Origin of the sequence: Priestia sp. AB, from assembly GCF_028369225.1 — a bacterium.
Taxonomy (GTDB): Bacteria; Bacillota; Bacilli; order Bacillales; family Bacillaceae_H; genus Priestia; species Priestia megaterium.
The window spans coordinates 1-57671 of sequence record NZ_JAQMYN010000010.1 but is presented as its reverse complement, the minus strand read 5'-3'; the positions used below and the strand labels follow the sequence as shown (position 1 = coordinate 57671).

Here is a 57671-nt window from a genome sequence, read left to right as displayed (position 1 = left end):
GTATGATTTTCTCACAAATTATGCATGATAATTACTTATTTGAATAACACATTTCTACATTAGTTATATAGGAAGAAAGGAGAACGGAGCATGATACTGAAAGCATTGAGAAAGAAAGGTGTCATTACGATTAACTATTATCAAAACGGTTTATTACAAACATGTAAGGGACGTGTAAATGATCTTAATCTTCATGATCAAACTCTTTCTCTAGAGGATGAACAACACAATATATTCTCTATTCGTCTATCGGGCATTACTGAAATTCATTAAGTCTATCATCGCGTAGTTACATTATTTAATATGTTTATTACAGGGAATATTAATGATAAAGCTATAAAAAAGAGGAAGAGAACTCTCTTCCTCTTTTTTATGATTTATTTACCTTATTAGTACTATTTCTTGTTCCATTTGATTAACTGCTTATGCGAAACAAAGGAACACCTACTAACCAGGAAGTTCCCTTTTTATTTCGCTAGATAAAAATACATCAAAACAAAGATTAAAGAAATAGGCTACACTGAGGGGCAAAGTTTTTTTAAACGGACCATTGTCACATGATCTATAAGAGTTGCATAGAATAAATAGGGCTAGCTATCAGCACCTACGACTAAAATGTTGTATTCCCAGCTCCCCCATACTACTCCAGAATTAATCATAGCTCCTTGATAATCTAACCTCTATAAACACTAGCACATGTATCAGGTTTTGGTTCGTAATAACAATGATTTTTAAATTGACCAGATGCAGGTTGACCGTACCATGTTGGAGGGCATGGAGCATGTGGATTAAAATACCAAAGAGCAAATTTCGCTGGGTGTTGTCTCCAATAATCCAAATTTTGCTTTGCTAATCTTTTTTCAACACCTCTCGCTCTTTGATAAAATACATTGCCTTTTTGAACAGCTTCAAACGAAAAGTTCCCCCCCTGTACTTGATAAATGACTTGTGAAACGGTTCTTAAATTTTTAAAGTCTATACAATTTGCTGCAAGACGATTAACAATTACATTTCCGACATATAACATCCCTAGTCTTCCTTCACCTTCAGCTTCTGCTCGCATCATCCTTGCCATTAAGTTAATGTCTGCACTTCGGTAACTTACTCTTGCCATTTACTCACCTCCAAAATATAGTATGAAAAAAAACCTATATTGATGTCATTGTTTATAAGATAGCAATTTATACGCTGGGGTTAGTCTAGTCACTTATATTTTTCATAAAATGGACGAGACATTAGAAGGTGTCCAAAAGAACAAAAATAGATTGCAAGCAAAGCTATATGATCTTAGTACATAAGAAGAAAACTTTGTTGTGGAAAAAAATAACAGGGTTAATAGGTTTTAACCTGGGGTAAAGTCAACTAACTATTTCAAAAGGAGAGAATGATGTATGAGTATTCTATGGATGCTAATTGTAGGTGGAATTATCGGTTGGCTTGCCGGTTTAATTACAGGGCGTGACGTTCCTGGAGGCATTATTGGTAATATTATCGCTGGTTTTATTGGTTCTTGGTTAGGTGGTCTGATCTTGGGAAGTTGGGGACCAGTCGTTGGTGGTTTTGCCATCATTCCAGCCATTATTGGAGCAATCATTCTGGTGTTAATTGTAAGCTTTGTTCTAAGAAAGATGGGACAAAAAAACAATCACGGGCATCATGCAAAATAAATCGAAAAAAATTAAGTTGGAGTGATTAAAAATGGGAGAAGAAAGTAAGCCTGTGTTAGATGATTTTGTTGAAGACGATCAATTTGAATTAGAATCTTACCTTACTTATTTGTTCGATCAAATTAATCATGATAACGAAATTCTGTTAGAAACTTAATGACAAACCAAATATTTTATTATAAAGAAAAAGAGAAAAGAATAATAAATCAGAATATAACATAAGCGACCTTAGTAACTTTGTTTACGATACATAGGGTCGTTTATTATTATGGAGAATGTTTGAAAATAAAGTGAAGCTATTCTTCCTAATAGGCCTGTTGAAGATTATTGATCACTTTACCTACTGCTTTATTAAAAAACGGTTGGTCCTAGCCTCCGACTAATAAAGGCCTTTCATGGTGCCAAACGGATGATTGTACATATGATTAAAAAGGCACAAACTCTGTTGAGAAAAGTCTGTCCATTATTAAATAGATTTTATCTATTTTAGTAAGCCAACGATTTATTAAATCATTTCATGGTAAAGGAGATGGAAGTGTGTTTGGATTCAGTGATATGCCTAAGTTCTTGTTTTCTTTCTTACTTGTACTACCACTTGTGTCTCTTGTTCATCAATTAGGTCATTCTATCATGGCGATCTTTTTCGGAGGGAGAGTGGATTTTACCATTGGAAAAGGAAAAACGATTTTTAAATGGAAGAAAATTAAAATAAAATCTGTTTACTTTTTGGATTCTTTTTGTGTATATGAAAAACTAAAATACGACAACCGATTTACCCATGCTTGTGTCTATGCTGGAGGTGCCATTGCTAATTTAGCTTCTATTTTCCTTATAAATGGTTTAGTTATGGATGATATCCTTTCAGCAAGTCTCTTTTCTTACCAGTTTGTCTATTTTTCTGTTTATTATATTGTCTTCTCGCTACTGCCGATCAAATATACAGAAACAAATTCAAGCGATGGACGTGCTATTTACGATGCATTGAGGTATGGAAAAATAACATGTAACCCTGATTAATAAGGCTGAAATAATGATGGAGATTGAAAAATCAACAAAGCTATATAAAAAAGAAGGTACTTGAAGGGCGTCATTACGCATATAAAGCTTGTATTAACGCGGTAACGTCACTGAATTAGCTACTGATTAGGTAACGAAGCCGCAATTCTTTAGATACTATGTAGCTACCGCAGTAAGCTTGCCTATACACTCAAAAAACAACGAAGATTTTATTTAACTGCAACTAAATATTTAAAGAAGGATTTATTTTACTGTTATTGAATCTATACAGGGCGGTTTATTTCAAATCTCAATTGCAGAGAGGGGAAATGAGAATGGCCATTGGAAGAGAACGGGCGGCAAGGAGTATTTTGGGTCAATCAGGATTGAGGAATAGGAATCCAGACAACGCTACGTTTGATGAAAAAGAAACAAAGCCTCGCACCTCAAATTTTGAAAGAGTTGCGACTCCTCGTGAGGGTTCTACTCGAATAGCAAGGATGGCAGAAGAATATAGAGCTGAATATAAAAGAGTAAAAAGAAGAGAACAATTTTTGCAAGACACAATAGATTTATTAAGTGATTGTAATAACAAGCAGTCCGTTAGAGAGTTAAAGGAATTAATTAATTTAGCAAAAGAGCGATTAATAATGTATCAAGGTAAATAGAAATTATTCCTTTTTTTATTACTGATATAATATAACACTAATACGTTCACATACACATTTGTGTGAGTGCATTTTTGCTAGAGAGAGCATCCAGTATATGATGGTTGCTCTTTTTGTTTTTAAGGAGATATGATTACATGAAAGATTGGTTTAGAGTATTCACTTGGAGAGATGGTTCAAAGAGAGAAATTAGAATTGATTACGACAAATATGGGCTATGTCGATTATCTATAACGATTATTATTATTCATCCTATTATTTCTTGCGGCTTCTGCATATCGTGCCATTGATGCATGAGTGGATTCAAATGGGTTATTACTGTGTTCTTCTCCTGCTAATCTTGTCACAACAGTTGAATTACCAGAAGGTCTATCTGACCCATCTTCATCATGATCTGCTCTGTAAAAAGTAGGACCCCTAACTGGTGGGGTTACATGTGTATCAAGATCATCAACATCATCAAATGGATCTCCACCACCAGTATCATTATCACCTGTTTTTGGTGATTCATGACCTTCATTTGGTTGATCTGGCATAAATATCACCTCCTACATATATTATTTGAATCGATAAAAAAATCATAAGAGGTTATTTATGTAAGTGGTTTAAAATACGATTTATTTGATAAGAATGTTGTTATACCTTCCGAGGGTAGTTCACGTGAATAACCTTCTATATGATGGCATGATATAGATAGAAGGTCTTCCAACAAATATACAAAGATGGTACCCTAAGCATCACCACACACAAATTTTGTGTTTTTTTGTTGGAGAGAGAGTAGCTTTAGGGTTGCTCTCTTTCTTATTAAATGGTATAATTTACAAAATAAAAAAATTTCTACATGGTTTTAGTTTTGTAAGATAAAACTTATCGGAGAACCACCTTACTTCTGTAGGGTGGTTTTTTCGTGCTATTTTTCTGGATGGTAGCCGAGGTTTGCATTTACTTTTCCACTTAGACCATCATTATTAGCAGGAATCTTTTTACTATTTGATTTTGGTACATCTACTGGTTGGATATTTCCACCATTAGTATCATAACTATTGCTATGGTTATTATTTTGTGTTGAACCGTATTCTGGCATAAAAATACCTCCTAGACGTATTATTTGAAAGTTTGAAGATAAAATAAGAGGTAGTATGAGGAAATTACTAATACAACTATTCATGAAAAGACTTTTAATTTTTTAGTGGAGTAAAACAGTTCGTATAAGTATATGCGATTAAGTGAACGTTCGTAATTTGATTTAAAATGTAAACGAACGTTAAAATTGATAGTTTCATTTTTAAAACATCATGTCCGTAAAAGTATACTTTTACGGACTTTTATTTTATTTCAAAATGTCCAAATTTGTGAAAATTAGTAATTCAAACCTTGATATTACTGTAAATTCAAACCTTTCGATATATAATAATTAACAAGGAGGTTTGGAACATGAAATCAATTCAAGTCACGCAATTTGGTGGGCCTGAGAAATTAGTATTTACGGACGTTAAGGATGTAGTGGCAGAAAAGGGAGAAGTATGTGTTCGTTTGTATGCGGCAGGTGTCAATCCGAGTGATACTTACACATTATCAGGTACATATGCGTTTAGTATACCTCAGTTGCCTTATACTCCAGGATTAGACGGTGCAGGGGTTGTGGAGGCGATTGGAGAAGAAGTTACAAATGTTCATGTCGGTGATCGTGTATTTATTGCGTCTTTAATGGGAAGTAAAAGTACAGGCACCTTTGCACAAAAAGTAGTATGTGATGCAACGTTGGTTCATCCATTACCATCCCATGTATCTTTTGAACAAGGTGCGGCATTAGGGGTACCTGCACTAACCGCCTATCGTGCGCTATTTCAACGTGCCTGCCTGAAGCCCGGCCAAACCGTGCTTATTCATGGAGCCAGTGGTGGAGTTGGATTACAGGTTGTACAAATGGCAAAATCTCACGGTGCTAAAGTGATTGGAACAGCAAGCAAGCCAGAGGGTAAAAAAATGGTTCAGCAAGCTGGTGCAGATTTTGTCACTGATCATGTGACTGAAACAACGATTGAAGATGTGTTAGCCTTAATGGATGGCAATGGACCTGATGTAATTATTGAGTTTTTAGCAAATAAGAATTTAGAAACAGATTTAAAGCTGATTGCACCATTCGGTAAAATTATAATTGTTGGAAACCGTGGTTCAATAGACATAAACCCACGTCTTGCAATGCAAAAAGAATGTGATATTTTAGCAACAGCTCTGTGGAATGCACCAAAGGATGAATATGAACAAAGTATTCATGGTGTAATTGGCATGCTAACAAGTGGTGCACTTCGTCCCATTATTGGTACAACTTTGCCACTCCAGCAAGTATCGCAGGGCTTTAAACAACTAGAAAAAGGTATAGGAAATGGTAAACTTGTTTTGATAATTGACTAATTAATCTACATAATTAAGGTATTCACTTAAATTAAATACTGCATTAGTCAACTAAGCAAATACTAGAAGGACCTTACAGGGTCCTTTTTTCTATTAAAAAGTGAAAATATAGGGGGAAAGGTTAACGAAGTAAGCTAAATGGGTATGTACTATTAAGATGAAAGGAGTTTTTACAGTGTTAGCTTTAATTCTTAAACTTACTATCTCATTTTTTGCTGTTATGAATCCACTCGGAAACATACCTATTTTCATTACTCTTACGAATGATTATTCTATTCAAGAAAGACGTCATAGTGCAAGGAAGGCTGTCATTATCTCTTTTATTATTCTTACCCTATTTTTACTTTTAGGAAGTTTTATCTTTTCCGCCTTTGGGATCACCATACATGCTTTTCGTGTAGCAGGAGGAATCTTAATCTTTGGAATTGCCTATAGCTTGCTTCATGCTAAACCTTCTAATGCACAAAGTCCTCATTCGCATGAACAAAAAGCTGCAGCTTCCCAAAATGATATTTCCATTACCCCCCTTGCTCTGCCGATTATGGCTGGACCCGGAACAATTGCGACAGTCATGTCTCACAGTTCTTATTCGATAGCAAATCTAGGGAGTGTACTCATTAGTTACACCCTTATATTAGGAGTTACTTTTATCCTTTTCTATTATTCTACATCTATTATCAAAAAGCTCGGACAGAATGGTTTAAATGTTATCTCAAGGTTAATGGGATTAATACTAGCAGTGATGGCTATACAAATGATTGCAGAAGGTGTTCACGGGTTATTTCCTCATCTGTAATCATTCAAAAAGACTATTCCTATAGGAACGAGCATATGTATAAAAGGTACGCTTTTTATACATTCTCGTTTCTTTCAACTCTCCACAGAACGTAGTCATATCAAGGATGTATAAAAAGTTGCATAAAATAGAAACACACTCTCGTTAGAATCCTTACTTCCACAAGGGTTCTTTCGTTTGCTGGGTTCCTTTAAGAGTGATTATGTTAACTAACTTTGTATATCGTATACAGCTTAAAAACAAAAAAACTCCCCCAATGCGTTAAGGAAGTTTTCTGTGTAAAATTCGAATAAGAAAGTCCGTAGATGCCTCGCGGCGTCTTGTGTAGTTTGTTCAAAATACTATTTATTATTCAGCAAGAGTATAAATTACTTTCTATTATTTATCCGAACTAAACAATCGGTAAAAAAGATAATAGCAAAGGGAGTAGCATAAATACCGAAAATTGCAAGAAAAGCTTTATGTTTATGAATTTTACCCTTCATTTATATGAATCCACCTTTATATATTAGAGTCAATATTTTAGCCCTTCTTAAGTAAAATGTTCAAATAAAGGGAAATGATGTATAACAAATAGCAACTTGAATCAAGTTGCTATTTGTTTATGGTTTCCGATAAAATCCCTTATGTAAAGTAAGGAAATAGTATATAATTTTGGAAAACAAGTAAGGAGAAACATCATGAGTATCCCATATGCAGGTTTAGCATTACAAATTGTCTTTGTCCTATTCATTACAGTTTTTGATTCTTGGAGAGCATCTATAATAAATCATTATTCTGTATATCCACCAGCTTTATTTGAGTTGTCTTTAGGTATACTAAGCACTCTACTGGGGTTATATGGATTTATTAAAAGGGATAAAATTACCCTCTCCCTATTGGTAACGGCATTTGGAATACTTATATGTCTATTTTTCATATTTATTTATCTATTACCAGAGGCAGGAATTCCGCCAGCTATTCCGTGGTTATACTCTAAAAATTAAGATCATCAAGGAAAAAAGGTATGCTATATATGGCAGCCTTTTTTATATTCCGAGAAAAGTACATTATGGTAACTAACTTTATATGAAATATACATATATTATTGTGAAGCGTTTGATATATACTTGAATTAAAAATGTATATAGAACTCCTGGAGGTCTTATGTTAAAGAATTTATTTAAGAAAAAAATCACTGAAAAAGAATTCTGGTCTTGGTTTGAAAAAAATAGCGAAGATTATTTTCAATTAGACGAAAAGAACTATGATCTTTTATTTAACAAATTGGGCTTACAATTATCCAAGTACCATAAAGATTTAACTTTTGAATTCAGTCTAGAAATGAACCAAGGAAAAAGAGAATTTATTATCAGTGCAGAAGGCATCGTTTCAGCGTTTCCTGCTGTCATAAAGCTGGTAGAGGAAGCTCCCGACCTCGAGAAATTTAACGTTGTAGCATTTAGACAAAGACAAAATAGTGAACAAGAAATTTATTTTGAAGATATTGTTTTAAATACAGAAGATATCTTCTTTACGTATAGAGAAGATAAACAAATGGATTGTTTAGATATTGTTATTTACATTAAAGGATATAGCGAAGAAAATGATCAGTTTATTGCTGCAGCGTTTATTATGCTTGATAGTTTAATTGGTGAATATGATGTAGGTGTAAAACTTGGTGAAATAAATTTTGAGCCATATCAACAAGAGAAAGAGGCACAGCCTATTCTAAACTTAGTTTCTCTAGTTGATAAATTGTGAGTAAGAAGAGCGTAAGTTTTTTGATAAACTTAACGCTCTTTTATTTCCGATAATCTGGATTATGTTAACCATAGATGTATAAAGTATATGGTTTAAAACTAACTAATTTTAGAATTTTTATTGAGCTTTTTTGATAAATAAAAGCAGACTAATCCAGTACCTAGTACTTTACAGAAAGTAATGAATGCATAAGATGGTGCTATTAAAACAATAACGAACAAATATGCACTTATAGCAAATATAAGCCAACTTGTTATAAGTAGAAAGCTAGATAAAAACTCCTTCATAGACTTCATCCTTTAGAAAAGATTAATTACTTTATTGTTTTATCATAGCAGATATACTTTTTCACAAGTCCATTTATTTCCGATAACGTTGATTATGTTAACTAAAGGTGTATATCTTATACAGCTTAAAAAGCAGAAAAAACTCCATAGGCGGTCGGGAGTTTTTTCTGCTATACGTATCACTACTTATCAGGTGATGCTCGGAAACATCTTGAGTAGTTTGCTCCAAATATTCCTTTAAACTTATACCCATAAACGATTGTTAAATCTACAAAGCTCTTATAAGAATACGTAATCGCAACAGGTGTATCCACTTGAACTTTACCATAAAGCTTTTCAATATAGCCATTATGAAAATAAGCAAACTTGTTGAAGGACTTGTTAATGATGATTAAATCTTGATTCGCCGGTTTGCTTGCTGCTTCTGTTTTCGATATCTTGCTTTTACATCCTCAAAACCTTATATTCAACTCTTCTTAGCGTTATACTGTGTGAAGAAGTAATGAAATAAGTAATTTAATCGTGAAATACTTTTGTTGAGTTTCGATATCTTGCTCTTTCATCTTGAGGGACTTACATCCATTCCTTCCTAGGTATATACTATGAAACGAGGTGATGACATGAGAGAAAATATTCATTCTAATCAAGAAGAGATGTCTACAGAACTTATAGAGAATATGGAAAAACCCACAGAGAACGATTGTATAACAAATGAACAGTGGCAAGCCATTATATTAAATGACATGTCTTATGATAAGAAATTTTATTATGGAGTTAAAACGACTAAGATCTTTTGCAGACCTTCCTGTAAATCACGTCCACCTAAAATGGAAAATGTGAAAATTTTTCTAGATCCTCAGCAAGCTCTAGAAGAAGATTTTCGCCCATGTAAAAGATGCAAACCTATCAATAAACAATTACCTGCTGAAGAGTGGGTAGAGCAGGTCACAGGTTATATAGATACACATTTCAAGGAACATTTAACTTTACAAAAATTAGCTAATTTATGTCACGGGAGCCAATACCATCTCCATCGTACATTTAAGCGAGTAACTGGGCAAACTCCGACTGAATATATACAGAATACAAGAATTAAGAAATCAACAAAATATTTGATGGATTATGATAAACAAGTAGGAGAGATTGCTGAAGAAGTTGGAATTCCAAATATGACTTACTTTGTTACACTATTTAAACAAAAAACAGGTTATACTCCCACGGAATATCGTCAAGCCTATAAAACCGATACTTTAATGGAGGGAATAGAACATGGAGAAAACAAATAATCAATCAGTTTATTGGGCTCATTTAATTCATGAAGGTTGGAAGATGTATATTGCAGCTACGGAAAAAGGACTTTGTTATGTTGGTTCTCAAAATCAATCATTTGATGAACTATCTCAATGGGCCAAAAAATATCTTTCTTATCATAATTTAGTCCAAAATAATGAAGAATTGCAACCCTATGCCACTGAATTAATCGAGTATTTACAAGGAGAACGTCAAGCCTTTACTTTACCTATCGATTTACATGGAACATCATTCCAGTTATCTGTATGGGATGCACTATCTAAAATCCCCTATGGAAAAACGTACTCTTATTCAGATATTGCGAAATATATTGAGAAACCTGATGCAATACGAGCAGTTGGAACAGCCATCGGCGCAAATCCAGCTTTAATTACAGTTCCATGCCATCGTGTTATCGGTAAAAATGGAGCATTGACGGGTTATCGCGGTGGTCTGGATATGAAAATAGCTTTGTTAACTTTAGAGAAAGTAAAATTTAATAAAGAAGATAGAATGACAGATGTCTAAGTCAATTGAAGAACGCATTGCATCCCTAAATTGGGCTTCTCTACATCAATCACTAGACGAGGTTGGGTATGTTAAACTCTCTACTTTATTAGATAGAAATGAATGTGAAAAAATCATTAACATGTATGACCAATCCCCATATTTTCGAAGTACCACTAACATGGAGAGATATTGTTTCGGAAAAGGTGAATATAAATACTTCCAAGCGCCTCTTCCCCATGTCTTACACGAGTTGCGGACACATTTCTATCCTCAACTTGCGACAGCAGCTAACCGTTGGTTAAATCATTTCGGTAAGGATACCATTTACCCGGCTGATCACAAAGAATTTCTTAATCAATGTCATCAAAAAGAACAAGTGCGTTCAACCCCACTCATTTTGAAATATGAGGAGGGTGGATATAACTGTTTGCATCAAGACTTATACGGGGAAATCTACTTTCCATTTCAAGTATTATTTGCTTTAAATCAAAGAGAAAAAGATTATACAGGTGGGCAATCTGTATTGGTTGAACAAAGGCCTCGTGCACAAAGTAGGGGACATGTCATTACACTCGAACAGGGAGAAGCATTAATTTTTCCAACAAATCATCGTCCAGTTTTAGGCACACGTGGCTATTATAAAACCACACTTCGTCATGGTGTAAGTACAATTACATCTGGCACAAGATATGGTCTAGGTATTATTTTTCATGATGCAAAATAATATCAAGGAATGAAGATAGATAATGAAGTTCAGTCTCCTTCTAAGTGGAACGATCTATATAATAAATATCAGACTTATTATATTTTCTAAGGTATAGAGAAATAAGAATACTCCGAGATTCTGTATATGAACATGGTGTTTTCTATCAAAGTATGATAAACAGGAGGACAGCTAAAAGGACGCCAATACATGCTTTCTGTTACGTAGGCAGCAAGTAAAGAAGTTCATTAAAGAACAAATACCTTATATCATGGAGAAAGACATCGAGATAATAGAAATCAAAAAAACATAAGTAAATGTTCTACAAAGCAAGATTTTGGAATGAAATAATCAACAAAATATTCCATAATAAATGAAGTAAGGAGTTGTATTATGTTTCGATTGTATGGAGCCTTAATTGGGCTTAGTTTAATTTGGGGTTTATCTTTTGTATTTATGAAGTGGCTCCTTCCCTCAGCTGGTACATGGGGAATTGTATTTTTTCGTTGTCTAGCAGGTGCTATCATCTTGCTCCCATTTCTATGGTGGAGGCGTAGAGAAGCTAAAGAGAAACTACCCTGGAAGGCGTTGATTGTTGTTGGTATATTTAACTGTGGTTTAGCGTGGGGTTTAATCTCCTTAAGCGAAACTGAGATAAACAGTACGACTGCCTCCATTCTAAATGCGACCACTCCAATCTGGACAGGCCTTATTGGATTTATTCTTTTTTCTTATCGACTTACCGGACGTCAGTGGATCGGTATTCTTATCGGTTTTTTCGGGATACTCGTCCTCATGGATTTTCAATTTGATCAGATTTTCGGAAAAGGGTTTGTTGGAATTGGAACAATGCTTATTGCTTGTATTTGCTATGGACTTGCGGGGCAGTTAACAAAACGTTTTCTGTCTGAGGTGGGGGTACTAATTATAACAACCTTCACCTTACTAACAGGTGCTATCATCGGTTTAGTTGGGATGTTGATTACTGAACCATTCAAACCAGATTTGTTAAGTCATCCACTCCCGATTTTGGCAATTGTCGGTCTCGGCTGTTTTGGCTCAGGGTTGGGTCAGTTGATTTATTTTTATATCAATAAAAATGGTGGCCCTGAATTAGCAGCAACGGTTACTTACCTAATCCCTGCCTCGGCCATGGTATGGGGTTATTTACTACTGGGAGAGACAATTACTCCAAACGTAATCGTTGGACTGCTTATTATCTTTGCTGGCGTTTATCTTTCATCTAGGAAATCAAAAGGTAAGACTCCAAATGGTACTCTTGTTAGCAATAAACAAAATTAGTTAAGTAGACTTTACAATGTGAGTCTTTAAAGTTATCTCTGAGAGAGGAATTAAGAGCTGAGGGACTACAGAGTATGATATATTTCGAATGGAATTCGTCATAAAGGTAGTGAAATCTTTCCGATATTTTCTTCTCTTTTCTTCACCTGTATCGATAGGATTAGATAAAAAAGAGAAATTCTTATTTGTTCAGGAACTTTCATCTTTTTTTCACTATTAAATGATAGATTAATTGTTAATCATGCTGTAAAGCAATTTTCATAGATATTCCCCTTTCCATTTTCAGGCTTACCTATAAGAGGTGAGCTTTTTTTCTTATAATTTGGGTTCTTATAAGGTACATTATGTTAACTAAATTTGAAGATCATATACATCAAAAAATAGAAAAGAACTCACTATTTTCAATGAAGTAGTTCTTTTCATGAACCAAAAAATTAATTGGAGCTTTTTATTTTATAAAGAATTATCTTTTTTATAACGATGCCAATTAGTAAACCAATTGGTAGACAAAGGATAGGGAACCATATCGGTCCCAATAATACATTATTAATTTTAAAGGTAGAAGAATAAATTACTCCAACTGTAACGAAATAGGCAGAAAATACAAATGGTAGAAACATAAGAGGGGGAATTTTTGCCGTCTGCATCTTTATAGGCGTCCCACATTGCAAAAAAGTAAAGACACGGATAAAACATTAACCATTGATAATTGGTTTGCTCAATTGCTTTTTCAGTTTCTCCTTGAAAGCTTAACATGATGACTGTATTAAAATTGGATTGAACATTAATTAATAATTCTAATCCTATAAATAGAATTCCTTTTGTCAGTTTTTTATTGAATATTTGAGGGAAACCTGGCAATGCTATGCTCCAAAAAATACTTTCTAGTTTTTCTTTAGTCATTTTGAATTCACTTCTATGTCTTATTTTTTAGAGAGTAGTTAATCTATACTTTACTTTACTTTTGCTCTGCTTATTCTTTTATTAAATTTGGTCGATCCTCCATTTGAGGTGGTTCCTCTAGCCAGCCATTTTTAATCATAATTTTCACTCCTTCATCAGCATAGAAGTAGATATCCTTTGCAATTAATGCTGTTTTCATGGATACATCCTTTCTTAAACTGAAAATTGTCCCGAAACTACTTCCTACAATTCCAAAACCATTCAGGAGGTAAATGCAAAACATCATGAGTTTTTGTGAAAATGGAGCTACTTTAGAAGTTGTCACAGTACTCCCAGAAGTCGCGGAAAACTGAACATCACTTTCAAGAAGTATATCTCCAAATACTTTTATTTGTTTCTTAGCAAGTTCTTTTCCTTTTACAAAATACTGCTTTACTTCTTTGTCTTCTGCACATTGGGCAAAACCAGTAATTAACTGCATGCCAATATTATTTGTCTCTATTCCGTGATGAAGATAACCTAGCTCAAGATCATTCAAAGCCCTTTTGTCATTAAAGGGATTGAATCCATTTAAATAGCTTTTACTTTCAATAAACTCTGAGGATTTAGGCATTGTTACTTTTGGCGGAAGAGTAAGAATTCCTTTTTCCAGTAAATAAAGAGTAGATGATTTATAAATTTTTTGAGTGGTAGAAGTGAGCGCTTCATAAATTTCCATCACATTATCTTGATAGGCCATATTCATATTAAGTGTGTACATACCCATACTAATTTCTTTTAAAATACGTACAAACATAATATCAAATCCATTATCATATAACTTAGGTGCTTCTAAATTTACATCTTCCTGGTTAAATCCAACGGGAATAGCTATACCTTGTTCTTGAAAAATCTTCTTTATTTTTGTTATATAATAACTTAGTTCCTGCCATAAGCCTCCCATTATATTTTTAGCTTGTTGATCATCTGATTTTTCTATGAAATATTCTATTATTCTTAAGATCATGGTTTTTTCTTGATATGTAAGCCAAAGAGTACCTACTTCTGATGCACTTATAGGGTTTTTATCTTTCATCACATAATACCTCCATTTTTAATTTAATTATGTTTCAAATGTTTAGTAATTATTCCATGAATTTTTCTGTTACTGGTATTGCATGAGATGGTTTCGATAACTTTTGGTTTTCTATAACAGGTCCTATTGTAAGTAAAAAATCTATTTCATTTTTAATAAAAAAACCTTTGGAATCAATTGCAAAGGCTTGCCTCTGATAAATAGTGATTATGTTAACTCGTTGTGCATATCGTATACAAAATTTCTTTCGTAGGAATTCAATTATTTTATAACGAATTATTAGAAGGGTTTTATACAAAAAAAGGAGGAATTAACGTGACAATAAATATTGAAGAGTACGAACTTTCTTATATAGATTCAGGTCCTTATGGAATTACTACGGGTAAAGATGGTGCGCTATGGTTTACACAACATAAAGCCAATCAAATAGGGCGAATGACTGTACAGGGTAAGGTGAAGCATTTCAATATCCCTACTATTAATGCTGGGGCACTATCCATTATTTCTACGACTCAGGGTGAAATTTGGTTTGTGGAAAATAAGGCTAATAAAATTGGAAAACTAACGATAACAGGAGAGATTATGGAATATGTCCTGCCTAACCTAGATTCAGCACCTTTTGGAATAACTGAAGGACACAATGGAGACATTTGGTTCACAGAAATGAATGGAAATAGAATAGGACGAATTTTACCTTCAGGTGAAATAATCGAGCATGATCTACCCCAGCCTGGTTCCTACCCTTCTTTTATTGTGGCAGGTTCTGATAATGCTCTATGGTTTACTCTAAATCAAAGTAATCAAATAGGGCGTATTACGCTAGAAGGAGAAGTAACTACATATCAGTTACCTACAGAACAAGCTGGGCCTGTAGGGATTACAAATGGGCCGGATGGTGCACTTTGGTTTGTAGAAATTAACAGCAATAATGTTGGGAGAATTACCACTTCTGGAGTTATAAATGAGTATTCTATTCCTACTCCGAATGCTCGTCCACATGCAATCGTAACAGGTCCCGATAATGCTTTATGGTTTACTGAATGGGGAAGCAATCAAATAGGGCGTATTACTGTGAACGGAGAAATTACGGAATATCCTATTCCTACAGCAAATGCGGAGCCACATGGTATTGTAGTCGGATCTGATAAAGCCTTATGGTTCGCAGAGGAATGTAATAAGTTAGGTCGATTGAGTTTTGTCCAAAAACCATGAGAGGCAGTGAATACTTATGGAATCGAATAAAGGGCACGGCCCAGATCCTACAGATAAGTATCCGATTAAAGGAAATAATGTTGTACAATTCATTAAAAATACAATTACTAGGCCAAATATTATCGTAGGCGACTATTCCTATTACGATGCAAGAAGAGGAGAATCCTTTGAAGATCAGGTATTGTATCACTATGAATTCTTTGGTGATCGACTTGTTATAGGGAAGTTTTGTGCCATTGCCCCCGGCGTAACATTTATTATGAATGGAGCAAATCATAGGCTGGATGGCTTCTCAGCTTATCCGTTCAATATCTTTGGGCAAGGTTGGGAAAAACACACCCCAACATTAGATCAATTGCCGTTTAAGGGAGACACGATAATTGGAAACGATGTTTGGATTGGAATGGACACAGTCATTATGCCTGGAGTTAATATAGGTGACGGTGCCATTGTAGCAGCAAAATCAGTGATTACAAAGGATGTAGATCCTTACACAGTTGTTGGAGGAAATCCTGCACAGAAAATTAAGGAACGTTTCTCAGAACAAATTATTAATAGATTATTAGAAATTAAATGGTGGGATTTAAATATCGAGATTATTTCTGCACATATTGATGTAATAGTTAATGGAGACATAGAAAAGCTAGAGAAATTAAAAAAATCACAATTAAGAAAAGATAACTATCTATAATTTCCATTAGGTTAACTAAAAATGTGCAGGGTACACGGATGAGAAAACACGAAGGTCTTTTGATAAATAAAGAGAACTATATTATGGGGAGGAGATTGAATTGAAACTGCTACAAATCAGACTATTAGTTAATGATTTTAAAAGGAGCACTGAATTCTATAAAGATTTATTAGGAATCCCAATAAGTTGGTATGAGGAAGAAATGGAGTATGCACTTTTCAATAATGGGGAAACAAAAATCGAGCTTTTATCTCAAAAGGCCATGACAGAAATAATTGGAAAGGAAAATAAGTCTTTAGATGGAGAATCCCCATCAAACTTTTTACTTCAATTTGAAGTAGAAGACGTTGATAAGACCTATGAGTATTTAAGAGAAAATGGGATTGAATTTGTTACTGAGCCACACGATCGTAAAGAATGGAGATCACGTATTGCACATTTTCGAGATCCAGATAAAAATCTTATTGAAATATATAAAATGCTGTAATTAACCAGGAAATCTTCATACTGGTTGTAACTCTGTTTCGATTTATTTGAACAGAGTTATTTGTGCTATTACCGATAATATGTTTTATGTTAACTACGATATATATAATATGCATTTTTAAATAGCCTTTTAAAGGAAAATCTCTATACTGAATGTTTTTATGTTAAAATTTGTATGTGGAATGTAAAAACACAATTCGGTTGGTAGTCCGGATGCATTAATTTATTAATGTCAGTGACCTTCCCCTCCTCGGGATGTCCAGCATTTCATAGTATAGTTAGAGGAGGGAATCGTTATGTCATTAACGATTTACCATGATGGTCAGTTTTGGGTAGGAATTATTGAAGTTGTGGAAGACGGTAAATTAAGAGCATTTCGTTATGTATTTGGAACAGAACCTAAAGATACAGAGATATTGGACTTTATTTATTACAAACTACTAAATATTATTAATCAATCGGTTCATTCAGGGATTGATGTAGAAGGAAAATCTGATAAAAAGATCAATCCTAAACGTTTACAGCGCCAAGTAGCAAAACAAATAAATAAAGTTGGTGTTTCCACTAAGGCTCAAGAAGCTATGAAGCAAGAATATGAAGAAAAGAAAAAAAGCAAAAAAAAGAGAGCTAAACAATATCGTGAAGAGCTGAGGGACCAAAAATACCTAATGAAAAAACAAAAAGCAAAGGCCAAGCACAAAGGTAAATAAAGGACGAATAAAGAGCCTTATTATTCAGGGCTCTTTATTTGTTGTTTCCTAGAAGTTCTATTATGTCAATTAGAAAGACTATTTAACATTAAATTTATAAATAAAAGCTTACTTCTAATTTGGTTTTTATTACAGATGGAAGGCATAAACGATGTGGAATACATTGCGACATTGTATTTCATAAAAAAAATTGTTAATATAAAGGTACAATTATGAGAGGACTGATGAATGGACAATGATTAACTAATCTATATTTTTATTTGAAATGAATAACTTCAAACTACAAAATATAGGATTAGTCTATCCATTTTTATAAATCAGTTTATACTTCATCTGTCATTATTCCTATGGCAAATAAGCACTTATTTAACATAAGTGAAAGACTAATCCTTCCAATTACAAACTGGGAGGATTTTTTATGCTCTCATAGGTAGCCTTAATATTTTTTAATGCTGCAACGTAATCTAATGAATAAAGGAGAGAGAGAAATGAGCAGTTCAGACACTATTGTTACGCATGTAACACTCTGTATAAGTCGTTAATATCCATCAAACTTATACAGAGTAATTTAGAATAGATGGATGTGCCGACTTTGTATAAAAAGTAAAAAGTGTTGCTATACAAAGGAGGAATTATTATGTCAATGATACAAGTTCAAAATTTAACTTTTTCTTATCCAAGTAGTTTTGACAATATTTTTGAAGATGTAAGCTTTCAAATAGATACTGATTGGAAACTTGGATTTATCGGTAGAAATGGACGAGGTAAAACAACATTCTTCAATTTATTATTAGAGAATTATGAGTATAGTGGGGAAATTATTTCCTCTGTAGAATTTAATTATTTCCCTTATCCAGTTTCGGATAAAAACAAGTATACTCATGAAATCTTAGAAGAAATCTGCCCCCAAGTAGAAGATTGGGAATTTCTTCGTGAAATATCCTATTTGAATGTTGATGCGGAGGTCATGTACCGACCATTTAAAACATTATCTAACGGGGAACAAACAAAGGTGTTGCTTGCTGGACTTTTTTTGAATGAGGGTCAATTTCCATTGATTGATGAACCAACCAATCACCTAGACACTGATGCACGAAAGATAGTCTCTGATTATCTAAGGAAGAAAAAAGGGTTTATTTTAATTTCTCATGACAGAATGTTTTTAGATGGATGCGTGGACCATATCTTATCTATCAATAGAGCAAACATTGAGGTTCAAAGTGGTAACTATTCTTCGTGGAAATTAAACTTTGATAGACAGCAGGAGCACGAAGAAGCAAAGAATCAACGTCTACAAAAAGACATTGGAAGATTAAAACAATCTTCAAAGCGTGCAACAGGTTGGTCTAATCAAGTGGAATCTTCCAAAAATGGGACAACAAATTCTGGTTCTAAGTTGGATAAAGGTTTTGTAGGACATAAAGCAGAAAAGATGATGAAGAGAGCAAAGAACCTTGAAACAAGGCAACAAAAAGCTATTGAAGAAAAGTCCAAGTTGTTGAAAAATGTGGAAAAAACCGAGTCATTAAAATTAAAACCATTAGAATTTCAATCAAATGAATTGATTAATTTGACTGATGTATCCGTTAAGTATAATGCCCAAATAGTAAACAAGCCAATTAACTTTAAAGTTGAACAAGGTGACCGTATTGTACTTGATGGAAAGAATGGAAGTGGCAAAAGTAGTATCCTAAAACTAATTCTAGGAAAACCAATACAGTATACAGGCTCAATGAATGCAGGATCTGGCCTCGTTATTTCTTATGTCCAACAAGATACCTCTCATTTGAAAGGACGATTATCGGACTTCATTGAAGAATATAAGATTGATGAAACGTTATTTAAATCTATCCTACGTAAGATGGATTTTGACCGAATTCAATTTGAGAAAGATATATCTCACTATTCTGGTGGACAAAAGAAAAAGCTGCTTATAGCCAAAAGTTTATGTGAAAAGGCTCATTTATATATTTGGGATGAACCACTAAATTTTATTGATATTTATTCGCGTGTGCAGATTGAAGAGCTCATTCAAAGCTTTAGCCCCACAATGATTATCGTTGAGCATGACCAAGCATTTCAACAAACAGTTGCAACAAAAATTATCTGTATGTAATTAAGTATGAAGAATTAAAGATTTAATTGTAGATTAGATTATTAAACAAAATATAGGGTAGGGAGCGTTAGTCTAAGAAAAGATTGGCGCTTCTTCTTGTTGCCTGGAACGAACATTATGCTGTAAGTAGGTTTTATACTATCTATAAAAACAAAAAAGCACAGACCATTATATATGGTTTGTACTTTGGGCTAAGGAATAACACTAAAAGAAAGATTGTCTAATAACACAGTAACAATTTAATGCTTTAAAGTAAAGAGTTAAATTGTCCCATGTTATACCTCCTTGTTTAAGTAAACAATAAATTATTTTATAAAAAATATAAGTTTTGCTATTTACTCTTTCTGACGACAAATAAGCAATTTTTCTACAAAAAAGGATCTTTTTTGTTATTATTAAGAACAACTTTAAAAAATAGACGACCAAAAGGCCGTCTATTCTTCAGAAATGATATGTTTGTTAAAACTACAAGGCCACCCCTAATTGTATTCTTTTATATAAACCTGAAGTTGACAGGAAAACGCATTTACATCAAAAATATCAGTAAATAGATATAATTCTAAACAGTGAATTACATGTAATTTATTTTCAAGTATAAAGTTCTTTAATTGAACCATTTTCTCATTTCGATTTTTACTTGTGTAGGACAAAGTTAAGTAATTTCCTGTTGGAAGTATAGAGAACAAATCTTTATTTTTAAGATAATCCTCTTTATTTATTAATTCAAAAACAAATGTTGGTGTTGGATGACCTGTTTCATCAATATAATATAGAGTTCCACTTTCATAAATACTTTTTATTTTATAATTCTCCATTAAACAATCTAAAGTCGAATAATCTAGTAAATCCGATGACTCTGTTCCTTCAGTAGAAGGTGTAGTCATCAAGTAACGTTCTTGAAAATATGTTACTTTAAAATCTTCATCATTCATTATATTGAATGAATCATCGATTCTTTTCCTGAGAATATCGATTTTATTTTTAACAGAGTTTAATTGATTTATTTGTGAATCAATATCTTTCTTCTTTTGCTCTAAGAAATATAGCAATTCTTCAGTATTTGCAGAAGAAAAAATCTTTCGCATTTCTTCAATACTTACATTCAATTGACGTCCAGCCTTAATAATATCAATATGGATAAATTGTTCAGCAGAATAATATCTATAGCCAGTACTCTCATTAATATATGCAGGCATAAGGATTTTTTCTTTATGATAATATCTTAACGCTTTAATGGATAAATTCTTAAGCTTGGAAGTTTCACCTATAGAATATAGTTTAGACCTTTTTTTCATATTGCCCCTCGTATAAAATCTTAATTTGTCATAGTAATTATGATATTGACAGGTTTTAAATAGGAAATTCTCCAATTAAAAGATACAGGTAGGTGTTCAGTGAATTTTATATTGTGATAATCTGACACAACCCAGTTGATAAATACCTTCAACTGGGTCGATCCTAATATATCTCCTTAAAAGAGCTTAACAGGTAACTGTTTTAAACCACGAATTATAAGACTTTGCCGCCATTCTAGTTCAGACAGTTCAGCTGCAAGAGTAATATCTGGGTATTCCTCGAGCAAAACCCGAATGGCAATTTCCCCTTCAAGTCGGGCTAGTGGGGCACCTAGACAGTAGTGAAGACCTTTACCAAATGCAAGATGCGGACTTTTCTCTCTTGTAATATCAAGATTACTAGGTTTTACAAACACCGACGGATCATGATCAGCAGAGGCAAGTGAAACAATAACGTGATCCCCCTTCTCAACCTGCTGACCCATAAACGTAAAGGATTCTTTCGCCCAACGGTCTGTACTGAACTCTACTGGCCCATTAAAACGTAGCAATTCCTCAATAGCCTGAGCCACAAGGGAAGGATCTGCTTTTAGCAACGCAAGTTGCTCTGGGTGTGTAAGTAGAGCCAGTAAACCGTTAGCAATGAGATTAACGGTCGTTTCATGTCCTGCCACGATAAGAAGCATGATAACTCCATACAATTCACTTACGGTCAGCCGTTCTCCCCCTTCCTCAGCTTGAATTAGATAAGACATTAAATCTTCTTCAGGAGAAACACGCTTTTGTTCTGTCAATTTCTCCAAATAAGCCATAAATTCCAGATTGACTTTGTCATACTCAGAATCATCATTTATATCCACTAATGCGTTGGACCAGCGCTGGAAATCAAGCTGATCTTCAGAAGGAATACCAAGTAATTCACAAATGACTCTAATTGGAATCGGAAACGCATAAGCGTTGATAAAATCAACTGTTCTCTTGTTACTCATAATCTTAGCTTGTTCTCTTGCAATTTCTTCAATACGTCCCCTTAACTTCTCAATCCTTTTGGGTGTAAAACCACTTTGCACTAGGCTGCGTAAACGATGATGATCTGGCGGGTCAACAAAGAGCATACTTTGAGCGATTGGAGGTAAATTCTCATCTGTCATTTCATCAGGAAAAACGGTCCGCATATCTTTTATAAACCTATTATCTTTTAATACGGCTTCTGCTGCCTTATACGTAAAAGCCATCCATGTACTGTGTCCTTCGTTAAGCATCTTCACTTTTGCAAAAGGTTGGTGTGGACGAATTTTCTTATAATAATCATAAGGGTTTTGGTGGAACTGTTGTGAAAATAAATCAAGTGATTTTATATCCATAAGTATTGCCCTCCCTTTCTAAACTCCCTCGTACTAATAAGCTGCTTTATTTCCGGGTAAACACTTTTCCAACCTCACGAAATAATATAATCTATATCCAAACACCCCTTCTCTTAATTTCTAACTTAATTTTAATGTCTACCCTAAGAGGAGAGTCAATCTTGTTTTTTATGGAAGGTTCCGTTAGGTTAAATTTTGAGCTTTCTGTACAAAATTGGAAAGGATTCATTTTTTAGTGAAAGTTTCTTATTATTTAAATTCATAGTCCGTAAACGTATGTTTTTACGGTAGGTGTATTAAGGAAAATGAATTTACGTTAATTTTATAGATCAGAAAAACCAGACTTAATAATAAAGATACAATTCAATTTTCCCCATTAAATTCCTCGATATAATACAAATATTATACAATATAAAAAGACTGATAATTTAGGGGGGAGATTATATGGGAAGACAAAATGGAACAATTAAGTGGTACAACTTTAATAGGGGATATGGTTTTATTACAACAGAAGATGAAACTGAGATTTTTGTTTCTTATCGCTCTATTGAAGGGAATGGTTATGCAGATCTGAAAGAAGGTCAAAAGGTTTCTTTTGACATAGAAACAGGTCAAAGGGGTCTAGAAGCAGTGCGTGTACGGGTCCTACACTAATTTCCTAAGATCATCTATTATTTAAAAGGCAACAGGTTATTCTGTTTCCTTATTTGGCTTTATAAAGTTATTTTGACCATTAGTCTAAAATAGGTCGCATACTATTATAGTTTGTAGAAAAAATAAAAAAGAACCTCGACAATTGGCAAGCGAGGTTCCTTTTTACAGCCAATATTTGTCATGAGGTAGAAATATTAGTAAATAAATAATAACATATTTTTTTATAAAGACTACATTTTTCTAATTAAGTATACTTCCCCAAGGGTTCTTCTGCTTGTTTGGTTCCTTTAGAGGTATTATGTTAACTAATTTTGTATATGATATACACCCTTAAATTCTATTTTGATTGTATGTTAAAATAGAATTATAAGGAAAAATAGGTGTATATAGGTATGTTAACTGCAGTAATTTTAACTATTTCAATTTTATCTTTGGCTTGGATTGTAGGACAAAGATAGCAGCAACGTGAAAAATAGTTGATTAGAAGAAAAAGCAATTGAGGTGATTTATATGCAAAAACAACAAGGTATTACTGTACTTTTACTAATGTTAGGAATGGCATCTATTTCTTTAGGGATGGCCCTAAAGAATGGATTTGAGTACTCTCCTGCTTAGGATGGCTTTTAGGAACTCTAATATTGATAGTTAATTCTATTTATACAGGAAAAAATATAAAAAAGAAAAGCAATACATAATTAAATTTAGAAGTGCTTGGATAGCAATTATCCAAGCACTTTTTATGCCGATAACTGCGATTATGTTAACTGGTTTGGTATATCGTATACATCTGAAATAAATAAAAGATTCCTTAAAAAGTAAAACAATTCTTTTCACTAAACGTCTTATTTATAGCAGTAAGGCTGGGAGGGATTGTTTTGTCACATAAGGATAAACAGAAGGTTTGGGTAAAGTTTATTATTTTTACATTAGTCGTAGGGGGAATTGTCGCAGTTTTCTCTGTTATGTCTGATCATTTGCCACTTGTAACGAGTATGACCACTCCTGAATTAATGGTTTCCTATGTAGCTATCATGCTTAATTCTTTACCAGGTTGGTTTATAATGGCGATGGTTGTTGGATATATATTTGGAACCCGAACAAGGCAAGCAGCATATTTTGGAAGCTTTTATATTGTCAGTTCCATTACCATGTATTTTGTAATTGGTCATTTTTATAATGATCAACCAGACAGTGTAGTATGGGGTTTAAAAGACATACTATATACCTTCATTACATGGTACGGTGCATCCGTTGTAGGCGGTATTATAGGAGGAATCGTTGGGTTTTTGTTCACCAAAAAACCTTTTGTATTAGTAACGCTACCAGCAGGTTTGCTGCTTCAGCTATTCTTAAATGGTACTAGAGGTTGGAGTGATGTTTTGGGCATGGCTCAAAGTGTTACTTACTGTTTAATAATTATTAGTGTTTTTATCTATTTATTTAGATTAAAGACACTCAAAAACAAAAAGGTTAAGCATTTTGCTTAACCTTTTTGTTTTCAACTGAATTTGAATTAATTAAAGTCTTAATTGTTTCAAGACTGCTCTTTTGAGATTCTCTTTTTCTTCTGTTTTAAGTTCAATTATAGGGTAATTCCTTAGGTCTATTTTAACTTTGTTTAGTTCTTTATAAATCCCATTAGACTTATGCACCATACCTACCTCTTTTATATATTTTATAGTTTACTGTCACTAATTAATACGTAAGTGCGAAAGTAAATCTATCAAGGCTGTGATAAATAAATCCACGTTCCTATAAACTACATTATGGTAACTACGTTTATATACTATTTACATTTCAGAGAAAGCTAGATTTTGCAGGATCAAGCTATATAATATGAGATTTTAATTTGATATAATATTATTTTGAATTTTTTACCACAAAACTCAATAGGGGGATACAATGAAATGAGTAAAAAAACAGCTTTGTTGCTTATTGATGTTCAAAACATCATGTTTTCTTATGAAGGTGGATCTTTATGGAATGAACAACAAGTACTTAAAAATATTACTTCTCTAAGGGAAAAAGCGCACAAATCTAATGTGCCAATTATCTATATACAGCATACAGACCCCAGTTCGGATAGTATGCTTAGTGAAGGAAAAGTCACATGGGAAATCCATCAGGATGTTGGCCCCCTACCAACAGACACAGTTATTCAAAAATCATCTTGGGACGCATTTTATCAAACAACTTTATATAAAAAACTTCAGGAACTTGAAATCGAAAAATTAGTCATTGCAGGTATGCAAACCGAATTTTGTTTAGATACTACTTGTAGAAGAGCTTATAGCTTAGGTTATAAAGAAAATATCTTAGTAAAAGATGCCCATAGCACATTTGATACGGCTGTGCTTTCAGCTTCTAAAATAGTAGAACATCATAATAATATGCTAGGTGGCAGATTCGTTACATTAAAACAAGTAAACGAAATTATATTTTAAGCTAATAAATAACTTATTACATGAAAAAAACAGCCATTTATAGGCTGTTTTTTGTTTCTGGAACTGTGATTATATTAACTTTCTAGTATGTAGACTTTAGTGATTACTGATAAACATTTAATTCTAGAAGTTCTTCTAAGTAATTAGATAATGATTTTAAATGGTTTCCAACGTAAGCATCTGTTTTTGATTCAATAATTTCTGCTGCAGGTACCATTGACAATTGCGCTGCCGAAACAATTTTATCAGGATGATTATTTATAAGATGATTCAATCCACTTGATACAGATTCTATATATTCTTCTTTCTTACCTTCCATAACAAGATTAAATGTGTTTTCTAAGAGATAGGATTCAACTTGAATGTTTTTCTTCTGCTTAGTTGCAAAGTTAATTAGTTGATTCATAGTACCTTCTACGGTGTTTGGATTAGTGAAGACTAAGATTTGGGGCTCACCTTTCTCACAGATTGAATGAAATAAAGGATCATCAATTTTAATAATAGGAATTGAGTAGGCAAGTTTATCTTGTTCGATATTAGCTGTAAAAAAGGTACATGTAATCAAAATAGCGTCTACGTGACAACTTGATATCCATTCTAACGTATCTTGAATTTTCTTTTCTGCTACCTCTTTTGTGAAGTTAGAATCCATTTTAATACGGTCTAATCCAGGATCTACGAAATGAATTAATTCAATGTTGTAGGGTTTTAGAGCTTTTTCGATATGTTCAATATTAGAGTGATGAGCATGGAAACAACCTAATCTTTTTTTCATTAAATAACCACCTTAAGTATTTTAAAGAACCTAAATTAAATTTAACACAAAATGGTATTTTTATAATGTTTAATTAAAAGAATCTTAGCAATAAATGCTGCAATTAATTTTGGTTCTTATAATACCTGTTATGTAAAGCAGGTTTCTATATGATATACAAATTAATCCTCTAAAAACAAATCAATAGCTTCTGTTAAGAATTGAACCTTATTAGGAGTTTCTCTCAATTGTTGTTTTATTCTTTTTATACATTTTGTTTTTATATCGTTTGAGATATGAAGCATCTGAGCTTCTAACAGTATAAAAGCTTGTCTACTTACTTCAAAGTTGTCTTCAAATAACAATTCAGTTATTAGTTCAGCATAGTTAGAACAATTAAATGATTCTAATGCGTATAATAGGGTTCCTCTAGATTTAACTGTCTTAGGATTCTTCAATAATCTAATAAGTGGTTCAATAGCTTGATAATCTCCAATATCGGCTAGCGCTATTGCTAAAGCATCTCTTACAACATTACTGTCGGTACTGACTAAGTATTTTATTAAAGTTGGTACTGTTGAAGGATCTTGCATTGATCCTATTTTTTTAATAGTTTCTAAGTCCTGCTCTAACTCATAAGATAAATCAATTCGTTTCTTAGCATTCTCCATTAGTTCTCTAGTAATTGCTAACCTCTTTTTTTGTTTTTGATCCATATTAACAGCTCCTTTCCCACGTTTTTGTTAGGTTCGACATAGCAAATGAAAAGTCCCGTAAAAACATATTTATCCATAAATACCATATAAGTATAATGAAAAAATTCACCAATCATTAGATTTTAATGTCCAATAATTGGACTACGGTTCATAATTTACCACTATGACATATTTAAATAAATCATGTAAAATAAATTGATTATTCCTATATGGTTACCCTATTTTATTGTAAAGGATGAACTTCGTTGAAAGAAAAAGAACTTGAAGCTTTAACTCAACGGCTTAATGATCTCTTTAATAAATTAATTAAAGGAATTATTACGGAAGATGAGTTTAAAGATCTATCTGATGAACTTTATAAAAGACAAACAAGATTAAGATATACAATTGAATTACAAAAGGGTTTACGTCAGAGAGAAAGCTTTAAATAATATAAGAAAGCAACCTAACTCTACTGCTAGTTACTAGAGTCAAGGTTGCTTTTTTTTATGAAACAAATACCTCATAGAAATTGGAATATATTAGTCGTTGATACACGAAATAAATACATTTAATGTTATATTAATGGAAAAATTAACAGGAATAGTAATGGGTGATGATGATTGAATGCATACAAAGGAGTTACCAAGCAGATTTTAATTACAGAAATAGAGATTATGAGAGAAAGAATGATTGTTACAGGGCTAAAAGAAGGATTTAATAGCAATAATACAATTAAAATGAGTAAGTTGATGGATTATTTGTTAAATGAATTGTATAAGGTAGATAAATAAACCTTGTTATCCTATATAAATTAAAAGGCAACCTCGGCATTGGCAAGCGAGGTTGCTTCTCTGGGATTAAAACTATGCTATATTAACGACAAGTCGATAGTAACATATCTTTATAACAGCACTATTTCATGTGGGTTACATATGTAGAAAAAATATTTACATCAAAAAAGAAAGCAACCTCATTCACGGGCATTGAAGTGAATGAGGTTGCTTTCTGATCGTTTAACAAATTAATCCGTAAATAGATCATCCTCTCAATTTTGAGTATTATCAGAATATCTTGTTAAAGTGTACTAAAAAAAAGGGGTAATTTTACCTTAAAATGCTATATTTTTAAAAATTAACATATATCTTATGTTTGAGTACGAATGCCTCACGCCACCTTGATTGGTTTTACTTATAATTAAAACTTTATTCCTTTTATTCGAACGTTTTAAGATCTTTTGCCAGATAAAGTGTTATCTTTTACATACATTTCATAATGCCCATTTATGTAACTAGATACCTTTAAATTAAGTAAAAGAGCTTTGAGGTTAATTGTTTTTTCAGTATCTAATCCGCACTCTTTTGCTATATCTTCGATTTCTCTTTTACTAATTTGTATGTTATTCTCCAAATTGCTCACTGTTTCTTTACTGTACTGAAAAGGAACTCCATCTATAACTTCTGTAATTAATTGATCCTGTCCTCCATATTCTGATCTGCCCTTGGCTGCAGAGTGTTTTCCAATTAATACAGCCTGCTCTTTTATATCAGATAGAAGAATCATTAATCTAATTCGTTGATTCATTAGAATACGTTGTTTATCAAAAATAGAGATAATGTTGGTTTGATAATCATCCATGGTCATGTGAAGTTGATATTTTGCTTCTCTTATTACTTCTTCACTGTTTTTAATAAGTATCATATTTAAATTCTCTGCCCTCCCCGTACCATATATACTTTCATTATAACAAACTAGAAAAAGGGAACATCATTTTTCACTATTTACTAATATCAATAATGTATATAAACATCATTATCATGGATTCATTAATCATTGATATTGATTATAAGAAAATATATCGACCCATGATTTTTAAGGATTTACACCAATAATAAGCGACCTCATTAATTGAAATTAGAATTATGAGGTCGCTTATAAAATACTCTAATTTAGTTTTTTGTATTTTTCTGTTCTTTTATTGCAAAGCAATTATTTTATCATTAAGCTCTTATCTCATTTTTAACATATTTATCAATTGTACTGAGCAAATAAATAAGGTAAGAAATTTGAGAGGCAAATCGTTTTTCTCAATAAATAGATAGCCTATATCATCTCGGAACCTTTTTTCATTTATATTTAAGTACTTTTTTTAGAAGGACTATCTGATGATATAATTCGTTCTTGGTGGCTAAAGCTCTACACTTATTATAATCTGCAATTAATCCTTTAATCTCCCTATGGAATAGGAAACGTTCATAGTTATCCAGCATGTCCTCCCCTCCTGATGCTATTTCTTTTATATTACCCATTCGACACATACTGACACTTCTTTTTCAATAAACCACATTATGTGAACTAACTCTACAGGGTATCTCTAAATAAAAAAAATGTTATTTAAATTAAAGAGGAATTTTTATTTATCTTATACAGCATTGTGAAGTGCAAAAGATTAGATTTCTTGGAAGCATTACCAAAGTTCGACAACATTTTTATTTCTAGTTGTTTATACTTTAGAGGGATGGAGAAATAATAATCGAAAAATAAAGGTATATAGAGAAGCGCCAGGCTATTCTAGGCGCTTTTTGTCTTACAACAAACCGATATTTTTTTACTGACTAAGATTATCTTAAAAAAATTAAGCTTGCTATTCCAGGAATACTTTCAAAATTCACCTAAGATTGGCGGAGGGATATGAGTGAGTGCAAATATCAAAAATTACGATAAATATAAAGATGAAGATCTACTAAACTTAATTTATTACGGGAACGAGGAGGCACTAAATTTTTTAATTAAAAAATATCGGAGGATTGTTCAAGCGAAGACATCAACCTATTTTTTAAAAGGGGCAGATAAGGAAGATCTTATTCAAGAAGGAATGATTGGTCTATATAAGGCCATTCGTAATTTTAAAGAGGATAAGATGTCCTCTTTTAAAACGTTCGCTGAGCTCTGTATTAAGAGACAGATGTTCACTGCGGTTAAAACAGCTGCTCGTCAAAAACATGGACCTCTAAATGCGTATGTTTCCTTATACAAGTCCCTATCTAATCAAGGATCAACCTATATGCTTCTGGATATGATAGCAGAAAGAAATATAACAAATCCAGAATTATTACTTATCGATCAAGAAGAATTCGAAGAAAAGAAACAAAAAATAGCCGAATTACTTAGTAAATTAGAACAAAGAGTATGGACTTTATATATAAATGACTATTCATATACAGAAATTTCCAAAGTATTAAGTATACCTGAAAAGTCTATCGATAATGCTATTCAACGAATAAAAAGAAAAGTAGAACGGTACTTGGAGATAGAAAAAGCTATGTAATCTTTTTGCCTTAATGAAAAAATTAAATTTATAGTATGCAAAAGGCCGTTGATAAAAGGGCTTTTGAGTTTATGTTTTCCTGTAATTTACATTATGTTAACTAACTTTGTATATCTTATACACCTTAAAAACAGAAAAAAACCCCTATTTCCGTAGGGAGTTTTTCTTGTATGTACATTATTTCATTTTATTTGATATTTTAAAGCATCTTGGGTAGTTTGCTCAAGATGTTATTTATTATTCATTTTTATAATTATTAAATAAAAAGAAACAGACTTGTTAGGAAGTCTGCAACTGCAACAAGAAATAAAGCTATTTACATACAACAGGTATTGTATATATATATGATCCAGCGAACTTTAGCAGTCTGCCCTATTGAGGAGATTTTATACTTTATTGACCTTATGTAGACTAGATTTGTATATTGTATATATTTTAAAAAAAGAAAAGACCACCTCTTCCCAGTTAAAAGAGATGGTCTTCCTCTATTCGTTGAATTGTAGTCGTAAATGACTCTATCACAGCGTCTTGTTTAGTTTGCTCACCATATTTGATATTATTCGTCATAGACAAAGTTAAATATAATAAAAAGAATAGGCAGAACATTTAATTAATTACTTTACTTTGTAAACGCTTTCAAATATAATGAAAATAGGTTGGATGGCATGAGTGGCTGTCATAGTATTTAGCGTAGGTGGGGCTGATACGAGGAACAGGGCATAGAGGAAATGTCCTTTTTTGTTTGGGAAATATTCCTTAGAAGTTAGGAAATATTATGGAATTCTTTCAAAAGTTTTTATTTTTTTACTTAGTTGATTAATTAGAGAGATGTTTTATATGAATAAAAATGAAGGTACTAACGTTTTTTTATTAATGTTTTCGGTTATCTCTATTTGTGGAGGATTGTTATTGACAAATGTTTTTATTTATTCCCCTATTATTGGTTGGCTTCTAGCAGGATTTTGTTTAATAATGAATTTTATTTATAAAGAGGAACAGTTGAAATATAGAAAAAGAGAAGATTAGGAATATGATCTTCTCTTTTTTTATAGGTTCTTATAACGTGTTTTATGTTAAGTAAGATTAAAGGGTAATTACTAAAGATAAAGAAAAAGCCCCATATCTATAAATTCACGGAGAAATTGGGCTCTTTCGTCTCTTCATTAAAGCAACTTTAATAGAATAACTAAACATAAACTTTTAATCATAAAATCAATTTTTTCTACTTCGCTCTAGCACCTGTTCGTTGATGATTAATCTCTCTTTTCAAAAGCTAACCAAGTTCCTAAACCAATTAAAGTAAATCCACTAACCCTTTTCTGCCATTGCATTATAGTTTTATTTTTTGCTAGAACATTTCTAATTGAATCTGCAATAATTGAATAGCAAACGTCAATTATTAGACCAAGTAATCCAAAAATAACCCCTAGAAATATGAATTGGAAAAAAGTGTTCCCTTGGTCGGGACTAATAAATTGTGGGAGAAAAGTAAGAAAAAACAAAGCAACTTTTGGATTAAAAACATCAGTTATAGCTCCTTGCCAAAAAGCTTTCCACATACCCCCGTGATTTTTTTGAATATTAATGTTTATTCCCTCTTTATCTCGAATAGTTTGTATTCCCAAGTAAATTAGATATGCAGCACCAATATATTTTACGATTTGAAAAGCAAGTGCAGAAGTCATCAAAATAGCCGATAGGCCGAATGCGGCGAGGAGAATGTGGAAAAGAATCCCTACTTGCATTCCAAATGCTGTGGCAATTCCGACCTTTTTCCCCCCAGCAATGCTACGGCTTACTACAAATGCTACATCTGGCCCTGGAATAAGTGATATTACCAATGTGGCAAACAAAAAAGCTGTAAAATTAGTAAAATCTAAATTAATAAAATCAAACATAAATATACCTCCGAAGCAAATAGATATTATTACTATAAATGAATTAAGGGATACTACCTTCTAGCTATCATTTCTATTTCAATTTGTGCGCCTAGAGGGAGGGACGCTACACCTATAGTTGTACGAGCAGGATATGGAGCAGAAAACTGTGTTGCATAAACTTCGTTCATTGCTGCAAAATCATCCATATTGGTTAAAAAAACATTTACCTTTTCCACATTATCAGGGGTTAGACCTGATGCTTCCAGCACTTTAAAAAGATTTTTAAAACATTGTTTTGTTTGTTCTACAATATTACCCTCTGAGAGCTTCTGAGTCTGTGGATCAATAGGCGTTTGTCCGGATAAAAACAGTAAATCTCCTGCTTCAACTGCATGAGAGTAGGGACCAACAGCAACAGCGCCATCAGCATTAATACATTTTCTTGTCATATATACTACCTCCTTTAGATATCTAACTTACTGCGATATAGAGGTTTATAAACAAATCATAAACCTCTATGTCCCCTATCTTTATAGATTACGGTGTAATGTTTAGGTAGATTCTTCGTTTTATTCTTTTTCACTCTAAATATAATTACGTTTTAAGAAATCTACCATCAATTCACCGATTTCATTTGCGTGTGTTTCTAAAGCAAAGTGTCCACTGTCTACTAAATGGATCTCTGCATCAGGTAAATCTTTTTTGAAAGCTTCAGCTCCTTCTGGAATAAAGGAAACATCATTTTTACCCCATACTGCTAATAAAGGTGGTTGATACTTACAGAGATATTGTTGAAATTCGGGATACATCTTTACATTGGTTTGATAATCAAATATTAAATCTAACTGTTTTTCATCATTTCCTGGTCGTTTCATATAGGCAATGTCAAGCGTATAACCATCTGGAGAAACTGTATTTTCCTGCGTCCCATCGATATACTGATGCTTAATGGTTTCTGCTGCAAAAGCCGTTCGATAACTTTGTCTTTTTTCCAGCGTGGGATTTTCCCAGTATTCTTCTCTAGCCGCCCATTTTGCTCCTAAACCTTCTCGATAAATGTTTCCATTTTGGCTAATAATTGCTGTTACACGCTCTGGGTTATGCATGGCTAAACGGAAACCAATCGGAGCACCATAATCAAAAACATATAGAGCATACTTATCAAGTTCTAATTTATTAACGAAAGCTTCGATTACCTCCGTAATATGATCAAATGTATAGTCAAATTTTTTTCGATCAGGCGAAGTTGTATTTCCAAAGCCAGGATAATCAGGGGCAATTACATAATAATCTTTTTCTAGAACCGGAATGAGATCTCGGAACATGTGGCTTGCAGATGGAAAACCATGTAGCAATAAGATGATTGGTTTATCTGGATCCCCTGCCTTCCTATAAAATATATTTAGATCTTTCACCTCTAAAGTATGATATGTTACCATACAAACACTCCTCTCTAATTTTTAAACGTTCAAGTGACTAAACTCTTTTCTAAACAACTATCATCAATGAAGACTTTATTTCTGCTAAAGTTACTGACTGCTTTCCCCATAGATTTTTTAATCAGTACCTACACCTTATAATAGATTTTCCTAGCATGTATAATTCAATACTGAGATGGGGGGTATCTCTAAAAGAGATATCCACTTAAGTGAGGAGGCAATATAAATATTCAATTGCTTCATGTTTCCTTGTTTAAAAAGCTATCATATCAAGGTTTTTTCTTTAAAAACTGATATAATAGCTTTTATTTATTCAACCTGTAGTTACTGAAATTATACAAATAAAGATGTATAAACAAAGCAATGATTTAAATTGTTCTTTTTCTTTCTCAACGACATGCTTTCAATCCTTATTAGACACATAAATGTTAATTTTCTTCATTCTGTATATTTTCTGTAATTACAACTTTAACCGGCTTATTATCAAAGCGAATCCCAGATAATAAAAAGAGAGCACCTATTAATACTACAATTGCAGCCCCAATTAAAGCAGAGTTGTAATTATGACTAGCAGATGCAAGGTGCCCTGCAAGCAAGGGTCCTATCATTTGACCAGCAGCATAAATAGCTGTGAGGTAACCGATGATACGGCTACTATTCTTTGGATTAATTCGGCTTGCTAATGTTGTAGCAAGCGTTGTAATTCCCATAAATGTTGCTCCAAACAATATTGCACTGACAATTAACCCCGTTTTAGTCATTAATAATACCGGGACTACAATGCCAAATGCTTGTAATAGCAAGGCAACAACTAAGCATTTCACAAACCCCATTTTTTTGGCAAGTGAAGACCAGATAATACAAGATGGAATCGCAGCTAAACCGACAATCATCCATATAAAGGTTGCATCTCCATTAAAATTTGGTATTTGTCCTGCAATAGATATAATGAATGTACCAGTTACAATATACCCGAGACCCTCTAGACCATAGGCTATAACCAACCAAGGAATCCAAGTTGTTGGAGGTCCATGAGAAGGTATTTCCTTCTTCTTATTTTGAGTAGAATTAGAGGTCTCATCCTTTAACCAAACCCATACTAGGAAAGTAAAAACAATACTTAGAATAGAGAGTCCACCCCATGCTCCTGCCCATTTAAAATAATGATTTAAAATAGGAATAATGATTCCAGTAAGAAAAATTCCGACTCCAACTCCTCCATAGAAAAGCCCAGACCAATTTGTTTGCCCTTTTTCAGCCAGTTTATCTAATACAATACTTGAAGCTAAAACAAGTACAAATGCACTGGAAAAACCAGATACGAAGCGAAAAACATACCACGCTGAATACATTTGAAATAACCCCATACCTGCCGTGGTAACTACACTAAGAATTAGACTTAATCTCAAAAATGCTTTTCTACGCTGCTTTAAAGGAAGGATACCTACTAAAACTGCCCCAACTAGATATCCAGCATAGTTGCTTGTAGCAAGATACCCGGCGACTTTATTTGAAAATGACAGGTCACTTTGCATAAGAGGTAGAATTGGCGTATAGGAAAACCGTGCAATGCCCATTGCAACAACTAATGATAATATTCCACCTACTAAAATTTTAATCAAGTTCTCATCTCCTTTAAAAACGTTACTATTTCAGCATATCTCTATTTGGATATATAATAAAATACTTAAAATAGATAACGGGTATCTCTAAAATAGATATAGAAATTCATGGAAGTTTGTATTTTCTCTTAGGCTTCTCATTGAATCTGCCAGCGCGTTCATGACTTTCTAAATCTATAGAGCTTTCTTCACTACCATATTTACACATATGTAAAAGCCCTTTGCTTAATAAGAGCAAAGGACTTTTTATTGAATAAAATATGATAACTTCAATTACTCTGATGGGGTTTATTCCATATAATAGGTACACACTTTCTGATTATGAATCCAAGTTCTAGTTGTGTGGAACTCTTTATCCATATAACGAGGATGCAAATCCATTCTCCTTTTCTAAGATATTATAGAGGACTGATCCTCTCTTCTTGAAACATCTCTATAAATTTAATAAGAGGCGTAGAGAAAGTGGCATCAGTACGATAAATAAAAAGCGTATCGACTAGTGAAAATTTTTCTGGAATAGGATAATGAGTAACCTCCTCTAGATAGCTGTATCTTTGCACAATAGACAATGGCAGTAAAGTAACTCCCAGTCCAGCTGCTATGCACCCCATAAGGGCATCCAAGGAACCAAATTCCATAACTTTAGAAGGTATCACACCTTCTTCATGTAACCAATGCTTTAATTTCTCACGATAAAAACAACCTTTATGTAAGACTAAAAGTGTCAGATTATCAACTTTATGAGATTTTAAAGATTGAGAAAGTAACGAATTTCCTACCAACACCAATTCTTCAGTGAAAACTTTTTTTGCAATAAGATCAGGATGAGATAGAGGTCCAGAGACAAATGCACCGTCTAATTTATAATTTAACACTGCTTCAATATGCTGACTGGTAGGCCCCGTTTTTAAGTTTAAATCTACTTGCGGATAAGCAGAGTGATATCTAGAAAGAAACCTCGGCAAATGAACTGCAGCTGTTGTCTCCATTGATCCGATACCTAATGGACCTTGAGGCTCTTCTTGGTCCCTCATTACTTCTTTTGTTTCATCTAAAAGACGAAAGATTTTATCAGCATAAGTTATTAATAATTCTCCTTTTGCTGTTAGTGTAACTCCTTTATTATGTCGATAGAACAAGACGGTTTGGAGGCTATTTTCTAACTGTTGCATTCGAGTCGTAATATTAGACTGTGCATAATTTAGCTCTTTTGCAGCCTTTGAGATACTCCCATACTCGGCAACTGACTTAAAAATACGCAAGGATTGAATATCCATGTTTTTTCACACCTAATTTCTCTTTGCCATCTGTTATAACGATGACAAATATCTTTTTTTGAATTATACCATATGGAGAAAAACATATATGATAAATATGGAGCATGTTCTATGAGTATCACATGTGCTCTTAATAAAAATGAATTAACTACCAGACCACATCATTTATTTAAATCTTAATACAACTCATGTAGTCTACTTCATAACCCGGGGGAGAAAAATGAATTTAGATAATCGTGTTTGTGAAATTTTAGATATTAAAGTACCCGTTATACAGGCTGGTATGGCGGGAGATAAAATTACAACAGTAGAGCTCATTGTAAACGTATGCGAAGCAGGTGGGCTTGGAACATTAGGCGCTGCTTACATGCATCCAGAGGATATCCGCCAAGCTGTAAGAAAGATTCGGAAATATACCAAAAGGCCCTTTGCTGTTAATCTTTTTGCTACTGAAATGGCAGATAATATAGGTGGGTTAGAAGAGGTCCAGCAGGTATTAAACACGATACGAGGCGTTTTATCTATTAAGCATGTTGAACAAGAAGTCAAAACTAAAAATTTATTTAAAGAGCAGTTTGAAGTATTGGTAGAAGAACAAATACCTATAATAAGCACAGCTTTTGGTGTTCTTCCACCTTACGCGATGAAAATAGCAAAAGAAAATGACATAAAAGTTATGACAATGGTTACAACAGTCAAAGAAGCTCTAACTGCACAAGAACAGGGTACGGATGTGATTATAGCTCAAGGAAGTGAAGCAGGTGGTCATCGGGGAACATTTGATATAAATGAGCATCCTTATGGAGCTAATATTGGACTCTTCTCACTTGTACCTCAAATAGTAGATCAAGTAGATGTTCCTGTCATTGCCACCGGTGGAATTATGGATGGAAGAGGACTAATCGCGGCTTTAGCTCTGGGCGCAAGTGGCGTACAAATGGGAACTGCCTTTTTAGCGACACAAGAATCTGGAGCACATCCTTGTTATAAAGAAGCTCTTCACGAAAGTGATGAAGAAAGCACGGTTCTCACTAGACATTTTTCAGGTCGTCCTGCCCGAGGAATAGCCAATACTTTTATTAAAGAGTTCGAAAATTCTAAGATTAAACCGTTATGTTTTCCTACACAAAATACCATTACAGGAGATATTCGAAGAGCTGCAGCTAAGCTAGGTAATAAAGAATATATGTCTTTATGGTGCGGTCAAAGTACAAGGCTGGTAGAAAGAGATAGAACAGCAGCAGATCTAGTGAAAGCTACTGTGCAACAAGCAGAAAATATTCTAAAAACACTCAATTATAGTTAAATTAATAAATAAGCCCAATTCTATAGTAATTACCGTTTGAATCTATAGAATTGGGCTTTTCCTATTTAATCATTTACTCTAAAGGTATAATAAATTAAATGATGTAAAAAAATATTTGAATTGTAAGGTGAACAACATGAGAATTGGTTTTTTTGACTCTGGCATTGGAGGAATATCGGTATTAAATGAAGCGATAAAACATTTTCCAAAAGAAGATTTTTTATATTATGCTGATACACGCAATGTCCCATATGGAACCAAGACAAAAGAAGAAGTAAATAAACATGTCCAAACTGCAGTGGAAGATATTCTTAAACAAGAGGTTAAAGCACTTGTTATTGCTTGTAATACAGCTACTAGCATCTCTATTAACGAATTAAGGTCTACTTACGATATTCCAATCATCGGAATGGAGCCTGCTGCAAAGCCTGCTATTGAATTAAGTAGTTCAATGGATAAACGAGTGCTTGTTTTTGCTACAGACTTAACATTAAAAGAATTAAAATATAGAAAGCTAATTACCAGAATTGATAAAGATTTAATTGTTGACCCAATGCCTCTTCCAGAATTAGTTGAATTCTGTGAAGACCTAAACTTTAATTGGGATGAATTGAGTACGTATTTTAAGTCAAAGCTAGAAAGATTTGATTTAAACCAATATGGTACAGTTGTTTTAGGTTGTACGCATTTCCCTTATTACAAGCCTATATTAAAAGATTTGCTCCCCTCTCATATTCAACTTATTGATGGCAGTAAAGGAACTGTAGAAAGACTGTCTAGTCTCCTAGAAGAAAAAAATTTATTAAGTAATGATGGAACCAATGATATTTCGTTTCAATGTTCTAATCAGGATAAGAACTATATAACAAAGATGAAGAATGCACTAGGGATCCTTCAAAATACATTAGGTAAAACTGAAAATAACTAAAGTGTTTCCATATCTAAACTAAAAAAGCTCTCATTCTAAGAGCTTTTTTTCAGTTTAGATTTCTCTTTATTTTTGGTTATTTTCTCTCTTAATAAAGCTCAAATAAGTATAAAACATTATTTTTTATAATTTAACAACTCTACTTTGGTTATTAGGTTAACATAGTACGTTTTATGTTAACTACAAATGTATAGGATATAAAACAGAAAAACCAACCTGTGAGTGCTAAAGGTTGGTTTTTCTGTTTTTGTAAACGGAGTATAGGAGAATCACTTATATGATACTTCACGGTGCCTTGGATAGTTTACTCACTATTGAAAAAATTCATGTAATAAAAAGCAAAGAATTAGTGTTTTCTTATACTAAACATTTTAGCAGCATGGTCTAAATGGTTTTCTGATTCCTCTAACCGTTTTTGTGTGCTTACTAAAGATTCTTTAAAAGATGAAGGTGTAACGGATAGAACTTCAATACTCATAATTATAGTACTAAAGGCGCTTACTTTAATCACCACTATTAATTTCAGTAGATACTTTAGTACAAGACTTGGTGTATATTATTTGTTGTTTTTAACTATGTAGTGGTCTTTTATAAATTTCCGAGCAATTAAAAATCCATTGATTAATTAACAATAATGGTGAATTTGTTGAATAATCAACGAATTATGCTCAATTAACGATTGAAAGTATCTAGTTTCTTTTTATAATTATAAACAGATGTTGATTAATTAATATTCATTGTCGAGAACCTATGATTAGAAATATGAAAAAAATGTTATTGGTAAAAAGAAAGGGATGGTCAAATGGAATATACGAAACTTGGAAATACCGGTTTGGATGTATCACGTCTTAGTCTTGGCTGTATGAGCTTTGGAATACCAGAACGCTCCTTTCATAAATGGGTACTCGATGAAGAACAAAGTCGATTGATTATTAAGAAAGCCCTTGAGTTTGGTATTAATTTTTTTGATACTGCAAATGTTTATGCAGAGGGAACAAGTGAGGAAATTCTCGGTCGGGCTTTAAAAGACTATGCTAATCGTGATGAAATCGCAATTGCAACAAAAATTTTTTCTCGTATGCATAAAGGACCAAATGGCGCGGGGCTTTCTCGAAAAGCTATTATGAGTGAAATTGATAAAAGTCTAAAAAGACTTGGAACAGATTATGTAGATTTGTACATCATCCATCGTTGGGATGAGAGTACCCCTATAGAAGAGACAATGGAAGCACTACATGATGTTGTAAAGTCCGGGAAAGCAAGATATATTGGTGCCTCTGTTATGTCTGTTTGGCAATTTTTAAAGGCAAACCATATTGCTGAAAAAAATGGATGGACAAAGTTTGTATCTATGCAGAATCATTACAACCTTATATACCGGGAAGATGAAAGGGAATTGCTTTCGCTTTGTAAGGAAGAAAAAATAGGGGTGACGCCATTTAGTCCTCTTGCATCGGGAAGGTTAACTCGTGATTGGTCTGAAACAACGCAGCGTTCTGAAACTGATCAAGTTCAAAAGGCTAAATACGATGCAACTGCTGATGCAGATCGTTTGGTTGTCGAAAGGGTTGCTGCAATTTCGGAACAACGTAGTGTTCCTCGTGTTCAAGTCGCACTTGCTTGGCTCTTGCAGAAAGAACCAGTAACATCCCCAATTGTGGGGGCTACAAAATTGTCTCATCTTGAAGATGCAGTAGCTGCTTTATCCATTAAGTTAACAGCTGAAGAAATAGCTTTTCTTGAAGAGCCTTATGTTCCACATCCAGTATATGGTTTCAACGTTGGATTCAACTAATTACGCGGCAGAAATTAAAGGAGGTTTCTAACATTAGACTTAGAAATCTCCCTTGCTCTAACATGGAAAACAAACCAATTGGTAAAAAATATTTGATATTGCATTTATTCTGCTACTAGAACAAAAACAAGTTAAATTAGAAAGTAAAAAAGGAGAATGAAAATTATGCCTGTGATAACAGTTGAAGCATCTAAATTGACTAAAGAACAAAAGAGAAAGTTAATAAAAGAACTTACTACGTCAGCTGCAAATACCATGGATCTACCAGAACAAGCATTCTTTGTTTTTATAAAGGAAAATGACAGAGACAATATAGGTGTTGCAGGTGAGCTTTTATCAGATAGATAAATTATTCTTTAAGGAGAGATTATAAATGAAAACTTTAGTTCTTGTTTTTCATCCTGAACTAACTACTTCTCGTGCTAATCAACTACTGACAGAAGAAGTGGAGAAACAAGAGAACGTCACCGTTCATCGTGTTTATGAAGTATATCCTGATGAGCAGCTTGATGTTGGAGCTGAACAGAGATTACTTGAGAATCACGACCGTATTGTTCTGCAATTCCCTTTCTACTGGTATAGCACACCTCCATTGCTAAAAAAATGGGAAGATGCTGTGCTTTCTTACGGATGGGCTTTTGGAAGCAAAGGGAATAGACTGCATGGTAAAGACTTGCTTATTGCCGTAACTACAGGAGCTGCTGAAGAAAACTATTCACCAGAAGGTAATTTTAAATATACGGTTTCCGAGTTACTGCGACCTCTTCAGGCAACAAGTAACTTGATTGGTACACGATATTTGAAACCTTACGTATTATATGGAGTAAATCAACTATCTGATGAGCAGCTTGAGGAAAGCGCTAAAAATTATGTTGTCTATGCTTTGAATCCAGAGCTAGAGACACTACCTATTCGGTAGTCTGAACCCACACCGAAGATAATAGTACGTTTTATGTGGTTTCTGAATTGAACGTAGTAACATAAGGGTGATTTCTCTCCAAGTAGTATAAAATTCTATTTAGATGAAAGATCAAGTATAAGCTTATTAAATAACCTGGGTCCTCTACTATAGGATCCAGGTTATTTAATTTCTTTTAGCAATGTAATAAATTGTTATAAGTTTCGGTCTAAAAATATCCCCGTTTGCTCGGCTATTACATTAGTCGGAACGTGCATGCCATTCTTAAACCACCATTCTACTGTCCCTACGATGGCTGAGGCAAAAAATTGAAGAACCACGTCTTTACTTAATCCTTGATTTTCGCCTTCAGTTGTATCGACTTCAGGACTATACTCCTGGATGACTAAATCAAGAAAACGACTACGAAAATAATGAGCCCCTTTACTTTCTAACATAGTGGAGAAGAATAGGTGATGATGCTCAAAATATTCAAACCAAATATAATTGCCTTCTTGAAATGTCATATCAGCAGCTGAATGACATAGGTCTCTGAGATTATTCATATGTTCCTCGATCATCTTATCTAATAAATCGTATTTATCCATGTAGTGAAGGTAAATAGTTCCTCGATTAACATTTGCTCTGTCAGCAATATCCTGAATGGTAATGTCGTCAAAACGTTTTTCAGTCATTAATTCAGTAACAGCCTTTTTTATAGCCTCTTGGCTTTTGATTATTCTTCTATCTACTTTAGTCATTCTAAAAACCCCACTTTTTTCTAAAGATATTTAACAATATTTATTCATTTGTTGAGTAATCAACGAATTGTACTCAATTAACGATTGAACGCATCTTGTTAGCTTTTATAATTATAAACAAGTGTTGATTAATCAATCAATAGTGGTTTTTATAACAATTGATAAGCCATAGAATACAAATTTCTATGAAAGTATTGGAGGAATCAAAATGACAAAACATGAAGACGTAAAAAACGGTGTTATTTTTTCAGTGGGTGAAAAAAATGATGCATATGCACAATTTTTTGTGGGACAAAGTTATCTGCAAACATTAGTTGCAGACCCTAAGGTGAATGTTGGAGTTGGAAATGTCACCTTTGAACCAGGATGTCGGAACAACTGGCATATCCATCGAGGTGGATTTCAAATCTTGCTAGTAACAGGTGGAGAAGGTTGGTATCAGGAAGAAGAAAAACCTGCACAATTCTTAAAAGCTGGAGATGTCGTTGTCACGCATGATGGTATAAAACATTGGCATGGTGCTACAAAAGACAGCTGGTTTGAACACATTGCTATCACTGCAGGTAAGCCAGAATGGTTAGAACCTGTTTTAGACGAAGTATATAACAATATAACTAAGTAAATTGAAAGAAGGCTTAATAAAAAAGTGGAGAGAATTGCTGCATTAGATAAAAACAAGAGCATATTTCCTTCAAAAATAATCCTAATAGAGTCAAATTTTATGCTAATGAGAAGTTTGGTATTTAATGACCTTAGCAACTAGGTTTTTCGCCTTAAGAATATGAAAATGATCTATTTGTTTCTTGCTCCAACTTTGGAAAGTACACCATAACTTCTGTAGCATGGTTAGTCCTATAAGGTTTGGGAATTAAACACGTTGCATATGGAGGAGTGCTGTTTTCATGGCAAGTCCATCTATTTTATTCCTAACTTCTCTATACAATCTGGTAACACTGCTTTCGAAGTAAGTGAAAGGAGCAAGATAAGTGTGTTAAAAAGACAATTTAAAATTATAACTCATACAGGATTTGCTGCTCCAGCAACCATGTTAGTAATGAGTACTAGCATGGTCAAATCCAGAATGATACTTGAATATAGAGATGATTTCATTGAGCTAAGGAACTCTCCTAAGACCGTAATGGATATTATGTTATTAAACATTAGACCCGGAGATTATTTTAATATAAAAGCAGATGGAATTGACGAGTATGAGGCGCTACAATCAATTGAAATTTCTCTCAGTAATTTAGGGTTAGAGTGTTTATAGTGAAACAATTAATCCTCTAATATTTTCTAGGCATGTTGAAATTGAAGAGGGAGTTTTGTAAGGGGTACCTCTATTGAAGGCTAATCATCTCAGGTTGCTTTATTAATTGGAATGATTTTGTCTAGGTGTAGAATTTGGAATCTAAGCATCCAAGAACGACTGAACATAAAATTAATTATTTAATAAAAAAATTAAGTTCAACAGGAGGAATATTTATGAACCGTATCGATAAGAGCAAGGAAAAGTTTGAAAAGCTATTCGGTGAAGGAGTAGCTGCTGCACAGGCTACTGACCCTGATCTTCAAGACATTCTGAGCCATTTCATTTTTGGAGAAGTTTTTTATCAAGGTAATCTAGATGACAAACAGCGTGAGCTAATTACTTTGGTGGTTCTTGCTACTAACCAAACGTTGCCTCAATTAAAAGCACATGTTGGTGCAGCATTGAATGTTGGGCTAACACCTGTAGAAATCAAAGAGGCCATTTACCAGTGCGCACCCTATATTGGTTTTCCAAAAACGTTAAATGCTATCAATGAAGTTAATGAGGTATTTACAGCAAAGAATATCGCTTTACCTGTTGAAAGCCAAAAGACAGTAGACGAAGATAATCGCTTTCAAAAAGGGCTCGCTACTCAAGTAGAGATTTTTGGAGATGTCATAAAAAAAATGCAGGAGAGTGCTCCACCAAATCAAAAGCACATACAGGAATATCTTTCTGCTTTTTGCTTCGGAGATTTCTATACTCGGGGTGGACTTGATTTAAAAACACGAGAGCTATTAACGCTATGTATTTTAAGCGCGTTGGGCGGCGCTGAAGGTCAAGTGAAAGCACATGTGCAGGGTAACAAGAATGTGGGAAATGATAAGGAAACATTAATTACTGCTATCACTCACTGCCTACCATATATGGGCTTTCCGAGAACTCTTAACGCATTAGCATGTGTCAATGAAATTATTCCTGAAAATTAAGAAATTAAGAAGCTAGTAGGCTATTTATAAAAGGATATAAATAACGCCCCTTTAAGTAGTCATCCTTTAAAGGATGACTACAATTTTCCAATCTATAGTTAAAGGGTTTATTGTGCATTTTTCTTGATTCGAAAAAAGTGAATGGTAACAAACAACTTAATCACTGCCTACCATCAAAGTAAGGAGCTATATAAATGAAGGATAAGACTACTACCTATCAATTTCTATTTGCCTTGTTACTTTCTGCCTTTTCCGCATTAGGTCCCTTTACCGTTGATATGTACCTTTCCTCGTTGCCTCAAATGATGAAAGATTTTAATACAACGGCATCTTTAATTCAATTGAGCCTGACTGCTGGTTTGTTAGGGTTAGGTCTAGGACAGCTCGTCGCTGGACCTTTGAGTGATGTTCATGGCAGACGTAAGCCTTTACTGATTTCAATGATACTCTATTTTCTCATTTCTATAGCATGTGCGTTTTCCCCGAACATCGGTATATTTATTGCTTTACGCTTCATTCAAGGATTTGTAGCTTCCGCAGGACTTGTTATTTCTCGCGCGGTTGTTCGCGATCGCTACAGTGGAGTAGAAATGGTCAAATTCATGGCACTGTTGACGATGATTAGTAATATCGCTCCGTTAATTTCTCCTACTGCTGGAAGCACAGTAACTACGTTCACTTCATGGATTGGTGTATTTATTTTTCTTGGATTTTTAGGGCTTGTTTTAACAGGTTTAACCGTATGGGGAATAAAAGAAAGCTTGCCTATTGAACAGCGTGTTCCCGGTAATTTTAAGGAAGTAGTAAGAAACTATGGTTCTTTACTTCGGGATCGGAGCTTTATGGGATATGCGCTTGTTAATGGCATATTGTTCTCTGGTGTGTTCGCCTATGTTGCTGGTACACCGTTTATTTATCAAAATATGTACGGGATATCGCCTCAGCTGTTTTCAGTTCTTTTTGCTTTAAATGGACTTGGGATTATTTTGGGATCACAACTGGTCAAACTACTAGCAGGGAAGATGGATGAGCGTCGGATCTTTCGAATTGGACTGTTGTTGGCTTTCATCACTACTGCTTCCGTCTTGATTGTCGTGCTAGTTCACGGACCTTTCGTTGCTTTGTTCATTGCAATCTTCTTATTCGCAGCAGCTATTGGAATGATTGGACCAATTTCATTCACATTGGCTATGGAATCACAAGGACACATTGCAGGGAGTGCGGCTGCTGTATTAGGTACTCTTCAATTTGCATTAGGTGCTGTCACTTCTCCTTTAGTAGGTATTGCAGGAGAAAATTCTGCTATTCCCTTCGGAATAACAATTTTTATGACAAGTATACTAGCTGTTATATCTTACGTAATCTTGATAAGAAGGGCATCAACAGCTTCAAAATACAAACATTATACTAAATAAGAAATCGGAGGCTTTAGCATGCAAACTGTTATATTAAACAATGGTGTGGAGATGCCAATACTCGGATTTGTAGTTTATCAAATTGATGATGAAGATGTATGCGAGGAATCGGTTTATAATGCTTTGATGGAAGGTTATCGCCTGATTGATACGGCTGCTGCTTATGAATATAGCGACGGTACTTCTTAGAAAATGTTTTATGGTAACTAAAAATATATGTAGTTTACAGCCTAAAAACAGAAAAACTTACTACTTCTGCACAGTAAGTTTTCTGTAACGCAATCTTATTTTTTGATGATCCAATCCATCTTAGGTAGTTTGCTCAATGTACTGAAAGGCTATTCCCATACCATCAGTAAACTCATACATTTTTTACGGATGAATTTTTCTATGCCTGAATAGCTAACCTTATGTTATGATAATTGGTAGCATTTTCAGAAAGAAATGGAGTGGTTGTAATGGTAAGGAGAAGATAGGTAGCCTCCTGTAATAGACGTTTGAGTGATCTTAGGAGGCTATTTTACTATATAGGAGATGTTATCCGTAATGAAACAAAATAAATATGATGTTGAAAAATTCTTTTCTGCATACGAGCAGATGCCACGTTCTATTAAAGGACTTGAGGGAGCCGGAGAGTGGCATGTATTAAAAACGTTAATGCCAGATATGAAAGATAAAAAAGTACTGGATCTAGGGTGTGGCTTTGGGTGGCATTGCCAATTTGCAAGCCAAAAAGGGGCACGTTCAGTAATCGGTGTGGACATATCTGAGAAGATGCTTCAAAAAGCTCGTGAAAAAACAGAGGATCCTTCTATTTCATACATCCAAATGCCAATAGAGGATATTGATTTTAAAGAATCAGAATTTGATGTGGTTATTAGTTCTTTAGCTTTTCATTATATTAAGTCATTTAGAGAAGTTGCTAAAAAGATATCTAGTTTTTTAAAATCGGGTGGCACATTTCTTTTCTCAGTAGAGCATCCGATCTTTACTTCTCGGGATGAACAAGACTGGTACTATGATGATGATGAAAATCCTATACATTGGCCTATCGATCATTATCAAGAAGAAGGGATTCGGAATACGTCCTTTTTAACTGAGGATGTAATAAAATATCATCGTACGTTTTCTACTTATATGAATGACCTGATTAGTACCGATTTTACAATCAAAGCAGTAAAGGAACCAATGCCTTCTGATAAAATGTTAGAAAGTACCCCTGAAATGGTACATGAAACTAGAAGACCCATGTTTTTAATAATCTTGGCAGAAAAAAATTAATTTGTTTCATAAAGAAGAATCAATTAGCTAATAAAAAGGTGTCCTAACCTACTAAAAGGACACCTTTTTTATTTCCGATAATGATGATTATGTTGACTAATTTTGTATGTTATATACATGTATTTATGATAAATAAAAATCATATACAATCTTCAAATGAAAAAATTATGTTTGTATTTCAGACTCACTGGAAACTGCATTAAAAACAGTTTTTGTTTTAAAATATGAAAACAAATAGCAGCCACTAATTACAATTATGCTACCTATTCCTTGAACCCGGCTCATTTCTTCTCCTAATATTATGTAGGCTAGGATAGATGTAAATATGGGATTAAAGTTTAAAAACAATCCTGATGTATTAGTTCCCAATTTTTGAACACCAACATTCCACAGAACCATACAAACAACTGTTGAAATAATGCCAGTGTATAAAATAGATTTTATGAAAGAAGAATCCATTTGGATAACCCTAAAACTTGAAATATTAAAAGGTAAAAGAACAAGCAATCCAAATATCCCCGAATATAAAGTAGACATCATGGGACTTATCGTTTGCATAGCCCATTTACTACATACTGAATATAGCCCCCAGACGCCTACTGCTCCTAACATATATAAATCCCCTATATTGAATTGTAATGAGAAAATAAAATGAAGATTCCCTTTTGAAAGTACAAGAATAACTCCAAAGAGGGAAAGGATCATAGAAAAAAGCTGTAATACATTAATCTTCTCTTTTAAGAATAGAAAGGAAAAAATAGCAATTGAAAGCATGTTTAGCGTCGATATTAGTCCAACATTAATAGCTGATGTCTTTGCTAGGGACATAAATTGCAATATTTGAAATAGGACTACCCCGGTAACTCCCATGAAAATCAATGGAATAATAGCTTTTTTATGAGGGAGAATCTTTTTTTCTGTCAAAAAAACGATAGGGGCTAGAAGAGCGATAGCAATCATCCACCTTAGACTAGTTAATGTTGTAGGAGAAGCGTGATCGGTAAGTGTTTTTCCTACAATGAAGTTCCCTCCCCACAGTAAACTTGTGAAAAGTAATAACAAATAATATCTCATATCATTTAGCTCCTTTTCTATTTTCATTGAGATAACGAAAAAGATAGAAGCCATTGTGCACAATGATACTTCTTATTAATTATTTTAACATTATCACGCGACTAACATTTAAATCTTTTGTATAATTAAGTAAAAACAAAATATTTAAAAATAAATCAGTTAATTTTATTTGTGAAATTAATTAAAATCGTTTTTGAAGGAGCGTTCTTAAAATAATTGTAAAAGGAATGATAAACTATGGAATCCGTTATGAGTAAGGTTTTAGATAAAGTAGATATCCAAATTTTAGATTTGTTACAAAGAGAAGCTAAGTTAAGTAATATAGAGATCTCAAAACGCGTTAATTTATCTCCTCCAGCAGTACATATACGGATTAAGCGTTTAGAAAATGAAGGTTTTATTAAAAGACAAGTTGCTATTTTAGACCAAGAGAAATTAGGTTTCGACTTATTATGCTTTATTTTTATGAGTACAAATATACATCAAGCCGAAAAATTAGATGTGTTAGAAAATGTCCTACGCTCTATGCCAGAAGTTTTGGAGTGTCATTGTTTAACTGGAGAATATGATTATCTTCTGAAAATTGCCAATAGAGATAGAAAGGAATTAGAAGCATTTATTAGAAAGTTAAATAAGCTTGGTATAACAAGGATTCAAACTAGCTTAGCTCTAAGAGAAATTAAAGACTCAACTTTGCTCCCTATCTAAGGTTTAAATTTAAAGGAATATCATATGTAGCCTAAAATAGAAAGAACTACTGTCCCTGACCAACAGTAGTTCTTTCTCATGCAGACAATCAGAAAATTGTGTTACAAATACCAACGTCGGAAGGTATTCTAATCACATTTTGTTCCAATTATCTAAGAGATATACTAATACATATAAATTTAAAAACAAATTATATAATGGACTCTACTTAGATAGAAACCAATTGTTTCTTCTATCTAAGTTAAGTAAATGCTAATATACTTAATATGTTATTAAAGTCTCACCACTTACTATAGATGATGTCAAATTGTTACTTATTCTAACTTTAAATATAAATTGTATAGTATTACAACGCGTGATATATAAGTAAAAAAGATAATGCCATTTATATAAGTTTGATTTAATGTTTTTAACATATGTAACAGTTAACTTACCTACTTAAAAATAGTGTTACATATTACATACCTTATAGAAAAACGTTGTATTTGTCGTCAGGTAGAGTAAATAGTGAAACTATAACTTTCATAATATACTTTATATATTTACCGTTTTAAATAAAATACGTTTATATTGTATTTTTAATTAAGAATATCTTTTCTAAAATATATTAATATCAAATAATTATACACTTTCTGTTTATTTATCATAGATACATCAATTTCTTAAAAGGGAAGTAGAAGATATAGTGGTATGTGATAAGAAGTAAAATTAGGTATTTGTCCTCATGAAGAGTAAATATTAAAACTAAATATTTTCAGGAAATACCTTAAGATTTACTTAACATAATTATGGATTATTAGAACCAATTTTTAAAAAGAGCACATTGTTGCATCAAGCGTGTCAAAAAAGTTATGATGGAGCAGTTTGATGAAAAATGTAGGGGTGTCTTTGCTACATGTAACATGTTTTACGGTAATTAACATTGTATATAAATATATAGTGGTACCTTTAACAGAAAAGATAAGTTTCATTAATAACTGTAATTTAATACCAAAAACATTGAGAATAATGGAATATACATATATAATAACAATATCTAAAGCGCTTTCTATATCTTTAAAATAAAAGATGCTATAAATTGTTTATAATATCTTTTGTTTAATATATCTAAAGCGCTTTTCAATTAATGATTATATCAATTAATAAGTATTCGCGAGTAAAAAAGACAAAAAACAGAAGTTATTACATCAATTGTATAAGCTTATAAAGCTGATTAAGGAAGTTACTATAAAAGTAACTGAACTGGTTAATCGTATGATAGAAAGAAGGTATATAATAAATGAAATCAACTATCTATGATGTGGCAGAAAAAGCAGGGGTTTCTATATCTACAGTATCAAAGGTTTTAAATAATCAACCAGTAGGAAAGAAATCAAAACAAAAAGTTTTAAAAGTAATGCAAGAGCTAAATTATAAGCCAAGTGTCGTTGCATCTGCCTTAACAGGGAAGCGAACATCTACAATTGGATTTCTGCTACCGGATATAGCTAACCCTATAGTTGCAGAAATGGCTCGTAGAGTAGAGGATCGGGCACATGAATATGGATTTAATGTTGTGGTTTGTAGTACCGATTTGAAGTTAGAGAAAGAAGAACGCTACGTGTCTTTGCTAAGGCAGAAACGTGTAGATGGATTTATTCTAGCCGGTGGCTTTAGAAACAGAGAAATAGCTTTAGAATTGGTAAAGGATAATATTCCAGTTATACTTCTTTCTGAATCTCAGCCGTATTCATCTCTTACCACCGTAACGGTTGATAATTTTATTGGAGGATATGAGTTAGCTTCTCATTTAATCTCTCTAGGTCATAGAAGAATTGCAGTTATTGCAGAGGATAATTCAAGTAGTCAGGAGCGTATACGTGGATACAAGCAAGCGTTAAAAGATAATGATTTGGATATTCCTGAAGAACTGATTGTGACTAGTAATTCAAGTCCGGAACATGCACAACTTTTAACAACAAGCTTATTGGATTCTTTCAACCCGCCTACTGCAATTATGTCTTGTAACGACGTATTAGCAATTGGAACTCTTTTGGGAGCGCGAGAAAAAAGTTTAAAAGTTCCTGAAGATCTATCCATCACCGGGTTTGATAATACCTTGTTATCTAAAAGTTGTGACCCTCCTTTAACAACAGTAGAAGTACCAGTTCAAAATATGTGCTCTCAAGCTGTGGATTTACTTATTGAAGAGATAAAAGGAAAAAGAATAGAGAAACAAAAGATTTTAATGTTACCTAAATTGATTATTAGAAAATCAACGAGCTTTTGTCCGGTACAATCTAGAAACGTAACTTCTATACAAAATGAATGATTTACTAGTATGTTGGTGTTTGAAAAAGAAAAATGAACAGAAGAAGCCAACAAATTTATGTTCAAAAGAGCGATCTAAGTATTAATGGATCTAGCTTAATATTTGAATTTTTATATTATAGTGATGTTGAACATGTATATATATGCTCAACATCACTTTTAATTATAAATCGAAAGCTCAATAATTAATTTGCTTTTCTCTCAAATATAGTGGTTAAATATATGCTTCTACACCTTCAAGTTGATAATTTAAGGTTTGTAAAGTATGTAGAATAGGGCGGCAATAAAAAAGTGGTCGATTAATTTCTTATAAAATAAATATATAAAGCGCTTTATGTTTAAAATTATCCATTATATAAAATAGAATATCTTTTCTAAAAAGGGTAGTTATTATTGATCTGTTGGTGCCTTTCGCCTTAAGTGGAACGGCCTTATGTTAAAAGTGAGGATATAGCCCTTAAAAAAATATTTACAAAATATACTGAATATTATACAATTGGTTTACAAAACATAAAGCGCTTTCGTTATTTTAGATTAATAAGACATTTTAAATGCTTATCATATATGTTTATACAAAATGTAAAGCGCTTTATGTTTTATGTGCAGTCCATATATGTGTAAAGATTATTTAGAGGAGGAGATGAATATAGAATGGTGAAAAAAAAGTGAGATAAAAGTGAGGGAACAAATGCTATATAATCTACCTACTACATAGTTAGTAATGGAATGGAATTGATAGTTATAGAGAGTAAGTTGTTATAAAAAAATTTAAGAAAATAGGGATGTAGAGTAAGGTTATTTGAGATAGTTCAGTTTTATTTAAAGTGAGTGGTGATTTACTTTTATTAAGATAAATGAAAGCGCTACCTTGCGCGTTATTAAAAACTATATTTTTTCTCTTATTAGTTTGATAAATAAGGACAAACGAATTAATGCATTAATTGGAGTTAATAAAATATGACCAATGAGGATGATAATGCATGAGTAATCAAGCAATTAAAAAGCCAAAAAATCATAAGAGTTATTTACAAATCATTATGGTTTCTGCTACGTTTGGTGGACTTTTATTCGGCTATGACACGGGGGTAATTAATGGGGCTTTACCTTTTATGTCCAGAACTGATCAACTTAATTTAACACCGTTTACAGAAGGTTTTGTTACAAGTTCATTGCTTTTTGGGGCAGCAATCGGTGCATTTTTAGGTGGACGACTGGCGGATCACTATGGACGCCGAAAAACAATTTTAAATCTTGCATTACTATTTTTGATTGCAACGATTGGTACAGCTTTTGCTCCTAATATTCCAGTTATGGTACTTTTTCGCTTTATGCTAGGTCTAGCTGTTGGTGGAGCATCTTCAATGGTACCAGCCTTTTTAGCAGAAATGGCACCAGCAGAGAAAAGGGGAAGAATGGTTACCCAGAACGAGCTTATGATTACTGGAGGTCAATTACTGGCCTACGTTTTTAATGCTATTCTTGGTGTAGTATGGGGAGATGTTGGACATGTCTGGCGATATATGCTGATCTTGTGTGCAATTCCTGCTGTAATGTTGTTTATCGGTATGCTGATTGTTCCCGAAAGTCCACGTTGGCTAGCCTCCAAAGGAAGAAAAGATGAGGCCTTACGGGTATTAAAACAAATTCGTAATGAAAATCAAGCTGAAGCTGAGTATGAAGAGATTCAAGAGGCAGTAAAACGAGATTCAACGCTTATGAAAGCTTCCATTAAAGACTTTTCTACACCTTGGCTGAAGCGTATTTTATTCATCGGAATTGGAGTGGCTGTTGTTAATCAGATTACAGGTGTTAATTCAATTATGTATTATGGTACTCAGATTCTTCAGGAATCTGGTTTTGGTACAAAAGCAGCTTTGATTGCTAACATTGCTAACGGGCTAGTTTCGGTAATTGCTGTTTGTTTCGGTATATGGCTGGTTGGAAAAGTTAACCGCCGCCCGATGTTAATTGTTGGGCTTTCTGGAACTTCATCTGCGCTTTTACTTATTTCAATATTTTCTAATATTCTTGAAGGCTCTGCCTCACTTCCCTATGTTGTACTTTCTTTAACTGTTATATTTCTTGCATTCATGCAGGGGTGCATAGGTCCAGTAACATTTTTAGTTATTGCAGAAATATTCCCACAAAGATTAAGAGGCCTTGGTTCGGGCATCAGTATATTCTTCTTGTGGATAGTAAACTGTATAATTGGGTTTTCATTCCCCGTCTTACTAAGCTCTATTGGTTTGTCCGCAACATTCTTAAGTTTCGTATTCCTTGGATTATTAGGCATTTGGTTTGTATATAAATTTATGCCAGAAACAAATGGCCGTTCACTTGAGGAACTAGAAGAAGAGTTTCGTTCAAAATACGACAAGAAGAGTAATACTACTCCGATAAATAAGGCTCAGTAGAAGTAAACTGTGGGATTTATAAGAATATCTAAAAAACAATATGAAAACGCTTAAATAAATATATAGAAACTGGGAGTGTTATAGATGAGTATAAAAATTTCAGGAGCGCCTTGTTGTTGGGGCGTTGATGATCCTAAAAATCCATATCTTCCACCTTGGGAAAAAGTTTTAAATGAAGCTTCACAAGCTGGTTATAAAGGAATTGAGTTAGGACCTTATGGATATATACCCATGAATATTGAAAGAGTACAAGCAGAGCTCTCTAGAAATGATTTAACGATAATAGCAGGGACAATTTTTGATGATTTAGTATCAGAGTCTAACTTAGAAAATTTATTACATCAGGTCGATGATATTTGTTCATTAATAACAAAGCTACCTTCAACTCCGCAAGAAAAAGAACAGAAATTTCTAACTCCCTATTTAGTCATTATTGATTGGGGACATGATGAGAGGGATTATTACGCGGGCCACCCTGACAAGGCAGTACGATTATCTGAAAGGGACTGGGGTAATATGATGGGCCATATTCGTGCACTGGCAGAAAGGGCATGGAAAAAATATGGCGTACGTTCTGTCATTCACCCACACGCAGGTGGTTATATTGAATTTGAAGACGAAATTGAAAAACTTTTAGAAGATATACCTTATGAAATGGCGGGACTTTGCCTAGATACAGGGCATTTATATTATTCAAAAATGGATCCGTTAGAGTGGCTTCAAAAGTGCTCAGATCGATTAGATTACATTCATTTTAAAGATATTGATCTTGATATATATAAACAAGTAATGGAAGAACGTATTCGCTTTTTCGATGCTTGCGCTAAAGGGGTTATGTGCCCGATTGGACAAGGCGTCATTGATTACAATTCGATTCATAAATTGTTGAAGGAAATCAATTACCATGGATACATCACAATTGAGCAAGAGCGAGATCCTAGAAACTCTGACACAAGTTTACGTGATGTTAAACAAAGCGTTGATTATTTAAAAAGTGTGGGTTATTAATAAGAATTTGATTGAGAGAAAAGGGGATGTAGAGAATGATTTACGGAGAGAAAAAGGTAGATAAACCAATTCGTTGGGCAATGGTAGGCGGCGGAAAAGGAGGTCAAATTGGTTATATCCACCGTTCAGCTGCATTGAGAGATAATAATTTTCAATTGGTAGCTGGAGCATTTGACATCGATCCAGCACGTGGGAAGGACTTTGGTGTCAATTTACATGTTGATCCAGAGCGTTGCTACCCTAATTATGAAACCATGTTTGAAGAAGAAACTAAACGTAAAGATGGCATTCAAGCTGTCTCAATTGCTACTCCAAATGGAACACATTTTGAAATTACAAAGGCGGCGTTACATGCTGGTCTACATGTGGTATGTGAAAAGCCATTATGCTTTACGAGTAAAGAGGCAGAAGAATTGGAGATTCTTGCGAAAAAGAAGAACCGTGTTGTGGGGGTTACATATGGTTATGCAGGACATCAAATGATAGAACAAGCACGTCAAATGATTGCAAATGGAGATTTAGGTGAAATTAGAATTGTTAAAATGCAATTTGCTCACGGTTTCCATTCATCCGCAGTAGAGGAAGGTAACGCAAGTACAAAATGGCGTGTTGATCCTAAAGTAGCTGGACCTAGTTATGTATTAGGTGATGTAGGAACGCATCCTCTTTACTTGTCTGAGGTAATGTTGCCCAATCTAAAAATCAAGAAATTAATGTGTTCTCGTCAAAGTTTTGTAGATAGTCGCGCCCCCCTTGAAGACAATGCTTTTACAATTATGGAATATGATAATGGTGCGGTTGGAACCGTTTGGTCATCATGCGTAAATGCTGGCTCTATGCATGGCCAAACTATCCGTGTGATTGGTTCAAAAGCTAGTATTGAATGGTGGGATGAACATCCTAATCAATTACGCTATGAAATCCAAGGTAAGCCAGCTCAGGTTTTAGATCGAGGCATGGATTACCTTTACCCTGAAGCATTGGTTGACGATCGTATAGGTGGAGGACACCCTGAGGGACTATTTGAAGGCTGGTCAAATCTATACACGCGTTTCGCACTAGCAATGGATGCTGCAGATCGTGGGGAAACACTAGAGAATATGTGGTATCCAGATATTAAGGCAGGAGTTGAAGGGGTTCGATGGGTAGAGAATTGTGTACGTTCTGCTGATAATGGTGCTGTTTGGGTAGAGTATCAATAACTTTTAAAGGTGATTCAATTCATTCTATATAACTGATGCATAGAGGAATCAATTAAAATTTGAAAATATGCTTTACTTCAATTAAGAGGTAAAGCATTTTTTTAGTCTTTTATTCTCTGGATAACCAATCATTAACTTAACACCTTTTGGTGCAGTAAATGATTCTCACTCGAAAGAGGTACACTGATAAATAATTAAAAATTAGAGACCTTCAACAGATATAACTATAAATTCATCGAGGAAATTGATTTTAGATTTATAATTTGAGGATGAGGATTATAATGTTAAAAACAAAGCGAATTCAACAAATTCAGGAATATGTTTTTGAACACCAATCTGTCTCATTAGAGGATCTCGGTACTGTTTTTGGTGTTTCTAAGACCACGATTAGACGTGATATTCGAAAGCTGATTAAAGAAGGGATGATTCAAAAAGTATATGGTGGAGTAGCTATAAACCATGCAAAACTTGAATCATTTAACGAGAGAAAAGCACGAAACCAGCTTCAAAAAAGCTTAATTGCTAAAACTGCAGCTGATTATGTAGAAAATGAAGATGTAATATTTATAGATTCAGGTACAACCACATTAGAAATGGTTACATTTCTAAAAAACAAACAAGTAACTATTATTACTAATAACCTGGATATTATAATTGAAGCCTTACCTTTTGAAAACTTAACTGTGATTTCAACTGGCGGATTGCTCGAACGTGATACTAAATCATTTTCTAGTTATAGCCGCGCAGATTCTTTTAAGAAATATAATTTCGATAAGGTATTCATGGCTTCAACAGGTGTATCAATATTAAATGGAGTTACAAATTCATCGCCGATTGAAAGTGGAATGAAAGAAGCAATAGTAAAAGGAAATGCAGACGTTTTTTTGTTGGTAGATCATACTAAACTTAACAAGTATGCTATGGTTACTTATTGCGGATTAGAAGAGATTGATTACCTAATAACAGATGATATTCTAGATGAAAGTTATCAAGATTATGCTAAAGAAAATAATATTGAGCTCGTCGTTATTAAGGAATAACCAGTTATTATTTTACCTGTTTGCTAGTCGGAGTTAATAATTTAATTAAGAAGTGATTAATCTTTTTTAATTAAAGTCAAAGCCTAATCTAAATCAGGATTAGGCTTTTTAGATTGTCTGGAAACCTTTAAAGTCTTAAAAAGAAGTTAAGAAATTCTTCTTTCAATGAAAAAAAGGATTCTTATTTTAGTTACTCTAACAAGCATTATCAGAAGTAAATAACTTAATACAACAGTAGATACCATTCTGCCTCTTCTTATTGAGGTCTCGATATAACCAAGGGAAAATATATACTAAAAGAGAAAAAAACTTAAGAAGCTCCATTTTAATTTTCGAATTATACTGAAAAGTAGAGAAAAGTCGCGAAATAGTAAGAAAACACTACATTTTACACGCTTTCATTGCCAATGTTTTCGCTTTCATGGTCGTTGTTTCCGTTTCCAGTGCCTTTGCTTAAATAAGGCCATACATGACATAATGAGAACAACAAATCATAAAGGAGGAAAACAAAATGAGAAAAATAATTGAATTAGTTTCTAACGTAAGAGAAGTATATAGTAAATCAATGGATAGTTACGGAAATGCAATTTTAAAAACAAAAGTAAAGTAAGGATGATTTTAGTTGAAAATCTATATGGAATATAAAACTGATCCACCAACCGATTCCCAACGATAAAAATAAGAATCGGTTTTTTTATGAAAAAATTCCTCGACTCCTCTCCACACTTTTAGTTATATCTCCTAAATTAACACCATCACAAAATAGTTATGTATCTACTCTTACTCTATCATAATCAAAGTTATAAACAGTTTTTTGCCTATTATAAATAAAGTACAATAACTAGAGCAAACTACTCAAGATGGATTGGATCATCACTTTACGACTACCTTTCAAGAAACAAAAAAAGCTGCTGTTGAGCCCAGCAGTTTTTTCTGTTTTTAAGCTGTATATGATATACAAGGTTAGTTAA

57 protein-coding genes and 2 pseudogenes are annotated in these 57671 nt (G+C 33.4%); 42 read left to right on the top strand and 17 right to left on the bottom strand.

Going from position 1 to position 57671, the window contains the following annotated elements; all coding sequences use genetic code 11:
• Window positions 1–90: 90 nt before the first annotated feature.
• Window positions 91–273, top strand: coding sequence for a YolD-like family protein (locus POF52_RS23755; protein WP_029324141.1), 183 nt, complete (start codon window positions 91–93; stop codon window positions 271–273).
• Between the two features lie 400 nt (window positions 274–673).
• Here POF52_RS23755 and POF52_RS23750 read toward each other — a convergent pair whose 3' ends face one another.
• Window positions 674–1114 carry a cell wall hydrolase gene (locus POF52_RS23750; protein ID WP_013084397.1) on the bottom strand — a complete coding sequence of 147 codons (441 nt, stop codon included), beginning with the start codon at window positions 1112–1114 and terminating at the stop codon, window positions 674–676.
• A gap of 277 nt (window positions 1115–1391) precedes the next feature.
• Here POF52_RS23750 and POF52_RS23745 point away from each other — a divergent pair, with 277 nt between their 5' ends.
• The 4 genes from POF52_RS23745 to POF52_RS23730 all read left to right on the top strand — a co-directional run bounded on the left by POF52_RS23745 (window position 1392) and on the right by POF52_RS23730 (window position 3331).
• A complete protein-coding gene (locus tag POF52_RS23745) occupies window positions 1392–1667 on the top strand; it encodes a GlsB/YeaQ/YmgE family stress response membrane protein (RefSeq protein ID WP_029324143.1) in 276 nt (91 codons plus the stop codon).
• Between the two features lie 31 nt (window positions 1668–1698).
• Window positions 1699–1824, top strand: coding sequence for a hypothetical protein (locus POF52_RS23740; RefSeq protein ID WP_255323595.1), 126 nt, complete (start codon window positions 1699–1701; stop codon window positions 1822–1824).
• A 380-nt stretch (window positions 1825–2204) separates the two neighbouring features.
• A complete protein-coding gene (locus POF52_RS23735) occupies window positions 2205–2684 on the top strand; it encodes a site-2 protease family protein (protein WP_034652893.1) in 480 nt (159 codons plus the stop codon).
• 314 nt (window positions 2685–2998) lie between these two features.
• Window positions 2999–3331 (top strand): hypothetical protein, encoded by a 333-nt coding sequence (locus tag POF52_RS23730; protein WP_176585844.1) that lies wholly within the window; start codon window positions 2999–3001, stop codon window positions 3329–3331.
• 224 nt (window positions 3332–3555) lie between these two features.
• On the opposite strand, the gene POF52_RS23725 is transcribed toward POF52_RS23730, so the two are convergent.
• Window positions 3556–3867 (bottom strand): hypothetical protein, encoded by a 312-nt coding sequence (locus tag POF52_RS23725; protein WP_271995402.1) that lies wholly within the window; start codon window positions 3865–3867, stop codon window positions 3556–3558.
• Between the two features lie 374 nt (window positions 3868–4241).
• Window positions 4242–4415 carry a hypothetical protein gene (locus tag POF52_RS23720; RefSeq protein WP_016766194.1) on the bottom strand — a complete coding sequence of 58 codons (174 nt, stop codon included), beginning with the start codon at window positions 4413–4415 and terminating at the stop codon, window positions 4242–4244.
• Window positions 4416–4765: 350 nt separating this feature from the next.
• On the opposite strand from POF52_RS23720, the gene POF52_RS23715 reads away from it, so the two are divergent.
• The 8 genes from POF52_RS23715 to POF52_RS23680 all read left to right on the top strand — a co-directional run bounded on the left by POF52_RS23715 (window position 4766) and on the right by POF52_RS23680 (window position 12377).
• Window positions 4766–5746: an NADPH:quinone reductase gene (locus tag POF52_RS23715; RefSeq protein ID WP_271995399.1), complete on the top strand. Its 981-nt coding sequence runs from the start codon at window positions 4766–4768 to the stop codon at window positions 5744–5746.
• Window positions 5747–5903: 157 nt separating this feature from the next.
• A complete protein-coding gene (locus tag POF52_RS23710; RefSeq protein WP_047931798.1) occupies window positions 5904–6542 on the top strand; it encodes a MarC family protein in 639 nt (212 codons plus the stop codon).
• Window positions 6543–7222: 680 nt separating this feature from the next.
• Entirely contained in the window at window positions 7223–7528 is a 306-nt protein-coding gene (locus POF52_RS23705) for a hypothetical protein (RefSeq protein WP_271995394.1), read from the top strand.
• A 160-nt stretch (window positions 7529–7688) separates the two neighbouring features.
• Window positions 7689–8285: a hypothetical protein gene (locus POF52_RS23700; RefSeq protein WP_271995392.1), complete on the top strand. Its 597-nt coding sequence runs from the start codon at window positions 7689–7691 to the stop codon at window positions 8283–8285.
• 907 nt (window positions 8286–9192) lie between these two features.
• On the top strand, window positions 9193–9858 hold the full coding sequence (locus tag POF52_RS23695; protein ID WP_416435015.1) for a bifunctional transcriptional activator/DNA repair enzyme AdaA: 666 nt from the start codon (window positions 9193–9195) through the stop codon (window positions 9856–9858).
• Window positions 9842–10390 (top strand): methylated-DNA--[protein]-cysteine S-methyltransferase, encoded by a 549-nt coding sequence (locus tag POF52_RS23690; RefSeq protein ID WP_271995390.1) that lies wholly within the window; start codon window positions 9842–9844, stop codon window positions 10388–10390. Before POF52_RS23695 ends, POF52_RS23690 begins: the two co-directional genes overlap by 17 nt.
• Entirely contained in the window at window positions 10383–11096 is a 714-nt protein-coding gene (locus POF52_RS23685) for a 2OG-Fe(II) oxygenase (RefSeq protein ID WP_271995388.1), read from the top strand. The genes POF52_RS23690 and POF52_RS23685 overlap by 8 nt, the downstream gene beginning before the upstream one ends.
• Window positions 11097–11468: 372 nt before the next feature.
• Window positions 11469–12377: a DMT family transporter gene (locus POF52_RS23680; protein ID WP_271995386.1), complete on the top strand. Its 909-nt coding sequence runs from the start codon at window positions 11469–11471 to the stop codon at window positions 12375–12377.
• A 434-nt stretch (window positions 12378–12811) separates the two neighbouring features.
• Here POF52_RS23680 and POF52_RS23675 read toward each other — a convergent pair.
• Window positions 12812–13280, bottom strand: a pseudogene (locus POF52_RS23675) (hypothetical protein).
• A 70-nt stretch (window positions 13281–13350) separates the two neighbouring features.
• Window positions 13351–14355, bottom strand: a complete 1005-nt coding sequence (locus POF52_RS23670; protein ID WP_271995384.1) for a DUF3231 family protein — start codon at window positions 14353–14355, stop codon at window positions 13351–13353.
• A 315-nt stretch (window positions 14356–14670) separates the two neighbouring features.
• Between POF52_RS23670 and POF52_RS23665 the strand changes: the two genes are divergently transcribed.
• The 5 genes from POF52_RS23665 to POF52_RS23645 all read left to right on the top strand — a co-directional run bounded on the left by POF52_RS23665 (window position 14671) and on the right by POF52_RS23645 (window position 19570).
• Complete coding sequence (locus POF52_RS23665; protein WP_271995382.1) at window positions 14671–15567, top strand: Vgb family protein; 897 nt, start codon at window positions 14671–14673, stop codon at window positions 15565–15567.
• 16 nt (window positions 15568–15583) lie between these two features.
• Window positions 15584–16258 carry a Vat family streptogramin A O-acetyltransferase gene (locus tag POF52_RS23660; RefSeq protein WP_271995380.1) on the top strand — a complete coding sequence of 225 codons (675 nt, stop codon included), beginning with the start codon at window positions 15584–15586 and terminating at the stop codon, window positions 16256–16258.
• A gap of 100 nt (window positions 16259–16358) precedes the next feature.
• Window positions 16359–16745 carry a VOC family protein gene (locus tag POF52_RS23655; RefSeq protein WP_271995379.1) on the top strand — a complete coding sequence of 129 codons (387 nt, stop codon included), beginning with the start codon at window positions 16359–16361 and terminating at the stop codon, window positions 16743–16745.
• A 295-nt stretch (window positions 16746–17040) separates the two neighbouring features.
• Window positions 17041–17454 carry a YjdF family protein gene (locus tag POF52_RS23650; protein WP_271995376.1) on the top strand — a complete coding sequence of 138 codons (414 nt, stop codon included), beginning with the start codon at window positions 17041–17043 and terminating at the stop codon, window positions 17452–17454.
• A gap of 637 nt (window positions 17455–18091) precedes the next feature.
• A complete protein-coding gene (locus POF52_RS23645) occupies window positions 18092–19570 on the top strand; it encodes an Lsa family ABC-F type ribosomal protection protein (protein ID WP_271995375.1) in 1479 nt (492 codons plus the stop codon).
• A 479-nt stretch (window positions 19571–20049) separates the two neighbouring features.
• Here the strand turns inward: POF52_RS23645 and POF52_RS23640 are convergent, their stop codons facing one another.
• On the bottom strand, window positions 20050–20865 hold the full coding sequence (locus tag POF52_RS23640; protein WP_271995373.1) for a MerR family transcriptional regulator: 816 nt from the start codon (window positions 20863–20865) through the stop codon (window positions 20050–20052).
• 176 nt (window positions 20866–21041) lie between these two features.
• Window positions 21042–22229, bottom strand: coding sequence for a cytochrome P450 family protein (locus POF52_RS23635; RefSeq protein WP_271995371.1), 1188 nt, complete (start codon window positions 22227–22229; stop codon window positions 21042–21044).
• A gap of 444 nt (window positions 22230–22673) precedes the next feature.
• Between POF52_RS23635 and POF52_RS23630 the strand changes: the two genes are divergently transcribed.
• The 3 genes from POF52_RS23630 to POF52_RS23620 all read left to right on the top strand — a co-directional run bounded on the left by POF52_RS23630 (window position 22674) and on the right by POF52_RS23620 (window position 25327).
• Window positions 22674–22883, top strand: coding sequence for a cold-shock protein (locus tag POF52_RS23630; RefSeq protein ID WP_098658614.1), 210 nt, complete (start codon window positions 22674–22676; stop codon window positions 22881–22883).
• A gap of 875 nt (window positions 22884–23758) precedes the next feature.
• A complete protein-coding gene (locus POF52_RS23625; protein WP_271995367.1) occupies window positions 23759–24370 on the top strand; it encodes a hypothetical protein in 612 nt (203 codons plus the stop codon).
• A 420-nt stretch (window positions 24371–24790) separates the two neighbouring features.
• Window positions 24791–25327 (top strand): cysteine hydrolase family protein, encoded by a 537-nt coding sequence (locus POF52_RS23620; RefSeq protein WP_271995365.1) that lies wholly within the window; start codon window positions 24791–24793, stop codon window positions 25325–25327.
• Window positions 25328–25430: 103 nt separating this feature from the next.
• Here the strand turns inward: POF52_RS23620 and POF52_RS23615 are convergent, their stop codons facing one another.
• Window positions 25431–26102 carry a hypothetical protein gene (locus POF52_RS23615; protein WP_271995363.1) on the bottom strand — a complete coding sequence of 224 codons (672 nt, stop codon included), beginning with the start codon at window positions 26100–26102 and terminating at the stop codon, window positions 25431–25433.
• A 161-nt stretch (window positions 26103–26263) separates the two neighbouring features.
• Window positions 26264–26797, bottom strand: coding sequence for a HEAT repeat domain-containing protein (locus POF52_RS23610; protein ID WP_271995361.1), 534 nt, complete (start codon window positions 26795–26797; stop codon window positions 26264–26266).
• A gap of 245 nt (window positions 26798–27042) precedes the next feature.
• Between POF52_RS23610 and POF52_RS23605 the strand changes: the two genes are divergently transcribed.
• Both POF52_RS23605 and POF52_RS23600 read left to right on the top strand, forming a co-directional pair.
• Complete coding sequence (locus POF52_RS23605; RefSeq protein WP_271995360.1) at window positions 27043–27228, top strand: hypothetical protein; 186 nt, start codon at window positions 27043–27045, stop codon at window positions 27226–27228.
• A gap of 171 nt (window positions 27229–27399) precedes the next feature.
• Complete coding sequence (locus tag POF52_RS23600) at window positions 27400–27570, top strand: aspartyl-phosphate phosphatase Spo0E family protein (RefSeq protein ID WP_164795350.1); 171 nt, start codon at window positions 27400–27402, stop codon at window positions 27568–27570.
• A 433-nt stretch (window positions 27571–28003) separates the two neighbouring features.
• Here the strand turns inward: POF52_RS23600 and POF52_RS23595 are convergent, their stop codons facing one another.
• Window positions 28004–28477 (bottom strand): hypothetical protein, encoded by a 474-nt coding sequence (locus tag POF52_RS23595; protein WP_057245202.1) that lies wholly within the window; start codon window positions 28475–28477, stop codon window positions 28004–28006.
• 994 nt (window positions 28478–29471) lie between these two features.
• On the opposite strand from POF52_RS23595, the gene sigH reads away from it, so the two are divergent.
• Window positions 29472–30104 carry an RNA polymerase sporulation sigma factor SigH gene (sigH, locus tag POF52_RS23590; RefSeq protein WP_271995357.1) on the top strand — a complete coding sequence of 211 codons (633 nt, stop codon included), beginning with the start codon at window positions 29472–29474 and terminating at the stop codon, window positions 30102–30104.
• A gap of 837 nt (window positions 30105–30941) precedes the next feature.
• Window positions 30942–31130 carry a hypothetical protein gene (locus POF52_RS23585; RefSeq protein WP_057274808.1) on the top strand — a complete coding sequence of 63 codons (189 nt, stop codon included), beginning with the start codon at window positions 30942–30944 and terminating at the stop codon, window positions 31128–31130.
• Window positions 31131–31357: 227 nt separating this feature from the next.
• Here POF52_RS23585 and POF52_RS23580 read toward each other — a convergent pair whose 3' ends face one another.
• The 5 genes from POF52_RS23580 to POF52_RS23560 form a co-directional block, all read right to left on the bottom strand.
• Window positions 31358–32002 carry a LysE family translocator gene (locus POF52_RS23580; protein WP_271995353.1) on the bottom strand — a complete coding sequence of 215 codons (645 nt, stop codon included), beginning with the start codon at window positions 32000–32002 and terminating at the stop codon, window positions 31358–31360.
• Window positions 32003–32055: 53 nt separating this feature from the next.
• Window positions 32056–32433, bottom strand: coding sequence for a RidA family protein (locus POF52_RS23575; RefSeq protein ID WP_057242745.1), 378 nt, complete (start codon window positions 32431–32433; stop codon window positions 32056–32058).
• 135 nt (window positions 32434–32568) lie between these two features.
• Window positions 32569–33423 (bottom strand): alpha/beta fold hydrolase, encoded by an 855-nt coding sequence (locus tag POF52_RS23570; RefSeq protein WP_271995349.1) that lies wholly within the window; start codon window positions 33421–33423, stop codon window positions 32569–32571.
• 428 nt (window positions 33424–33851) lie between these two features.
• Window positions 33852–35045, bottom strand: coding sequence for a YbfB/YjiJ family MFS transporter (locus POF52_RS23565; protein WP_271995347.1), 1194 nt, complete (start codon window positions 35043–35045; stop codon window positions 33852–33854).
• 398 nt (window positions 35046–35443) lie between these two features.
• A complete protein-coding gene (locus POF52_RS23560) occupies window positions 35444–36322 on the bottom strand; it encodes a LysR family transcriptional regulator (protein ID WP_271995345.1) in 879 nt (292 codons plus the stop codon).
• A gap of 220 nt (window positions 36323–36542) precedes the next feature.
• Here POF52_RS23560 and POF52_RS23555 point away from each other — a divergent pair, with 220 nt between their 5' ends.
• The 5 genes from POF52_RS23555 to POF52_RS23535 all read left to right on the top strand — a co-directional run bounded on the left by POF52_RS23555 (window position 36543) and on the right by POF52_RS23535 (window position 41270).
• Window positions 36543–37628: an NAD(P)H-dependent flavin oxidoreductase gene (locus POF52_RS23555; RefSeq protein WP_271995344.1), complete on the top strand. Its 1086-nt coding sequence runs from the start codon at window positions 36543–36545 to the stop codon at window positions 37626–37628.
• A gap of 136 nt (window positions 37629–37764) precedes the next feature.
• Window positions 37765–38556: a glutamate racemase gene (murI, locus tag POF52_RS23550; RefSeq protein WP_271995342.1), complete on the top strand. Its 792-nt coding sequence runs from the start codon at window positions 37765–37767 to the stop codon at window positions 38554–38556.
• An 802-nt stretch (window positions 38557–39358) separates the two neighbouring features.
• On the top strand, window positions 39359–40351 hold the full coding sequence (locus POF52_RS23545) for an aldo/keto reductase (protein ID WP_271995340.1): 993 nt from the start codon (window positions 39359–39361) through the stop codon (window positions 40349–40351).
• 165 nt (window positions 40352–40516) lie between these two features.
• Entirely contained in the window at window positions 40517–40699 is a 183-nt protein-coding gene (dmpI, locus tag POF52_RS23540) for a 4-oxalocrotonate tautomerase DmpI (RefSeq protein WP_074898345.1), read from the top strand.
• 25 nt (window positions 40700–40724) lie between these two features.
• Window positions 40725–41270, top strand: coding sequence for an NAD(P)H-dependent oxidoreductase (locus tag POF52_RS23535; protein ID WP_271995339.1), 546 nt, complete (start codon window positions 40725–40727; stop codon window positions 41268–41270).
• 194 nt (window positions 41271–41464) lie between these two features.
• Here POF52_RS23535 and POF52_RS23530 read toward each other — a convergent pair whose 3' ends face one another.
• Window positions 41465–42010, bottom strand: a complete 546-nt coding sequence (locus POF52_RS23530; RefSeq protein WP_164797708.1) for a TetR/AcrR family transcriptional regulator — start codon at window positions 42008–42010, stop codon at window positions 41465–41467.
• Window positions 42011–42218: 208 nt separating this feature from the next.
• Here POF52_RS23530 and POF52_RS23525 point away from each other — a divergent pair, with 208 nt between their 5' ends.
• The 6 genes and pseudogenes from POF52_RS23525 to POF52_RS23500 all read left to right on the top strand — a co-directional run bounded on the left by POF52_RS23525 (window position 42219) and on the right by POF52_RS23500 (window position 46944).
• A complete protein-coding gene (locus POF52_RS23525) occupies window positions 42219–42632 on the top strand; it encodes a cupin domain-containing protein (protein ID WP_271995338.1) in 414 nt (137 codons plus the stop codon).
• Window positions 42633–42998: 366 nt separating this feature from the next.
• Window positions 42999–43277 carry an HPr family phosphocarrier protein gene (locus tag POF52_RS23520; protein ID WP_271995337.1) on the top strand — a complete coding sequence of 93 codons (279 nt, stop codon included), beginning with the start codon at window positions 42999–43001 and terminating at the stop codon, window positions 43275–43277.
• Window positions 43278–43492: 215 nt separating this feature from the next.
• A complete protein-coding gene (locus tag POF52_RS23515; RefSeq protein ID WP_271995335.1) occupies window positions 43493–44248 on the top strand; it encodes a carboxymuconolactone decarboxylase family protein in 756 nt (251 codons plus the stop codon).
• Between the two features lie 194 nt (window positions 44249–44442).
• Window positions 44443–45663 (top strand): multidrug effflux MFS transporter, encoded by a 1221-nt coding sequence (locus POF52_RS23510; protein ID WP_271995333.1) that lies wholly within the window; start codon window positions 44443–44445, stop codon window positions 45661–45663.
• An 18-nt stretch (window positions 45664–45681) separates the two neighbouring features.
• A pseudogene (locus tag POF52_RS23505) lies at window positions 45682–45828 on the top strand (aldo/keto reductase); the annotation flags it as partial.
• Window positions 45829–46209: 381 nt separating this feature from the next.
• Window positions 46210–46944 carry a class I SAM-dependent methyltransferase gene (locus tag POF52_RS23500; protein WP_271995331.1) on the top strand — a complete coding sequence of 245 codons (735 nt, stop codon included), beginning with the start codon at window positions 46210–46212 and terminating at the stop codon, window positions 46942–46944.
• A gap of 165 nt (window positions 46945–47109) precedes the next feature.
• Here POF52_RS23500 and POF52_RS23495 read toward each other — a convergent pair whose 3' ends face one another.
• Complete coding sequence (locus POF52_RS23495; protein ID WP_271995330.1) at window positions 47110–48018, bottom strand: DMT family transporter; 909 nt, start codon at window positions 48016–48018, stop codon at window positions 47110–47112.
• 237 nt (window positions 48019–48255) lie between these two features.
• Between POF52_RS23495 and POF52_RS23490 the strand changes: the two genes are divergently transcribed.
• From POF52_RS23490 to POF52_RS23465, 6 genes are all read left to right on the top strand, one after another.
• Window positions 48256–48726, top strand: coding sequence for an Lrp/AsnC family transcriptional regulator (locus tag POF52_RS23490; RefSeq protein ID WP_271995328.1), 471 nt, complete (start codon window positions 48256–48258; stop codon window positions 48724–48726).
• A gap of 1279 nt (window positions 48727–50005) precedes the next feature.
• Window positions 50006–51037, top strand: coding sequence for a LacI family DNA-binding transcriptional regulator (locus POF52_RS23485; RefSeq protein ID WP_271995326.1), 1032 nt, complete (start codon window positions 50006–50008; stop codon window positions 51035–51037).
• Window positions 51038–52016: 979 nt separating this feature from the next.
• On the top strand, window positions 52017–53450 hold the full coding sequence (locus tag POF52_RS23480; RefSeq protein ID WP_176583645.1) for a sugar porter family MFS transporter: 1434 nt from the start codon (window positions 52017–52019) through the stop codon (window positions 53448–53450).
• Between the two features lie 84 nt (window positions 53451–53534).
• Window positions 53535–54458 (top strand): sugar phosphate isomerase/epimerase family protein, encoded by a 924-nt coding sequence (locus POF52_RS23475; RefSeq protein WP_271995323.1) that lies wholly within the window; start codon window positions 53535–53537, stop codon window positions 54456–54458.
• A 35-nt stretch (window positions 54459–54493) separates the two neighbouring features.
• Window positions 54494–55660 (top strand): Gfo/Idh/MocA family protein, encoded by a 1167-nt coding sequence (locus POF52_RS23470; RefSeq protein WP_271995321.1) that lies wholly within the window; start codon window positions 54494–54496, stop codon window positions 55658–55660.
• 281 nt (window positions 55661–55941) lie between these two features.
• Entirely contained in the window at window positions 55942–56700 is a 759-nt protein-coding gene (locus POF52_RS23465; RefSeq protein ID WP_271995319.1) for a DeoR/GlpR family DNA-binding transcription regulator, read from the top strand.
• The last annotated feature ends 971 nt before the right edge of the window (window positions 56701–57671 follow it).

What these genes read in the sequence shown, in the direction of transcription:
- POF52_RS23755 (WP_029324141.1), top strand. Translation starts at nt 91, where the DNA reads ATGATACTGAAAGCATTGAGAAAGAAAGGTGTCATTACGATTAACTAT.
- POF52_RS23750 (WP_013084397.1), bottom strand. Translation starts at nt 1,114, where the DNA reads ATGGCAAGAGTAAGTTACCGAAGTGCAGACATTAACTTAATGGCAAGG.
- POF52_RS23745 (WP_029324143.1), top strand. Translation starts at nt 1,392, where the DNA reads ATGAGTATTCTATGGATGCTAATTGTAGGTGGAATTATCGGTTGGCTT.
- POF52_RS23740 (WP_255323595.1), top strand. Translation starts at nt 1,699, where the DNA reads ATGGGAGAAGAAAGTAAGCCTGTGTTAGATGATTTTGTTGAAGACGAT.
- POF52_RS23730 (WP_176585844.1), top strand. Translation starts at nt 2,999, where the DNA reads ATGGCCATTGGAAGAGAACGGGCGGCAAGGAGTATTTTGGGTCAATCA.
- POF52_RS23725 (WP_271995402.1), bottom strand. Translation starts at nt 3,867, where the DNA reads ATGCCAGATCAACCAAATGAAGGTCATGAATCACCAAAAACAGGTGAT.
- POF52_RS23720 (WP_016766194.1), bottom strand. Translation starts at nt 4,415, where the DNA reads ATGCCAGAATACGGTTCAACACAAAATAATAACCATAGCAATAGTTAT.
- POF52_RS23715 (WP_271995399.1), top strand. Translation starts at nt 4,766, where the DNA reads ATGAAATCAATTCAAGTCACGCAATTTGGTGGGCCTGAGAAATTAGTA.
- POF52_RS23710 (WP_047931798.1), top strand. Translation starts at nt 5,904, where the DNA reads ATGAAAGGAGTTTTTACAGTGTTAGCTTTAATTCTTAAACTTACTATC.
- POF52_RS23705 (WP_271995394.1), top strand. Translation starts at nt 7,223, where the DNA reads ATGAGTATCCCATATGCAGGTTTAGCATTACAAATTGTCTTTGTCCTA.
- POF52_RS23700 (WP_271995392.1), top strand. Translation starts at nt 7,689, where the DNA reads ATGTTAAAGAATTTATTTAAGAAAAAAATCACTGAAAAAGAATTCTGG.
- POF52_RS23695 (WP_416435015.1), top strand. Translation starts at nt 9,193, where the DNA reads ATGAGAGAAAATATTCATTCTAATCAAGAAGAGATGTCTACAGAACTT.
- POF52_RS23690 (WP_271995390.1), top strand. Translation starts at nt 9,842, where the DNA reads ATGGAGAAAACAAATAATCAATCAGTTTATTGGGCTCATTTAATTCAT.
- POF52_RS23685 (WP_271995388.1), top strand. Translation starts at nt 10,383, where the DNA reads ATGTCTAAGTCAATTGAAGAACGCATTGCATCCCTAAATTGGGCTTCT.
- POF52_RS23680 (WP_271995386.1), top strand. Translation starts at nt 11,469, where the DNA reads ATGTTTCGATTGTATGGAGCCTTAATTGGGCTTAGTTTAATTTGGGGT.
- POF52_RS23670 (WP_271995384.1), bottom strand. Translation starts at nt 14,355, where the DNA reads ATGAAAGATAAAAACCCTATAAGTGCATCAGAAGTAGGTACTCTTTGG.
- POF52_RS23660 (WP_271995380.1), top strand. Translation starts at nt 15,584, where the DNA reads ATGGAATCGAATAAAGGGCACGGCCCAGATCCTACAGATAAGTATCCG.
- POF52_RS23650 (WP_271995376.1), top strand. Translation starts at nt 17,041, where the DNA reads ATGTCATTAACGATTTACCATGATGGTCAGTTTTGGGTAGGAATTATT.
- POF52_RS23645 (WP_271995375.1), top strand. Translation starts at nt 18,092, where the DNA reads ATGTCAATGATACAAGTTCAAAATTTAACTTTTTCTTATCCAAGTAGT.
- POF52_RS23640 (WP_271995373.1), bottom strand. Translation starts at nt 20,865, where the DNA reads ATGAAAAAAAGGTCTAAACTATATTCTATAGGTGAAACTTCCAAGCTT.
- POF52_RS23635 (WP_271995371.1), bottom strand. Translation starts at nt 22,229, where the DNA reads ATGGATATAAAATCACTTGATTTATTTTCACAACAGTTCCACCAAAAC.
- POF52_RS23630 (WP_098658614.1), top strand. Translation starts at nt 22,674, where the DNA reads ATGGGAAGACAAAATGGAACAATTAAGTGGTACAACTTTAATAGGGGA.
- POF52_RS23620 (WP_271995365.1), top strand. Translation starts at nt 24,791, where the DNA reads ATGAGTAAAAAAACAGCTTTGTTGCTTATTGATGTTCAAAACATCATG.
- POF52_RS23615 (WP_271995363.1), bottom strand. Translation starts at nt 26,102, where the DNA reads ATGAAAAAAAGATTAGGTTGTTTCCATGCTCATCACTCTAATATTGAA.
- POF52_RS23610 (WP_271995361.1), bottom strand. Translation starts at nt 26,797, where the DNA reads ATGGATCAAAAACAAAAAAAGAGGTTAGCAATTACTAGAGAACTAATG.
- POF52_RS23595 (WP_057245202.1), bottom strand. Translation starts at nt 28,477, where the DNA reads ATGATACTTATTAAAAACAGTGAAGAAGTAATAAGAGAAGCAAAATAT.
- POF52_RS23585 (WP_057274808.1), top strand. Translation starts at nt 30,942, where the DNA reads ATGAATAAAAATGAAGGTACTAACGTTTTTTTATTAATGTTTTCGGTT.
- POF52_RS23580 (WP_271995353.1), bottom strand. Translation starts at nt 32,002, where the DNA reads ATGTTTGATTTTATTAATTTAGATTTTACTAATTTTACAGCTTTTTTG.
- POF52_RS23575 (WP_057242745.1), bottom strand. Translation starts at nt 32,433, where the DNA reads ATGACAAGAAAATGTATTAATGCTGATGGCGCTGTTGCTGTTGGTCCC.
- POF52_RS23570 (WP_271995349.1), bottom strand. Translation starts at nt 33,423, where the DNA reads ATGGTAACATATCATACTTTAGAGGTGAAAGATCTAAATATATTTTAT.
- POF52_RS23560 (WP_271995345.1), bottom strand. Translation starts at nt 36,322, where the DNA reads ATGGATATTCAATCCTTGCGTATTTTTAAGTCAGTTGCCGAGTATGGG.
- POF52_RS23555 (WP_271995344.1), top strand. Translation starts at nt 36,543, where the DNA reads ATGAATTTAGATAATCGTGTTTGTGAAATTTTAGATATTAAAGTACCC.
- murI (WP_271995342.1), top strand. Translation starts at nt 37,765, where the DNA reads ATGAGAATTGGTTTTTTTGACTCTGGCATTGGAGGAATATCGGTATTA.
- POF52_RS23545 (WP_271995340.1), top strand. Translation starts at nt 39,359, where the DNA reads ATGGAATATACGAAACTTGGAAATACCGGTTTGGATGTATCACGTCTT.
- dmpI (WP_074898345.1), top strand. Translation starts at nt 40,517, where the DNA reads ATGCCTGTGATAACAGTTGAAGCATCTAAATTGACTAAAGAACAAAAG.
- POF52_RS23535 (WP_271995339.1), top strand. Translation starts at nt 40,725, where the DNA reads ATGAAAACTTTAGTTCTTGTTTTTCATCCTGAACTAACTACTTCTCGT.
- POF52_RS23530 (WP_164797708.1), bottom strand. Translation starts at nt 42,010, where the DNA reads ATGACTAAAGTAGATAGAAGAATAATCAAAAGCCAAGAGGCTATAAAA.
- POF52_RS23525 (WP_271995338.1), top strand. Translation starts at nt 42,219, where the DNA reads ATGACAAAACATGAAGACGTAAAAAACGGTGTTATTTTTTCAGTGGGT.
- POF52_RS23515 (WP_271995335.1), top strand. Translation starts at nt 43,493, where the DNA reads ATGAACCGTATCGATAAGAGCAAGGAAAAGTTTGAAAAGCTATTCGGT.
- POF52_RS23510 (WP_271995333.1), top strand. Translation starts at nt 44,443, where the DNA reads ATGAAGGATAAGACTACTACCTATCAATTTCTATTTGCCTTGTTACTT.
- POF52_RS23500 (WP_271995331.1), top strand. Translation starts at nt 46,210, where the DNA reads ATGAAACAAAATAAATATGATGTTGAAAAATTCTTTTCTGCATACGAG.
- POF52_RS23495 (WP_271995330.1), bottom strand. Translation starts at nt 48,018, where the DNA reads ATGAGATATTATTTGTTATTACTTTTCACAAGTTTACTGTGGGGAGGG.
- POF52_RS23490 (WP_271995328.1), top strand. Translation starts at nt 48,256, where the DNA reads ATGGAATCCGTTATGAGTAAGGTTTTAGATAAAGTAGATATCCAAATT.
- POF52_RS23485 (WP_271995326.1), top strand. Translation starts at nt 50,006, where the DNA reads ATGAAATCAACTATCTATGATGTGGCAGAAAAAGCAGGGGTTTCTATA.
- POF52_RS23480 (WP_176583645.1), top strand. Translation starts at nt 52,017, where the DNA reads ATGAGTAATCAAGCAATTAAAAAGCCAAAAAATCATAAGAGTTATTTA.
- POF52_RS23475 (WP_271995323.1), top strand. Translation starts at nt 53,535, where the DNA reads ATGAGTATAAAAATTTCAGGAGCGCCTTGTTGTTGGGGCGTTGATGAT.
- POF52_RS23470 (WP_271995321.1), top strand. Translation starts at nt 54,494, where the DNA reads ATGATTTACGGAGAGAAAAAGGTAGATAAACCAATTCGTTGGGCAATG.
- POF52_RS23465 (WP_271995319.1), top strand. Translation starts at nt 55,942, where the DNA reads ATGTTAAAAACAAAGCGAATTCAACAAATTCAGGAATATGTTTTTGAA.